General features: G+C 64.3%; 35 protein-coding genes and 7 pseudogenes (1 of these 42 cut by a window edge). 23 read left to right on the top strand and 19 right to left on the bottom strand.

The features are described from left to right. Both XCSCFBP4642_RS0104400 and XCSCFBP4642_RS0104395 read left to right on the top strand, forming a co-directional pair. Positions 1-507, top strand: the 3' portion of a protein-coding gene (locus XCSCFBP4642_RS0104400; RefSeq protein WP_029218716.1) for an XOO1806 family protein. 327 nt of this gene lie to the left of the window's left edge; 507 of the gene's 834 nt are visible here — the last part of the coding sequence; its start codon lies off the left edge, out of view; the stop codon is at positions 505-507. A 242-nt stretch (positions 508-749) separates the two neighbouring features. Further along, positions 750-3524 carry a TonB-dependent receptor gene (locus tag XCSCFBP4642_RS0104395; RefSeq protein ID WP_029218715.1) on the top strand — a complete coding sequence of 925 codons (2775 nt, stop codon included), beginning with the start codon at positions 750-752 and terminating at the stop codon, positions 3522-3524. Positions 3525-3830: 306 nt separating this feature from the next. On the opposite strand, the gene XCSCFBP4642_RS0104390 is transcribed toward XCSCFBP4642_RS0104395, so the two are convergent. After that, entirely contained in the window at positions 3831-4439 is a 609-nt protein-coding gene (locus tag XCSCFBP4642_RS0104390) for a TetR/AcrR family transcriptional regulator (protein WP_029218714.1), read from the bottom strand. 136 nt (positions 4440-4575) lie between these two features. Between XCSCFBP4642_RS0104390 and XCSCFBP4642_RS0104385 the strand changes: the two genes are divergently transcribed. Both XCSCFBP4642_RS0104385 and XCSCFBP4642_RS0104380 read left to right on the top strand, forming a co-directional pair. Further along, positions 4576-5499: an alpha/beta fold hydrolase gene (locus XCSCFBP4642_RS0104385; protein ID WP_029218713.1), complete on the top strand. Its 924-nt coding sequence runs from the start codon at positions 4576-4578 to the stop codon at positions 5497-5499. Beyond that, positions 5496-7970: an acyl-CoA dehydrogenase gene (locus XCSCFBP4642_RS0104380; protein WP_029218712.1), complete on the top strand. Its 2475-nt coding sequence runs from the start codon at positions 5496-5498 to the stop codon at positions 7968-7970. The genes XCSCFBP4642_RS0104385 and XCSCFBP4642_RS0104380 overlap by 4 nt, the downstream gene beginning before the upstream one ends. Before the next feature lie 458 nt (positions 7971-8428). Here XCSCFBP4642_RS0104380 and XCSCFBP4642_RS0104375 read toward each other — a convergent pair whose 3' ends face one another. Beyond that, positions 8429-8782 carry a DUF1304 domain-containing protein gene (locus XCSCFBP4642_RS0104375; protein WP_029218711.1) on the bottom strand — a complete coding sequence of 118 codons (354 nt, stop codon included), beginning with the start codon at positions 8780-8782 and terminating at the stop codon, positions 8429-8431. 263 nt (positions 8783-9045) lie between these two features. Continuing rightward, the gene (locus tag XCSCFBP4642_RS0104370; protein WP_029218710.1) at positions 9046-10416 is read right to left on the bottom strand and encodes an NTP/NDP exchange transporter; all 1371 of its coding nucleotides are present in this window, start codon (positions 10414-10416) and stop codon (positions 9046-9048) included. A 338-nt stretch (positions 10417-10754) separates the two neighbouring features. Between XCSCFBP4642_RS0104370 and XCSCFBP4642_RS0104360 the strand changes: the two genes are divergently transcribed. After that, positions 10755-12134: a serine hydrolase domain-containing protein gene (locus tag XCSCFBP4642_RS0104360; protein ID WP_033897988.1), complete on the top strand. Its 1380-nt coding sequence runs from the start codon at positions 10755-10757 to the stop codon at positions 12132-12134. A gap of 382 nt (positions 12135-12516) precedes the next feature. Here the strand turns inward: XCSCFBP4642_RS0104360 and XCSCFBP4642_RS26460 are convergent, their stop codons facing one another. Next, positions 12517-12972, bottom strand: coding sequence for a hypothetical protein (locus XCSCFBP4642_RS26460; protein ID WP_029218708.1), 456 nt, complete (start codon positions 12970-12972; stop codon positions 12517-12519). A 223-nt stretch (positions 12973-13195) separates the two neighbouring features. On the opposite strand from XCSCFBP4642_RS26460, the gene XCSCFBP4642_RS28240 reads away from it, so the two are divergent. Further along, positions 13196-13534, top strand: coding sequence for a hypothetical protein (locus XCSCFBP4642_RS28240; RefSeq protein ID WP_152527218.1), 339 nt, complete (start codon positions 13196-13198; stop codon positions 13532-13534). Positions 13535-13962: 428 nt separating this feature from the next. Here the strand turns inward: XCSCFBP4642_RS28240 and gcvH are convergent, their stop codons facing one another. The 8 genes and pseudogenes from gcvH to nudE all read right to left on the bottom strand — a co-directional run bounded on the left by gcvH (position 13963) and on the right by nudE (position 20008). After that, the gene (gcvH, locus tag XCSCFBP4642_RS0104345; RefSeq protein ID WP_029218706.1) at positions 13963-14358 is read right to left on the bottom strand and encodes a glycine cleavage system protein GcvH; all 396 of its coding nucleotides are present in this window, start codon (positions 14356-14358) and stop codon (positions 13963-13965) included. Positions 14359-14498: 140 nt separating this feature from the next. Then, complete coding sequence (gene gcvT / locus XCSCFBP4642_RS0104340; protein ID WP_029218705.1) at positions 14499-15608, bottom strand: glycine cleavage system aminomethyltransferase GcvT; 1110 nt, start codon at positions 15606-15608, stop codon at positions 14499-14501. Between the two features lie 155 nt (positions 15609-15763). Next, entirely contained in the window at positions 15764-16198 is a 435-nt protein-coding gene (locus tag XCSCFBP4642_RS0104335; RefSeq protein WP_029218704.1) for an NfeD family protein, read from the bottom strand. A gap of 3 nt (positions 16199-16201) precedes the next feature. Continuing rightward, entirely contained in the window at positions 16202-17167 is a 966-nt protein-coding gene (locus XCSCFBP4642_RS0104330; RefSeq protein WP_029218703.1) for an SPFH domain-containing protein, read from the bottom strand. Between the two features lie 127 nt (positions 17168-17294). After that, positions 17295-17630 (bottom strand): YnfA family protein, encoded by a 336-nt coding sequence (locus XCSCFBP4642_RS0104325; RefSeq protein WP_029218702.1) that lies wholly within the window; start codon positions 17628-17630, stop codon positions 17295-17297. 44 nt (positions 17631-17674) lie between these two features. Further along, positions 17675-18484: pseudogene (gene mazG / locus XCSCFBP4642_RS0104320) on the bottom strand (nucleoside triphosphate pyrophosphohydrolase); the annotation flags it as partial. Between the two features lie 178 nt (positions 18485-18662). Further along, on the bottom strand, positions 18663-19463 hold the full coding sequence (gene cysQ / locus XCSCFBP4642_RS0104315) for a 3'(2'),5'-bisphosphate nucleotidase CysQ (protein ID WP_029218700.1): 801 nt from the start codon (positions 19461-19463) through the stop codon (positions 18663-18665). Next, positions 19460-20008 (bottom strand): ADP compounds hydrolase NudE, encoded by a 549-nt coding sequence (gene nudE, locus XCSCFBP4642_RS0104310; RefSeq protein ID WP_029218699.1) that lies wholly within the window; start codon positions 20006-20008, stop codon positions 19460-19462. Before nudE ends, cysQ begins: the two co-directional genes overlap by 4 nt. A 41-nt stretch (positions 20009-20049) precedes the next feature. On the opposite strand from nudE, the gene bioA reads away from it, so the two are divergent. Both bioA and XCSCFBP4642_RS0104300 read left to right on the top strand, forming a co-directional pair. Then, on the top strand, positions 20050-21468 hold the full coding sequence (bioA, locus tag XCSCFBP4642_RS0104305; protein WP_029218698.1) for an adenosylmethionine--8-amino-7-oxononanoate transaminase: 1419 nt from the start codon (positions 20050-20052) through the stop codon (positions 21466-21468). Continuing rightward, positions 21459-22193, top strand: a complete 735-nt coding sequence (locus tag XCSCFBP4642_RS0104300; protein ID WP_029218697.1) for a 16S rRNA (uracil(1498)-N(3))-methyltransferase — start codon at positions 21459-21461, stop codon at positions 22191-22193. Before bioA ends, XCSCFBP4642_RS0104300 begins: the two co-directional genes overlap by 10 nt. 322 nt (positions 22194-22515) lie before the next feature. Here XCSCFBP4642_RS0104300 and XCSCFBP4642_RS0104295 read toward each other — a convergent pair whose 3' ends face one another. Further along, a complete protein-coding gene (locus XCSCFBP4642_RS0104295) occupies positions 22516-23514 on the bottom strand; it encodes a glucokinase family protein (protein WP_029218696.1) in 999 nt (332 codons plus the stop codon). 715 nt (positions 23515-24229) lie between these two features. Between XCSCFBP4642_RS0104295 and XCSCFBP4642_RS24075 the strand changes: the two are divergent. The 9 genes and pseudogenes from XCSCFBP4642_RS24075 (at position 24230) to XCSCFBP4642_RS0104245 (ending at position 45050) form a co-directional block, all read left to right on the top strand. Next, positions 24230-26924 (top strand): annotated as a pseudogene (locus tag XCSCFBP4642_RS24075) (TonB-dependent receptor). 208 nt (positions 26925-27132) lie between these two features. After that, positions 27133-28812: an alpha-L-fucosidase gene (locus XCSCFBP4642_RS0104285; protein ID WP_029218695.1), complete on the top strand. Its 1680-nt coding sequence runs from the start codon at positions 27133-27135 to the stop codon at positions 28810-28812. A gap of 3 nt (positions 28813-28815) precedes the next feature. Then, positions 28816-29885: pseudogene (locus tag XCSCFBP4642_RS24070) on the top strand (glycosyl hydrolase family 18 protein). A gap of 447 nt (positions 29886-30332) precedes the next feature. Then, complete coding sequence (locus XCSCFBP4642_RS0104275) at positions 30333-32747, top strand: family 20 glycosylhydrolase (protein ID WP_033897982.1); 2415 nt, start codon at positions 30333-30335, stop codon at positions 32745-32747. 21 nt (positions 32748-32768) lie between these two features. Then, positions 32769-35462: a beta-mannosidase gene (locus tag XCSCFBP4642_RS29360; protein ID WP_029218693.1), complete on the top strand. Its 2694-nt coding sequence runs from the start codon at positions 32769-32771 to the stop codon at positions 35460-35462. 215 nt (positions 35463-35677) lie between these two features. Further along, positions 35678-38347, top strand: a complete 2670-nt coding sequence (locus XCSCFBP4642_RS0104260) for a glycoside hydrolase family 3 C-terminal domain-containing protein (protein ID WP_029218692.1) — start codon at positions 35678-35680, stop codon at positions 38345-38347. Positions 38348-38721: 374 nt separating this feature from the next. Continuing rightward, positions 38722-40173, top strand: a complete 1452-nt coding sequence (locus XCSCFBP4642_RS0104255; protein ID WP_029218691.1) for a glycoside hydrolase family 125 protein — start codon at positions 38722-38724, stop codon at positions 40171-40173. Between the two features lie 137 nt (positions 40174-40310). Continuing rightward, a complete protein-coding gene (locus XCSCFBP4642_RS0104250) occupies positions 40311-42653 on the top strand; it encodes a GH92 family glycosyl hydrolase (RefSeq protein ID WP_029218690.1) in 2343 nt (780 codons plus the stop codon). 561 nt (positions 42654-43214) lie between these two features. Beyond that, complete coding sequence (locus tag XCSCFBP4642_RS0104245; RefSeq protein ID WP_029218689.1) at positions 43215-45050, top strand: glycoside hydrolase family 35 protein; 1836 nt, start codon at positions 43215-43217, stop codon at positions 45048-45050. 194 nt (positions 45051-45244) lie between these two features. Here XCSCFBP4642_RS0104245 and xopK read toward each other — a convergent pair whose 3' ends face one another. Next, positions 45245-47806 carry a type III secretion system effector XopK gene (gene xopK / locus XCSCFBP4642_RS0104240; protein ID WP_268744466.1) on the bottom strand — a complete coding sequence of 854 codons (2562 nt, stop codon included), beginning with the start codon at positions 47804-47806 and terminating at the stop codon, positions 45245-45247. Positions 47807-48233: 427 nt separating this feature from the next. Continuing rightward, positions 48234-48575 (bottom strand): annotated as a pseudogene (locus XCSCFBP4642_RS26455) (transposase); the annotation flags it as partial. Between the two features lie 3 nt (positions 48576-48578). Between XCSCFBP4642_RS26455 and XCSCFBP4642_RS26450 the strand changes: the two are divergent. From XCSCFBP4642_RS26450 to XCSCFBP4642_RS0104225, 3 genes and pseudogenes are all read left to right on the top strand, one after another. Continuing rightward, positions 48579-48824: pseudogene (locus tag XCSCFBP4642_RS26450) on the top strand (transposase); the annotation flags it as partial. Between the two features lie 77 nt (positions 48825-48901). Further along, positions 48902-49162, top strand: a complete 261-nt coding sequence (locus tag XCSCFBP4642_RS28235; RefSeq protein WP_029218686.1) for a hypothetical protein — start codon at positions 48902-48904, stop codon at positions 49160-49162. Positions 49163-49802: 640 nt separating this feature from the next. Continuing rightward, on the top strand, positions 49803-50003 hold the full coding sequence (locus tag XCSCFBP4642_RS0104225; protein ID WP_029218685.1) for a hypothetical protein: 201 nt from the start codon (positions 49803-49805) through the stop codon (positions 50001-50003). A 63-nt stretch (positions 50004-50066) separates the two neighbouring features. Here the strand turns inward: XCSCFBP4642_RS0104225 and XCSCFBP4642_RS0104220 are convergent, their stop codons facing one another. After that, entirely contained in the window at positions 50067-50387 is a 321-nt protein-coding gene (locus XCSCFBP4642_RS0104220; RefSeq protein ID WP_029218684.1) for a RebB family R body protein, read from the bottom strand. 473 nt (positions 50388-50860) lie between these two features. On the opposite strand from XCSCFBP4642_RS0104220, the gene XCSCFBP4642_RS0104215 reads away from it, so the two are divergent. Next, the gene (locus XCSCFBP4642_RS0104215; RefSeq protein WP_029218683.1) at positions 50861-52009 is read left to right on the top strand and encodes a sialidase family protein; all 1149 of its coding nucleotides are present in this window, start codon (positions 50861-50863) and stop codon (positions 52007-52009) included. 85 nt (positions 52010-52094) lie between these two features. Further along, the gene (xopL, locus tag XCSCFBP4642_RS0104210) at positions 52095-53867 is read left to right on the top strand and encodes a type III secretion system leucine-rich repeat domain-containing effector XopL (RefSeq protein WP_029218682.1); all 1773 of its coding nucleotides are present in this window, start codon (positions 52095-52097) and stop codon (positions 53865-53867) included. Positions 53868-53969: 102 nt separating this feature from the next. Here xopL and XCSCFBP4642_RS0104205 read toward each other — a convergent pair whose 3' ends face one another. Together XCSCFBP4642_RS0104205 and XCSCFBP4642_RS0104200 are read right to left on the bottom strand one after the other, a co-directional pair. Continuing rightward, positions 53970-54701, bottom strand: coding sequence for a copper homeostasis protein CutC (locus XCSCFBP4642_RS0104205; protein ID WP_029218681.1), 732 nt, complete (start codon positions 54699-54701; stop codon positions 53970-53972). Continuing rightward, positions 54698-55759 carry a glycosylasparaginase gene (locus XCSCFBP4642_RS0104200; RefSeq protein WP_029218680.1) on the bottom strand — a complete coding sequence of 354 codons (1062 nt, stop codon included), beginning with the start codon at positions 55757-55759 and terminating at the stop codon, positions 54698-54700. Before XCSCFBP4642_RS0104200 ends, XCSCFBP4642_RS0104205 begins: the two co-directional genes overlap by 4 nt. A gap of 287 nt (positions 55760-56046) precedes the next feature. Between XCSCFBP4642_RS0104200 and XCSCFBP4642_RS24050 the strand changes: the two are divergent. Next, positions 56047-57090: pseudogene (locus tag XCSCFBP4642_RS24050) on the top strand (IS3 family transposase). 114 nt (positions 57091-57204) lie between these two features. Here the strand turns inward: XCSCFBP4642_RS24050 and XCSCFBP4642_RS24045 are convergent. Continuing rightward, a pseudogene (locus tag XCSCFBP4642_RS24045) lies at positions 57205-57576 on the bottom strand (GNAT family N-acetyltransferase); the annotation flags it as partial. Positions 57577-57671 lie beyond the last annotated feature (95 nt).

The following is a 57671-nucleotide window of genomic DNA, read 5'->3' as shown; positions in this document are numbered from 1 at the left end:
TCCGGAACGCTGGGCTTCAACCGCGCTGGTGGCCGTGTCGGCGTCACTGCCGGCACCGGTCGCGACACCCTGCCCGCCTGGCTGATCGGCGCCGGCAAGGCACCGCTGACGCGCGTCGAACAGAATGATCTGACCGTGTTCGGCCAGAAGAACATCGGCCGCGAGGGCTTCGTCTCGATCGGCGGAACCTACGCCCGTGCGCGGCTGGTCCCGTTGGCCGACGTCTCACCGGCAATTGCCGACCAATGGGACAGCAAGACCTTGAGCGTTGGCGGCGGCTACGGCGCCTTCAGCGCCAACGTTATCGGCCGTGTGGTGGACGTTCCCGGCCAGCCCAAGAAGTGGGAGGGCCTGGGCCTGGGTCTGACCTGGCGCACCCCCTGGAGCGGCCAGCTTACCGTCGGCGCCGAAAACGTCATCTCGCGCGGCAAGAATCCCTTCGCGCCCAACAACGACAGCAACAGTGACGGTACGGTTCCGTACGTCAGGTACGAGCAGGATCTGTAAATCACTGATCGAAAACACGTTTTCCCAACGCCACCGGCTAACACCCGGTGGCGTTTTGCATTGTAGAGACCGTTTGTCGCCTGACTTTTCACGGCTTTCTTCTTTTTCGTTAACGGGACTTTAATTTCCCGCACAACGCATATACCATCGGTTCACCCTGACGTTTTGGATCCGCACTTTTCGGAACCCCCGGCAGGCAAACAACCCTTGGCAGCACCCAAGATCACTTGGAGAGAGAGCTAATGAATTGCAAGTCCAACAAGCTGCGCGATGCCGTTGTCCTCGCGCTTGTCGTGGGCGTGGGCGGTACCGGTACCGCCATCGCTCAGGAAGCCGGCACCACCAACCTCGACAAGATCGAGGTGACCGGTTCGCGAATCAAAAGTGCAGACGTCGAGACGTCTCAGCCGGTTCTGACGCTGACTCGCCAGGACATCGACAAGCAGGGCGTCACCTCCGTGGCAGACGTTTTGCAACGCGTCGCAGCCAACGGCGCTGCACTGAACCGCACGTTCAACAATGGCGGGGACGGCAGCTCCGGCATTGCACTGCGTAACCTGGGTAGCGCACGCACGTTGGTGTTGGTCAACGGTCGTCGCTGGACCACCGGCCTGGACGGCAGCGTAGACCTCAACACCATTCCGACCGCTATGGTTGAGCGCATCGACATCCTGAAGGATGGCGCGTCGACGATTTATGGTTCGGACGCCATCGCCGGCGTAGTGAACATCATCACCCGCAAGAACTTCGACGGCGCAGAAGCAGGCGCCAACGTCGGGCAGTACAACGACGGAGACGGCCAGCGTCAGGCCTACGATTTCACGATTGGCACCACCACTGATCGCGCAACTCTGATGGTCGGCGCTTCTTACGTAAAAGAAGATTCCGTAATGGCTGGCGATCGCGAAATCTCTGCCGGCGGCCCGCCGTTCTTCAGCGGCCAGAGCGGCACTGGTTTCCCGGGTTCGTACGTTCGCAATGGTTCGCGCCGTATTCTCATCAACGGCGTCGAAACTCCTTACGTCGCAAATGTCCACGGCTACAACACTGCGCCGGACAACTACCTGCTGACTCCGCAGGAGCGCACCTCGCTCTTCACCCAGGGTAGCTTCAACTTCACGGACAACGTGACGTTCCGCACCGAGGCAATGTACAACGAGCGCAAGTCCGAGCAGCTGCTGGCCGCAATGCCGGTGACTGGCTTGACCCTGAGCGCCGACAGCCTCTACAACCCCTTTGATCAGAACCTGACCAGCGTCAACCGCCGTTTCATCGAAACAGGTGGTCGTTCGTTCAATCAGAATGTCAAGAACTGGCATTTCTATGGCGGCCTGGAAGGCTTTTTCGAATTTGCTGATCGCAGCTTCGATTGGGACGTGGGCTATCGCTACGACAGGTCAGACGAAAACGTCCTGACCTATGGCTTGTTCAACCTCGCCAACCTCAACAACGCTTACGGCCCGTCGGAACTTCGCGGCGGCGTCCCGGTGTGCGTCTCCGCTCCTGGCGGCGACGTAATTCCTGGTTGCGTCCCGGTCAATCCGTTGGGACCGCGCGGCTCGATCAGTCAGGCCGCACTGGATTACACCAGCTTCACTGCTCACGATTCGTCCTCCGTCGAGTCGAAGGGCTACACCGCCAATCTCAGCGGCGACATCGTCGATCTGCCGGCAGGCCCGCTGGCATTTGCTGCAGGCTATGAATATCGCAAGGAAAGCGGTCAGTTCGATCCGGATGCATTCATCGCTGCAGGCCTGAGCACCGGCAATGGTGCGCGTCCCACCGCCGGCGCTTACAGCCTCGACGAGTTCTACCTCGAACTGTCCGTGCCCGTGCTGGCGGATCTGCCTGGCGCTCAGCTGCTCGATTTCAGCCTTGCCACGCGTTATTCCGATTACAGCAACTTCGGCGACACGGTGAACAACAAGTTCGGCTTCCGCTGGAAGCCGATCCAGGACTTGATGATTCGCGGTAACTACAGCGAAGGCTTCCGTGCTCCGAGCATCAACAATCTGTTCGAAGGCAACTCCGATTCGTTTGAAACTTACGCCGACCCGTGCTCCAGCCAGGCCGGTGGCCAGCTGAGCAATACTGTCGTGGCACAGAACTGTGCGGCTGCCGGCGTTCCAACGAATTTCGTACAGCCCGGTGCCGGCAATGGCGCGAAGCAGACCCTGGAACCGTTCACCTGGACCTCCAACGATCAGCTGCAGCCTGAAACGTCGACCAGCCGCACGCTGGGTTTTGTGTTCAGCCCGAGCTTCGCGCAAGGCCTGAATGTCAGCCTGGACTGGTGGCAGATCGAGATTGAGAACGCAATCACGCGTCCGGAAGCGCAGTTCATCCTGGACAAGTGCTACGGCGGCAGCGCAGGCGAGCAGGCTGAGTACTGTGCTCTCATCACCCGCGATCCCAACTATGCCGATGGTGCTTATACCGTCACCAACATCAACATGCCGCTGCTCAACCTGGCGTCGTACAAAGTGGAAGGCTGGGATCTGGCCATCAACTACCGTCTGCCTGAAACGGCGTTCGGCCAGTTCACCATCAGCTGGGATTCGACCTATCTGTCCAGCTGGGAGACCAAGGCAACCGCAGATTCGGAACTGGAACAGTTCCAGGGTCGCTACCTGAATCAGGATCCGTACTGGCGCATCCGCTCCAATCTATATGTTGATTGGTCGCTGGGTGATTTCGGCATCAACTGGGGCCTGCGTTACAAGTCCGGCATGGAAGAAACGTGCCCGCTCTCGGCAGCGCTCGCTCAAGCCTACTGCTCCGAGCCGAATCGCGTCACGGCCGATGGCGCCTCGCCGCGCAATCACATCGGTGCCACCACGTACCACGACATCCAGGTCAGGTACAACACGCCTTGGAATGCCACGGTGTCGGTTGGCTTGAACAACGCGTTCGACAAGGATCCGCCGGTTGCTTTCAGCACCTCGGCGAACCGGTTTGACCCGCAGTACGACCTGCCGGGTCGTTACATGTACATGCAGTACCGTCAGCGCTTCTGATCGAAGCAATCGCGTAAAAACACGGCCCCAATCGGGGCCGTGTTTTTTTGCAAGAGACATTGCCGACACCCCAGGCCCGATTACTCTTGAAGCGATGCTCTCTGCCCTTCCTGCAAGAACCTGCAATGACACATCGCCACACCCTTTGAGACGATCAGTGATCAAGAGCTTCTCTGCGAAACCAAGCAGTAGCGCGTCCCAATGCCACCGGAGACAACAAACCGTCTGCAACGTCCTGGGCGCGATCTGGTGGATGTGCCGGTCATCTCACCCATTTGACTGCATAACCTGGCGGTCAGGTTGAACTCAGCCTGGAATCAACGTCTGAATCACATGCTCGACGTAGGCCTCGAAATCTTCCCGGGCCTGCTTGGGTTGCTGCAGTTGCAGCGAAAGCTGCAGGAAGCCGACGTAGGCGGCGTAGGCCAGGCGGGCGCGGTGCTGGGCGTCGGTGCGGGACAGGCCGGCCTGGCGAAACGAGGCGATCAGGTAATCGAGGCGGCGCTGCGACACGCGGTCGATGACCGGGCGTACTGCCGGGTGGTCGAGCGCCTTGAGCAGTTCGCTATAGATAACGTGTGGTTTGACCTCATGCGCGACCAGCTGGAACAACGCGCGCAGGCGGGCACTGGGGTCCGGGACATCTTCCAGGCTGCCGAACACTTCCTTTTGTTCGAAGATCTCCCAACGTTCCAGAGCCGCCTGCAGCAGCGCGTCGCGCGATGGAAAGTGCCAGTAGAAGCTGCCCTTGGTAACGCCGAGACGGCGCGCCAGCGGTTCTACGGCGACTGCGCCCACGCCCTGTTCGGCGATCAGGTCCAGCGCAGCCTGCGCCCAGTCGTCCGCGCTGAGACGGTTGCCGCGACCGGAACTGGTCCGGGGTGGGGTGGTGCTGGATTCGGTAATGTCATTCATGCCGCGATTTAACCATACGCTTGAGTCAGTTGCAGTATGCGTCACAAAAACGACGCACAATCGTCACGATTCAATGGCTTAACCGTCCATACCAGAGAGTATTGACAGTGGGCGGGATGCATCCATACCATTAGGTATGGTCACTCTTCCTTCTACCCTCGCCCGCATTGCGTCCGCGCCGCACATCAGCGCTGGCGATGCCGAATTGGCTGTGTCGGTGCAAGGCGCCGAACGCGCGCAGACGGTCGTGCTGGCGCATGGCTTCGGGCAGACGCGGCATGCCTGGAAAGCGACTGCCAGCGTGCTGGCTCACGCTGGCTACCGTGCTCTTTCCTACGACGCGCGCGGACATGGCGATTCGAGTTTCAATGCCGCCGACCTGCGCTACTCGCCGACGCAGTTCACCGATGACCTGATCGTCGTGGCGGGCGAACACGCCGAACCGCCTGTGCTGGTCGCCGCCTCGATGGGAGGCTTGTTCGGCCTGCTTGCGGAAGCGCGTTGGCCGGGATTGTTTCGCGCCATCGTGCTGGTCGACATCACGCCGCGTTGGGATACCAGAGGCGTGGAGCGCATTGTGCGCTTCATGACCGCGCATCCGGAGGACTTTGCCTCACTGGAGGCGGCCGCCGATGCAATCGCCCATTACCTGCCGCATCGGCCACGCAAGACGGCAACCCAATTGCAGGCGCTGCTGCGCCAGCGCGACGACGGCCGCTGGCAGTGGCATTGGGATCCGCGCCTGATCGAAGAACTGGCCGGACAGGATGCGCAGCTGCAGCAGCATGCCCTGCTGGGTGCCGCCGCACAGGTGCGTTGCCCGGTACTGTTGATCAGCGGCGGCCGCAGCGATCTGGTCACGCCGGCCACCATTACCGAGTTTCTGTCGATCGTGCCGCATGCACAGCATGTGCAGCTGCCCGAGGCCACGCACATGCTGGCGGGCGACGACAACACCACGTTTACCGCCACCGTGTTGCATTATCTGGACGCATTACCCTCGGTTGGCACCATCGCAGCGTCCAACATCACCGAGCATGTCACTGGAGCAAGACCATGAGCATCGTTGCACCGTTCCTCCTCGTCATCCTGGCGGCGGGCATCGCTGCCTATCACCGCATGCGCCTGGCCACCTGGGTTGCGATCAGCGCCTGCGTGCTGGTGGCGTGCTGGCTGCTGGATGCCAACCTGACCGCCACCATCGTTGCAGCCGTGCTGGTCGTGCTGGTGTCTGCGCCGGTGCTGTTGCCGTTCCTGCGCAAGCCGTTGCTGACCACGCCGTTGATGGCATTCTTCCGCAAGGTGTTGCCGCCGCTGTCGCAGACCGAGCGCATTGCGCTGGAAACCGGTTCGGTGGGATTCGAGGGGGAGCTGTTCACCGGTGACCCGGATTGGCAGAAGCTGCTCAACTACCCCAAGCCGCAGTTGACCGCCGAAGAGCAGGCCTTCCTGGATGGCCCGGTGGAAGAGCTGTGCAAGATGGTCAACGACTGGGAAATCACCCACGTCCACGCCGACCTGCCGCCAGAGCTGTGGGATTTCATCAAGAAGAACAAGTTCTTCGGCATGATCATTCCCAAGCAGTATGGCGGCCTGGGCTTCAGCGCGCTGGCGCACCACAAGGTGATCCAGAAGCTGTCCTCGATCTCCAGCGTGGTCAGCTCTACCGTGGGCGTACCGAACTCGCTTGGCCCAGGTGAGCTGCTGCTGCACTACGGCACTCCGGAGCAGAAGCACTATTACCTGCCGCGTTTGGCCGTGGGTGCGGAAGTACCGTGCTTTGGCCTGACCGGCCCGTTCGCCGGCTCCGATGCGACCTCGATCCCGGACTACGGCATCGTGTGCAAGGGCGAGTGGAACGGCGCCAACGTGCTCGGCGTCAAGCTCACCTTCGACAAGCGCTACATCACCCTGGCGCCGGTCGCCTCGCTGATCGGCCTGGCCTTCCGCGCGTATGACCCGGACGGCCTGATCGGCGACAAGAAGGACATCGGCATTACCCTGGCCCTGCTGCCGCGCGAAACGCCTGGTGTGGAAATCGGCCGCCGCCACTTCCCGTTGAACTCGCCGTTCCAGAACGGCCCGATCCATGGCGAAGAAGTGTTCATCCCGCTGAGCCAGTTGATCGGCGGCGTGGAGATGGTCGGCAAGGGCTGGAACATGCTCAACGAGTGTCTGGCGGTGGGTCGTTCGATCACCCTGCCCTCCACTGCCAGCGGCGGTGGCAAGTACGCGGCGGTGGTGACTGGCGCCTATGCGCGCATCCGCAAGCAGTTCGGCCTGTCGGTCGGTCGTTTCGAAGGCGTGGAAGAAGCGCTGGCACGGATCGGCGGCAAGGCGTATGCGATCAGCGCGCTGGCCCAGGCCACGGCGGCGGCGGTGGATCGCGGCGACGTGCCGTCGGTGCCGTCGGCGATCGCCAAGTACCACTGCACCACCATGGGCCGCGAAGTGGTCAGCGACATGATGGATGTGATCGGCGGCAAAGGCATCATTCTGGGGCCGCGCAACTTTGCCGGCCGCGCCTGGCAGGCCGCGCCGATCGGCGTGACCGTGGAAGGCGCCAACATCATGACCCGCAGCCTGCTGATCTTCGGCCAGGGCGCGATCCTGTGCCACCCGTGGGTGATGAAGGAAATGCAGGCAGCGCAGGATCCGGATACGCGTCGCGGTTTGGAAGTATTCGACCAGAGCCTGTTCGGGCATATCCGCTTCGGCATCTCCAACGCGGTGCGTTCGTTCTGGTTCGGCCTGACCGGTGCGCGCATCGGTGCGGCACCGGGCGATGCCTATACCCGCCGTTTCTTCCGCAAGCTGGACCGTTACTCGGCCAACCTGGCGTTGATGGCCGACGTGTCGATGCTGATGTTGGGCGGCAAGTTGAAGTTCAAGGAGTCCTTGTCCGGCCGCCTGGGCGATGTGTTGAGCCATATCTACATGACCAGCGCGATGCTCAAGCGCTACCACGACGAAGGTGCGCCGGCGAGCGACCAGCCATTGCTGGCCTGGGCCTTCCACGACAGCGTGCACAAGATCGAAACCGCGTTGTCGGCCGCGCTGCGCAACTTCCCGATCCGTCCGGTCGGCTGGTTGATGTGGGTGCTGATCTTCCCGCTGGGCCGTCGTGCCGAAGCGCCTGGCGACCGCCTCGGCCACCGCGTGGCATCGATCCTGATGGCACCCAACGAGGCACGCGACCGCCTGGCACAGGGCGTGTTCCTGACCCCGTGCGCCAACAATCCCGGTGGCCGTATCGCCAGCTACCTGACCAAGGCGGTGATGGCCGAGCCGGTGGAGCGCAAGTTCCTCAAGGCGCTCAAGACCAAGGGCATCGAAGCGCTGGACTTCACCGCGCAGCTGGACGAAGCGGTGGCAGAAGGCGTGCTCACCCTGGACGAGCGCACGCTGCTGGAAGAGCTGCGCGAGATCATGATGGATACCATCACCGTGGACGACTTCGATCCGCATGAGTTGCGTGCGGCCAGCTTCTACGACAAGCCGCAGGCACAGCAGCCGCGCGAAGCGGCCTGATTCGGCGCTTTCGTCGACAAGGCAACAACAACGGCGAGCTTCGGCTCGCCCTTTGCGTTAGAGGGCACGGCGGGTGTGGCTGCAGCGCAGACGTCGCATGCCGGATGTGGCGGGCAAGATCAACGCAACAGCGCTGCGCGGGCGTCTTGCCAGGTCATGGCTGGGGGCCTCCATCGTGCCGGCCATGCCAGTTGTCATGCCTGATGGAGTATCAAGCTGGTGAGTACACCGTGGAAGTGATCGCACGTGGCTTGCCAGGCGAAGGACGCCCGCCTCCCGCCGATCACACAGAAGATCCGGAGCATCCTTCAGATACAGCGATGCCATCGCAAACAGCGGCCAGGCGCTGCACCGTTCCGCCTCCGCGCTTGCGTACCTGACTGACAGGACCAGCGACTACCGCCAGACGACCGTTGCCCGCGCAGCGGCATCAGGAGGCGATTGCACAAGCGCTTCGCTCAGATCGGCAACCACAACAGCGCCAGCGCGATCAGCGCAGGCAGGGCCTGCACGAAGAAGATCCGGCGGTTGACGCTGTAGGCGCCGTAGCAGCCCGCCACCACCACACAGCCCAGGAAGAAGCTCAGCACCTCCGCGCGTTCGGCCAGTGCGCCCCAGAACAGGCCAGCGGCCAGAAAGCCGTTGTAGAGCCCCTGGTTGGCCGCCAGTACGCGCGTGGCCTGTGCCTTCTCCAACGTATTGCGGAAGGTCTTCAGGCCCAGTGGACAGGTCCACAGCAGCATTTCCAGCACCAGGATGTAGACGTGCAGCAGGGCGACGCACAGGCCGGCAACGATGGCGAACAGGGACATGGCGGACAGGAGTGATGGACGTGGCGGCAAGCATAGCCGCGATGGCATTCCCTCTGCCGGGGAAACCATTCAAAAGCCAGCGATTGGCTGATGACGAGAAGGCGTGCCCGGCACGACAGGGGCGCTCACAGCCGTGGTCAGGCAACGCAGATGGATCCGATGCATAAGCGTGACGTCCGCGCACAACCCCAGCCAGACGGCGGCGCAGATGTTGGTGATCCAATCTGCCTGCGCCATCGGCAAGGCGTACGCTACCCCATCGATCAGCGCTGCGAGCCGGCCGGGGTCGGCTCCGCAGCCGCGTCGCGCTCTGCAGGCAGCTTGCGTGCTTCGCGCAGCAATCCAAATGCGCCGACCGTCATACCCGCAGCCGCCAGCAGGCCGACGCCGAACACCGCACTGGAGCCCAAGGCCGAGACCAGCTTGTGGATCCACACGAAGCTCAGGTCGCCGCCCCGGTAGATCACCGTATCGATCGCCGCGCCGGCCTTGTAGCGCCACTGCCGATTGACCCGCGTGTAAAGCGTCTCGCGCGCCGGCTTGGCAAGCGCGAACTCGCTGGAACGCGTGATCACCTGCACCACCGCGATCATCACCGGCAACGGCGAGGCGGCCAGTACGGCGTAGCCCAGGGTGATGGCCACGCCCGGAATCAGCAGCGCCGGCGCGATGCCGAAACGCGACAACAGCGCGCGGGTCACCAACACCTGCAGTACCAGCGTCAGTGCGTTGACCGCCAGATCGATACTGGCGTAATAGGCCGTGCTGGCGGCCGCATCCGTATACAGCCGCCGTACCAACGCAGCCTGTTCGTTATAGAGCAAGGTGCCGACGCCCACGCCGAACAGGGTCATCAGCGCCAGCCAGCGCAGCAGCGGCTCGCGCACGATCAGTTTGAGCCCGCCAAACACATCGCCGCCCATCGGCACTTCGCCCGAATCCAGCCGGAATTGCCGCTCGCGCGCCACCGCCCACAGCCGCAGCCGCCACACGCACACCACGCACACCGTCAGGAACCCGGCCGACACCAGCATCAGATGCGCGATGCCGATCCGCTCGACCAGGGTGCGGGTGAGGATCGGCCCGAGAAACGCGCCCAGCGTGCCCGCCGCACCGATGTAACCGTAGTAGTTGCGCGCCTCGGCATTGCTGAAGACATCGGCCATGAAGCTCCAGAACACCGCCACCGCGAACAGGTTGAACACCGTCACCCACAGGAAGAACGCCATGCCGCGACCAGGCACGCCGCTGTCGAACAGCACATAGAACAACAGCAAGGTCGCGATAAAGAAGCCATACACCGCCGGCAGGAACACACGTCGCGGGTAACGGCTGACCAGCGCACCGTACAGCGGTTGCACCAGCACCATGATCAGGAAGGTGCAGGTAAACAGCACCTGCAAGGTGAAGTCCTTGAGCGGCATGCCGTGTGCGGCGAACAACGCGATCATGCCGGCGGGGAAGATCGCTTCCACCTCCGCCGAGGCGCTCATCGCTTCACGCACCGGGCGCAAGACGTAATAGCCGCTCAGCAGGCAGAAGAAATACAGGAACGACCACGCCAGCGGCGGCGAACTGCGCAGTGCTGCGCCTAGCCGACCAAGCGCAGAGCGCGGCGCAGACGAGTGCGTCATGGCGTCAGCATCCCCCGCACGAACGAGCCCGACAGCAAGAACATGGCAGCCACAGCATCCGGCGGAGGAGCGCGCAAGTTAGCCGATGCAGCGCAGCACGACCAGCGGCAGCAGGACCCCAATGCCATGGCGCCACCGCTCGGCACACCGCTTGCAGCGTTTCGGGTACTGACCCAAGCACAGGTCATCGACTGCGTTTCAGGCACGCGCAGCGACCGGATTTCTGAATCAAAATCGTCAATAGGATCAATATGATGCCCATTCATCTTCTGGCAGTTTGTGCTATTGCGAAGCGCGGCGCTAGAATCGCCGAAGGCAGTGGAACAGGCGGGACAACCATGACAGAAATGCGCAGGCGCCGACGGTTCCGTCCGTTGCCCATCGGGCTGCTTGGGGCGTTATTGCCTCTGGCCCTCTCTTCCACGGCACAGACGCCTGCGCCCACTGCTAACGCGTTGCAGCCGGCCACCATCGCGCAGTCTCCCACTGCCCCCCTGGCGTACCGCGCGTCGTTGCCGGCCAGCAGCGTGTTGGCGCCCGCCGCCGGCTTCGACGTGGCGGCATTCGAATCGATGGCCGACCAGCTGACCTATGGCAACCGCGTGCCCGGCATGGCGATGGCCATCGTGCAGGGCGGCAAGGTGCTCAGCGCGCGCGGCTATGGCGTTACCGACGTCAATCATCCGCAACCGGTCGACGCCCACACCGTGTTTCGCCTGGCCTCGCTGTCCAAGGCCTTCGCAGGCACCATGGCCGGCCTGCTGGTCAACGACGGCGTGCTGCGCTGGGACAGCAAGGTGGTCGACTATGTGCCGGGCTTCCAGCTCAGCGACACCGCGGCTACCCGCCAGCTCACCGTCGCCGAAGTGCTCAGCCATCGCGTCGGCCTGACCCGCAATGCCTACGACCGCGACATCGAGTCCAATGCCGATTACTACTCGCTCAGCCACAAGCTGGCGGCCGCGCCGCTACGCTGTGCGCCCGGCGATTGCTACGCCTACCAGAACGTCGCTTTCAGTCTGGTTGGCGATGTGGTGTTTGCCGCCTCGGGCAGCTTCTACGAGCAATCGGTGGAGCGCCGCATTTTCAAACCGCTGGGCATGAACGATGCCAGCATGGGCCTGGCCGGCATCCAGGCCAGCCCGCGCTGGGCACGTCCGCATGTGCGCAGCCGCAACGGCTGGGTGGCGTTGACGCCCAAGCCCACCTACTACCGCCTGGCACCGGCCGCTGGCGTCAATGCCAGTGCCAGCGACATGGCGCAGTGGCTGCTCGCGCATACCGGCCATCGCACCGATGTGTTGCCCGCCCCGCTGTTGGCCACCTTGCACGCACCGCTGATCTCCACCCCGGGCGAAATGCGCTCGGGCTGGCGCCACGAGCGCGTGGATGCCGCCAGCTACGCGCTGGGCTGGCGCGTGTTCGACTACGCCGGTCACCAGGTGGTCTTCCACGCAGGTGCCGTGCAGGGTTATCGCGGCCTGGTCGCCCTGTTGCCCGAGCGCGACCTGGGCATCGCGATCATGTGGAATGGCGAAAGCGGCCTGCCCTCCGGCATGATGCCGACCATCCTGGACCGCGCACTCGGATTGCCGGCCAAGCGCTGGCTGGATATCGATGTGGACGGCGACTTCGGCAGCGAGAACATGCTGGCCGACAAACCCGATCCGGCCGGCAAGGGTGTTTCGTCCGGCAAGTCGGTGGCCTCGCCACGCTGAGCCGACCAGTGCACCGGCACTGACTCACACACAGGCGGCTTCGGCCGCCTGTGTCGTTTCTGCCCGGCGCACCGCCTACGTACCAATCGCGGGCCGCCCCCACGTTGCAGCACAGGACGATGCGAGAAACGCGCGGCGCGGCATCGCACAGTACAGCCGCGCAGTCGTTGCAACGGCTCGGCGGAGCGCGGTCACCACGCCCCCATCCGCCCTTCGGGCACCTTCCCCCGCAAGCGGGGGAAGGAAGACGACACGCTTCGACCTCCCCCGCGACATGCGCCCGATACGCTGTAAATTGAACAGGGACGCCCAATAAAAAAGCTCCCTCCCCGCTGGGCGTCGGGGAGAGAGCTCGATGTTTACGGCGATCGGGTGTTGCAGATCAGATCAGCGGCGCCGGAGTTGCAGGCAGCGCGACCGGAGCGGCCTTCTTCTTGCGAACGGCCGGCTTCTTCTTGGCGACCTTCTTCGCGGCAGGCTTCTTGGCAGCGGACTTCTTGGTAGCCGCCTTCTTGGTTGCCTTCTTCGCTACTGCCTTCTTGGCAGTCTTCTTGACGGCCTTCTTGGCGGCAGTCTTCTTGGTCGCCTTCTTGGCGGTCTTCTTCACGGCCTTCTTGGCGGCAGTCTTCTTGGTTGCCTTCTTCGCAGTCTTCTTCACTGCCTTCTTGGCGGTTGCCTTCTTGGCAGTCTTCTTGACGGCCTTCTTGGCAGCAGTCTTCTTCACTGCCTTCTTGGCGGTTGCCTTCTTCGCGACCTTCTTGGTCGCCTTCTTGGCAGCGGTCTTCTTCACTGCCTTCTTGGCAGTGGGTTTCTTTTTCGCAGCTTTTTTAGTGGCCATGTAATTGGCTCCTCGTCAGTGAACTATGGAGGTGAAACGCCCAGTTGAACCAAACCCCGCGCCGGCATGCCGTCGTCGGGAACCGCCCGCAGGTGATGCGCGACGGAACGGATACAGAAACACCCGCATCGAACGGCGACACGGGTGCGTGATCGGGACGACTGCTGTTTTCTTGGAGGGAAGCGGACCCGACTCCACCATCGATCGTGCTTCGGTGGACGTCTTGAACAAGCTGGTCGGCTTGGTGTCGATTCTGCTCACTCTGTTTCGCAGCAATGTCTGCTGGGCGAAACCTAATCACGCTTTTTTTTACTGTCAACACTCTTTTGCAATTTTTTTTCAGCCGGCCATCGCAATGTGCGGCATCGACGCCGGGCAAGTGCGCCGCGCGCGGCAGGCGCGGCATGTCCGTGGCGCGCACCAGTACGACAGCGTTTTCAAAAAAGCACTTCTTTTCCGCTGTTTTCTGCAAACGATGAAAAACCGTGCAGCTGGAGCAGCCGCATTGCCGGCACAGCGTGGCATGCGTTGCGGCATCGCCCGCCGCCTGTCCGCCAGCTGAAAATTTTTTATCCGCCAACTCCACTTCCGGCGTCGCACAAGCAGAAATGCGCAAACTTATAGCGTCGTTCGATCGCCATGCACGCGCTCTTGCGCGGCGTCGACGGCAACGCGCGTGAGCTGGATAGGATCGTCGACGCGCGTTGTCGCCGACAAAATGTTTCACCGAGCGCACGCCAGACCCTCACGACTGACTCACGCCAGAAATCCGACGCGGCATCCGGCTGCTGCCGCGGAATACTTTCGACGATGTACGCAAGCGCGAAGCTCGTCGCGCGGCAGAACCGGCGGCAGCAATGGCGTCGATCCGAGCGCGCGGGTCCGATTGCCCACTCGATCACGCGACGGCGCGCGCATCGCGCAGCGCTGCCGCACAAAAAAATGGCCGCTCGGGGAGCGGCCATCGGCGTTGCGGCAGACGAGGTGGACTCAGTGGTCGTCGTCTTCGAGCAGCTCGGCGTAGTCGTCCGGCGACAGCAGGTCGTTGAGCTGGTCCTTGTCGTCGATCTCGACGACGAAGATCCAGCCCTCGCCGTAGGCGTCTTCGTTGATGGTTTCCGGCTTGTCGCTCAGCGCGCTGTTGACCTCGACCACGGTGCCGCTGACCGGGCTATACACGTCGGAGGCGGCCTTGACCGACTCGACCACCGCCGCGCCGTTGCCGACCTGCACGGTGTCGCCGACGCCCGGCAGCTCGACGTAGACCAGGTCGCCCAGCAAGCCCTGTGCATGGTCGGAGATCCCGACGGTCACGCGGCCGTTGCTTTCGACGCGGGCCCACTCGTGGGATTTGAGGAACTTGAGGTCGCCAGGAATCTCGCTCATGGGTGTGCTCCGGGGAAACTTGGGGTTGGGGACAGGTGGCTAGTTTAGACCGCGCGATGAGACAGGTGCACGCGCGTCGGTCTGGCTGGATTGCATGCGGTGACATGATGCCCACTGGTCTGCAGCCGACATCGCCCGGCTCATTCGCCGAGCACGCCGGGCTGTGCCTGGCCTTCGCGCACGAACGGAAACTTCACCGCGCGCAGGGGCACCTGGCGGCCGCGAATGTCCACACGCAGGTCGTCGATGCTGCCAGCCGGCACGCGTGCGAAAGCGATCGCCTTGCCCAGCGTGGGCGAGAAGGTCCCTGACAGGATCTCGCCCTGGCCGGCTGCGGTGATAACGGTCTGGCCGTGCCGCAGCACGCCTTTCTCGTCCATCACCACGCCGATCATCAGGCGTGGGGCGCCCTGCGCCTTTTGCGATTCGAGCACGTCGCGGCCGATGAAGTCACGGCCTTCATCCAGTGCGATCGTCCAGGCCAGGGCAGCCTCAAACGGACTGACCGCATCGTCCATGTCCTGGCCGTAAAGATTCATGCCTGCTTCCAATCGCAGCGTGTCGCGCGCGCCCAGGCCGGCCGGCTTGACGCCCTGCGCGAGCAGCGCATTCCAGAATGCAACCGCTGCGTCCTGCGGGAGCACGATTTCGAAACCGTCTTCGCCGGTATAGCCGGTGCGCGCAAGAAACAGGTCGATACCATCGCGCGAGCGCGTCTGCAGCGCGGCGAAACGGCCGAGCTTGCTGGCAGCCGCGGTGTCGGCCGGGTCCAGCAACGCGATGACCTTGGCACGCGCGTTGGGGCCCTGTACCGCCACCATGGCGAAGTCGCCGCGCTCTTCCACGCGGACGTCGAAGCGTGCGGCCTGCGCGCCGATCCACTGCAGGTCCTTTTCGCGGGTGGCGGCATTGACCACCAGACGGAAGAAGTCTTCGGTCATGAAATAGACGATGAGGTCGTCGATCACCCCGCCCTGCGGGTTGAGCATGCAGGTGTACAGCGCCTTGCCGGCGACCTTGAGCTTGTCCACCGAGTTGGCCAGCAGGTAACGCAGGAACTCGCGCACGCGCGCCCCGTGCAGGTCGACCACGGTCATGTGGCTGACGTCGAACACGCCGGCGTCGCGACGCACCTGGTGGTGTTCGTCGATCTGTGAGCCGTAGTGGATCGGCATGTCCCAGCCGCCGAAGTCGACCATCTTGGCGCCAAGCGCACGATGGGTGTCGTTGAGGATGGTCTTCTGGGTCATGAGCGCCGGTCCAAGGGAAAGACGCCCATTATCGCCGCCCGGCCGCACTTGCGGGGAAGCCGTGCAGACGCACAGCCGGACTCCAAGGCGCGCACGCCTGACCCTGCCACCCCGCACTGCAGCATGCAGTGCAGCACGGGACCGCTGTACACCAATCAGCCGGCCGCTTCCACCAGCAAAGTCATGCCATCCACACCGACGATACGTACCGGTGCCCCGGCCGGCAGCTCCGGACCGCTGACCACCCAGAACGCATCGTCGACCTTGGCACGCCCGCGGCCAGCGTGGATGGGCTGATCGAGCAGCACGCGGCGGCCGATCAATTGCTCGGCGCGCCGGTTGAGCAGCGGACGGTCGCTCTGCCGCCCCTTGCCGCGGATCCAGCTGCGATAGACCTGCACCGACACGAAGCTGAGCAGCACGAACGCCACGATCTGCACCAGCAGCGACATGCCCGGCACTGCGAGCACCAGCACGCATACCGCCGCCGCGGCAATCCCCATCCACAACAGGAATGCACCCGGCACCAAGGTCTCGGCGGCGATCAACAGCAGCGCCAGCACCGCCCATATCACCACATCCCAGCGCATGACTCAGACTCCCGCGCGCGGCGGCATCGGCGGCACGCGTACGCCGGCGGCATCGGGCTTGGCCAGCGCCTCCTTCGCCAGGTCGGCGATGCCGGCGATCGAGCCGATGACGCCGCTGGATTCCATCGGCATCAGCACGAACTTCTGGTTGGGTGCGGTGGCCAGGGCCTTGAACGCCTCCACATATTTCTGTGCGACGAAGTAATTGATCGCCTGCACGCTGCCGTTGGCGATCGCATCCGACACCACCTGGGTAGCGCGCGCCTCGGCCTCGGCCAGTCGTTCGCGCGCTTCGGCATCGCGGAACGCGGCTTCCTTGCGACCCTCGGCTTCGAGCACGGCGGCCTGCTTCTCGCCGTCGGCGCGCAGGATCTCCGATTGCCGGGACCCTTCGGCCTCCAGGATCTGCGCACGCTTTTCGCGCTCGGCCTTCATCTGCCGCGCCATCGAATCGATCAGGTCGCGCGGCCGCTGGATGTCGCGGATCTCGATGCGGGTGACCTTGATGCCCCACGGATTGGTGGCCTGGTCGACCACGCTCAGCAACTGCGCATTGATGGTCTCGCGCTGGCTCAGCGATTCATCCAGGTCCATCGAGCCGATCACGGTACGGATATTGGTCTGCACCAAGGCGATGCTGGCGATCTCCAGGTTGGAGACTTCATAGGCGGCCTTGGCGGCGTCCAGCACCTGGAAGAACACCACCCCGTCCACGCGTACCACCGCATTGTCCTTGGTGATGACGTCCTGGCTGGGCACGTCCAGCACTTGTTCCATCATGTTGATCTTGCGGCCTACGCCGTAGACCACCGGCACCAGGAAGTGCAGCCCGGGACTCATGGTATGGGTGTAGCGGCCGAAGCGCTCCACCGTCCATTGGAATCCCTGCGGCACCATGCGCACGGTCTTGAACAACACGATGACGCCGGCGACCAGCACGGCGATGGCCAGAAACGAAGTTGGAAACATGTGCAGCCCCTTTGCATGTGACGAGTCGGTCCTGCGCGGAGTATGCACCCGCTGCACACACCACACTGGCGGCAACGGACAACGCTGCGCGGCGCCGGCCGGCGTGCGCGAGCAGCGCCTCCCCGGCTCAGGCGTTGCGTGGCGCGAACATGATGACCGCCATGCCCAACAGGCAGCAGCCGGCACCGAACAGATCCCAGCGTGTGGGCGTGATGCGGTCCACCCACCACAACCACAGCAGCGCACTGGCGATGTAGACCCCGCCGTAGGCCGCGTAGGTGCGTCCGCTGGCGGTGGGATGCAGGCTCAACAGCCACACGAACAGCGCAAGGCTCAGTGCGGTGGGCAGCAGCAACCACGCACTGCTACCCTTGCGCAGCCATAGATAAGGTAGGTAGCAACCCACCAGCTCGGCCACGGCGGTGGCGACGAACAGCAGCGCCGTGCCCAGCACGGAGTTCATCGGCGTGCCGCAGGGCCGTTATCGGGCATCTTCGCTGTGGCCGCTTCGTCCCGCTTGACCTGTTGCCACAAGGCTTCCTGCGCGCTCAACGACAGTGCGTCCAGTGCCGTGCCCTGCGCCTGCGCGCGGGCTTCCATCGCGCGAAAGCGCCGTTCGAATTTCAGATTGGCGTGCCGCAGCGCGGCGCCCACGTCGACCTCGGCATGCCGCGCCAGATTGGCGCAGACGAACAGGACATCGCCGAGTTCGTCTTCCAGGCGCGCCTGGTTGCCGGCTACCGGGCCACGCGCGAATTCCACCCGCAGCTCCTCGATTCCTTCCTGCAGTTTTTCCAGCACCGGCGCCGGGCCCGGCCAGTCGAACCCGACCCGCGCCGCGCGCGACTGCAGCTTGGTGGAGCGCTGCCACTCCGGCAGGCCGCGGGCGATGCCGGCAAGCGCCGAGTCGTCCTGGTGTCCGGCGGCGCGACGTTCGTCGCGCTTGATCTGCTCCCAATTGGCGCTGACCGCCTGCGCGTCATCGGCTGCCTGCGCCGCAAATACATGCGGGTGACGACGCACCAGCTTGTCGCTGAGTGTGGCGACCACATCGGCAAACCCGAACGCGCCCTGCTCGGCCGCCATTTGCGCGTGGAAGACCACTTGCAGCAGCAGGTCGCCCAGTTCGTCGCGCAGTCCCGGCAGGTCGTTGCGATCAATCGCATCGGCCACTTCGTAGGCCTCTTCGATGGTGTACGGGGCGATGCTGGAGAAGGTCTGCTCCACATCCCAGGGGCACCCATGCTCGCGGTCGCGCAGGCGCGCCATCAACTGCAGCAGGCCTTGGAGATCGCCGGTGGAGGGAGTCTGGGACATGCTGGATTCCTGAAACGGGATGCGGGAAGAAGGCGCGGTCCGCGATCCACCGTCGCGGTGCGCTGCATCGGCGATCGCCGCACCCGATGCCGCGCGGGGAAGCCGCCAAAGTGTCGCGGTCAGCCGATGACGGCCCTGCCTGCCAGCCGCGCGCCACACGCACAACCGATGGCCGCGCTCATGCCAGCCAATCGCGCCACGGCAGGTTGGGGTCGCCCAGCGCGATGAAATCGCCATTGAGCAAGGTATCGCGACGGTTGTAGCGGAACGGTTTGCCGCTGGCGCCGGCCAGCAGGACGCCACCGGCGGCGTGCAGCACGCACTGGCCCGCGGCGGTGTCCCATTCGGAGGTTGGGCCGAAGCGTGGGTAGACATCCAGATCGCCTTCGGCGATGCGGCAGAACTTCAAGGACGAGCCTTGCGCCACCACGTCGATCTCGCCCATGCGCTCCAGCGCGGCGGCGGTGCGCGCATCGCGGTGCGAACGGCTCGCCGCCACCCGTAGCGGTGACGCAGCCGGCGTGCGCGTATGCAGCATCTCGTCGCGATCGCCATCGCGGCGGTAGGCGTTCTCGCCGCGCGCGGCGTACCAGACCCGGCCATCCACCGGCGCCTGTACCACGCCCAGCACCGGCGCGCCCATATGGATGAGCGCGATGTTGACGCTGAACTCGCCATTGCGCTTGACGAATTCGCGAGTGCCATCGAGCGGATCGACCAGCCAGTAACTGGTCCAGTACTGGCGCTCCGCCCAGGCCACGTGCGCGGATTCTTCCGACAGCACCGGCACGTCCGGGGTGATCCGGCGCAGCCCTTCGACGATGACGCGGTTGGCGGCCAGATCGGCCTGGGTCAGCGGGCTGGCATCGTCCTTGATCTGGACCGCAAAGTCCTGTGCGTACACCTGCATGATGGCATCGCCGGCCTCGCGAGCGATGGCGATCACGGTTTCGCGCAACTCCATCGGGATGCGGATCATGGGGTGCGCTCCAGCCACTCGCGCGCAATGAACAGTGCCGCCAGCGAGCGGCCTTCGGAAAAATCGTCGCGCAGCATCAATTCGTCCAGGCGTGCCAGCGGCCAGGGGATCACGTCCATCTCTTCCGGCTCGTCGCCGGGCAGGCGTTCGGGGTAGAGGTCGCGCGCCAGCACCAGCCACGATTGGTGACTCATATAAGTAGGAGCGAGCGTCATCGCACGCAGCACCTGCACCTGGCGCGCGCCGTACCCGGCTTCTTCCTTCAACTCGCGGTCGGCGGCCTGCTCGGGTGTCTCGCCGGCATCGATGCGGCCCTTGACCAGGCCCAGCTCGTAGCGGTGCACGCCGGCGGCGTACTCGCGCACCAGCAGCACGGTGTGCTCGTCCAGCATCGGCACCACCACCACCGCGCCATGGCCCTGGCTGAGCTGGCGTTCGTAGATGCGGCGCTGGCCGTTGGAAAATTCCAGATCCAGCTGCTGGCGCCGGAACGGCCCGTCGCCCAGATCGGTGGTCTTGTGGATGATCGGCAGGCGCGGGCTCATGCGCAGCACGCAGCCGCGGAGCGGGCCGATAGAATAGGCGGATGCATCGACATGTTCATGAGCCCGAAATCCTAGCAGACCCGGCGGCCTCCGAAGCCGCCGATCATTGGCGACAACGCGATCTTGCAGTGCTGTGGCACCCATGCACGCAGATGCGCGAGCACCCGCACACGCTTCCGCTGGTGCCGATCGCCCGCGGCGAGGGCGCCTGGCTGATCGGCCACGATGGCCACCGTTATCTGGACGCGGTCAGTAGCTGGTGGACCAACCTGTTCGGCCATGCCGAACCGCGTATCGGCGCAGCCATCGCGCAGCAGGCCGGCACGCTGGAACAGGTGATGCTGGCCGGCTTCACGCATGCGCCGGCAGTGCAGCTGGCCGAGCGCCTGTTGGCGATTGCACCGCGCCAGCCCGGGCGCGCACCGCTATCCAAGGTGTTCTATGCCGACAATGGTTCGGCCGGCGTGGAAGTGGCCTTGAAGATGGCCTTCCATTACTTCCATAACCGCGGCGAGCACGGCCGCACGCGTTTCATCGCGCTGGAGAACGGTTATCACGGCGAGACCATCGGCGCGCTGTCGGTAGGCGACATTCCCTTGTACCGGCGCGTCTACGCACCGCTGCTGCTGGAATCGATCTTTGCGCCCTCGCCCGATGCCTACCTGGCCGAGCCCGGCCAGAGCGCAGAGGAGTACGCGCTGCAGGCCGCCGATGCGTTGCAGGCAGTGTTCGAACGCTCGCCCGGGCAGATCTGCGCGCTGATCCTGGAGCCACGTGTGCAGTGCGCCGGCGGCATGCGCATGTATCACCCGGCCTATCTGCGTCGCGCACGCGAACTGTGCGACGCGCAGGGCGCGTTCCTGATTGCGGACGAGATCGCCTCCGGCTTCGGCCGCACCGGCACCTTGTTCGCCTGCGAGCAGGCCGGGGTGATGCCCGATCTGTTGTGCCTGTCCAAGGGCCTGACCGGCGGCTTCCTGCCGTTGGCGGCGGTGCTGGCCACGCAGGCGGTGTACGACGCATTCCTGGACGATTCGCGCGAGCGCGCATTCCTGCATTCGCACAGCTATACCGGTAATCCACTTGCTTGCGCGGCTGCATTGGCGACCCTGCAGATCTTCGCAGACGACGACGTGATTGCGCGTAATCAACGCACCGCTGCCCACATGACCACGCTTGCTGCGCAGATTGGCGAACATCCGGCGGTGGCCGACGTGCGCCAGGCCGGCATGATCGTGGCGTTCGAGCTGACCCGGGGCGGCGACAAGCGCACGCCCTTCCCTGCGGCAGCGCGGGTCGGGCTGAAGGCGTATCGCGCAGCGCTGGAACGCGGCGTGGTGCTGCGCCCATTGGGCGATGTGCTGTACTGGATGCCGCCGTATTGTGTGGATGAGACGCAACTCGCGTCGCTGGCGGCCACCACCCGCCACGCCATCGCGGAGGCCGTTGCATGCGCCTGACCCGCTCGCATGTGGCACTGCCGCTGCAGTGCGACCAAGACGTCGCCCTGCCCGAAGAGTCCGCCAATCACCTGTTACGTGTGCTGCGGCTGCGCGAGGGCGATGCCTGCATTCTATTCAATGGCGACGGCAGCGATTACCACGCCCGCATCAGCATGGCCGGCAAGCGCGAGGCGCGTGCGCGGGTCGAGCGTGTCGAGCCACTGCACAATGAATCGCCGTTGCGGATCACCCTGCTGCAGGGTATCGCACGCGGCGAGAAGATGGACCTGATCCTGCAGAAGGCGACCGAGCTGGGCGTTGCGACCATCGTGCCGGTCAACGCCGAGCGCACCGAGGTCAAGCTGGATGCCGCACGCATGGAAAAACGCGTGGCGCACTGGCGCAGCGTAGTGGTGTCCGCGTGCGAGCAATCCGGCCGCGCGCGCGTACCGACCGTCGCTGCGCCGCTTGGCTTGCAAGAGGCAGCGCAGGCCTGCGATACGCAGGCGCTGCGGCTGACCCTGGACCCGCAGGGCGAGCATCGCCTGTCCACGCTGAGTGCGGATGTAGAACAGGGGCTGATCGTGGCGATCGGGCCTGAAGGCGGCTGGTCGCCACGCGACCGCGCCACGCTGGCCGATGCCGGTTTCACCGGCCTGCAGCTGGGTCCACGCATCCTGCGCACCGAGACCGCCGGCCTGGCCGCCATCGCCGCGTTGCAGGCGCGGTTCGGCGACCTGTAGGTTCGAGGACTTGCAGGACATCGCGTTCGCTGACGCGCAGTGCGGGTAGCGTCGTGCCTTGCGCGACCGGACGACAGGCGAGGCGAGCAACCCACGTAGGAGCGTCCCTGGGCGCGAGCAGTCTTACCGGCAACGCCCGTCGCGCCCAGGGACGCTCCTACGGGATGCTGCGATACGAGTGCCGATAGACCCGATACATCACGCATGGAATGACTGCAAAAACGCACGGCCGCCAACCGAAGTGCAGGAGCGCACCTAAACGCGAGAGGCACTATCGGTACCGTCCGTCGCGCCCAGGCATGCTCTTGCAGTGTGTCGTGCGTCAGCGCCCGTGCTGCAGAAACCAACTGGCGGCGCCGATCACGCCGAGCTGGCCGTGCTCGACGATACGCACCGGCACCTGCTCCAGTGCGGGGCGCAGCGTGCCCTTGTCGAGCAGGCGGGCGACGAAATCACTGGCGGCAATGAAGTCGGCGATCTGCGGCAGGAACCCGCCGGCCAGATACACGCCGCTGCGGATACCGTACAGCAGCATCATGTCGCCGACCACACTGCCCATGAAGCCGCAGAACGCCTGTAGCGCGTCGCGTGCGAGCACGTCGTGGCCCGCCAGTGCGGCGGCCGTGACATCGGCCGGGCCGGCATGCACGGCCGGCTTGCCGCGCAGCGTGGCCAGTGCCGTGTAGAGGTTCAACAGGCCCGGTCCGGACAACAGCGTCTCGGTGCCCACATGCATGCGCGTGCGGCGCAGTTCCCGCAGCAATGCCACCTCCAGGTCGCTGGCTGCGGCTAGCGCGGCGTGGCCGGCTTCGGTCGGCAGTACCACCGGCTGGGCGCCATTGGGAATCCAAACCGCCGCGCCCAGCCCCGTGCCCGGCCCCAGCACCAGCGCCGGACCGGGCGCCCCCTGCGCCGGGCCGGAGAGCTGCATGACCTGATTGCCGGCCATGTAGTTGGCCGCATAGGCCACCGCTTCGAAATCGTTGACCAGATGCAGCGCCTGCATGCCGAGCTGGCGACGGATCTGCTCCGGTGCCAACACCCACGGAAGGTTCGCGGTGATCACACTGCCGTCCTCCAGCGCATACCCGGCGCTGGCAATCACGCCGCGGCGCACCGGCGCACATCCCAACTCGGAAAAGAAGGCGGACATGATCTCGGCCAGGCCCGGATAATCGGCGCAGCGGTACTTGCGATAGTCGAGCACCGTGACCGGCGTACGCGCATCGTTGCCTGGGCACACCAACGCCAGGCGCACATGCGTCCCTCCCACGTCGGCGGCAACGAAGGTGTCGGGGCGCGGAAAAGTCACCGCTTCCATTGGACTGCTTGCGCTCACGCATTCTCCTGATCAGTAGCAGCGGGCCGGATCGCCTCCCCGTGTCCGACGGACGGTAGCGGGTAGACAACGTTGTCAGCAATCGGTTTGTAACGCAACCGTGGTCACCACGATCGATGCATTGCACCGCACAACCCATCATCTACGAAAACCCGCATCGAACACGCCGATGTCTGCACAAAACCGAACTGAAGCCATCGCCAATGGTATCCGATCATCGAAAGCACCAATGGCAGGCAAGATACTCGAACGCCGGTTGTTCGCGTGCGCACCGACCTACAGCGATCATGTCGCGAAAATGCTGCATTGCAGCGCAACCGCAGCCGCTTCAGAGATCTGTGACGATGTGTTGACAACGCTGTCAGCGCTACGCGAGACTCGATCCAAATCGGGGTTCTGGCAGGAGGGGCCATGGACTGTTCGGTACTGAAGAACGGCTCTTCCTCTCGCCTGCCGGTTCCAGATTCGTGAGTGGTACGTCATCGGACGTTCGACTCGCTGATGTCGCATTCGCTCCACCGCTTCACCGCACGGGGGACACCTCCTCTACCACGCGAATCGACGCGACCTGCCGCCTCCGCGGAAGCGGCGCTCGATCACCGCGATCGGTCAGGGCGTGTTGTTTTGCCGGCCACGCCGAGCGCGTGACGCCTCCTGAAGGCGACGCGCTCACAGCACTAACCAATGAGGTTTAGCCATGCATAGCCGCACCACGACGTTAGCACTCTGTATCACCGCCGCTCTGTACTGCTCCGGCTCTGCGATGGCTGCCGGACAGGAACAGCCAGCACCTGCAGCCGCTTCCTCGGCAACAACCGAACTGGACACCATCACCGTCACCGGCTACCGCGCGTCGCTGGAGAAGAGCCAGGCTGTCAAGCGCTCGGCCAATTCCATCGTCGATGCGATCAGCGCCGAAGACATCGGCAAGTTCCCGGACATCAATGCCGCAGAGTCGCTGTCGCACCTGCCGGGCATCAGCGTCGACCGCCAGTTCGGCGAAGGCGAAAAGGTCAGCATCAACGGTACCGACCCGGCCTTGAACCGTGTGCTGCTCAATGGCCAGACCATCGCCTCGGGCGACTGGGGCGGCAACCCGACCGATACCAGCGGCCGTACCTTCAACTACACCCTGCTGTCGCCGGAAATCATCGGCCTGATGGAGGTCTACAAGACCCCGGAAGCGCGCATCGATGAAGGCTCGATCGGCGGCACCGTGATCGTGCACACCCGCAAGCCGCTGGACCTGCCCAAGAACACCATCCGCGGTTCGGTCGGCTACAACTACAACGACCGTTCGGAAGAAGGCAATCCGCGCGGCTCGGCGCTGTGGAGCTGGAAGAACGACGACGAAACCTTCGGCGCGTTGATCTCCGCCACGCACGACAAGCAGGACCTGGCACGCGCCGGTATCGAATACTTCGGCTACACCACCGGCGCCAACATTCCCGCCAGCGCCACCATCACCGGCGACGGCAGCGATGTCGCCACCGCCCGTGTACCGGCCGGCATCAACAGCGCATTCTTCCAGCAGACCCGCGAACGCAGCGGCGTGCAGGGCGCGTTGCAGTGGAAGCCGAACGAGCAGAACGAATTCAACCTGACCGGCCTGTACATCAAGGGCAAGTACAACAACTTCAGCCAGTCACGTTACATGTGTCCTGCGTGTGGATCGCCGGCCGCTGACGGTTCTGGAGACAGCATCAATAACCTGAGGCTGGTAAACGCAGGCTAATGTGCAAAACGGCGTGATCACCTCCGCTACGGTTTCTGACGGCGGGTTGGCGCAGCCGTACGCGCAGCTGGACGCAAATTACCGCGAGAGCACCGTCACCACCAAGAGCCTGAACCTGCGTCACGACTGGTCGGGCGAGAAGTGGGTGTTCACCACTCAGGTCGGCGACACCAAGGCCACCGGCGGCAAGAACCCCGAATACCTGATGAAGTTCTTGTTGCAGGATGGCGGCTATAACTTTGCCTACAACGGCAACAGCACGGCCGTGAACTATGACAATGGCGGTGTCGCAAACTGGACGCTGCCGGGCTCTCCGGCCGGACTTGCAGCAGGCTCACAGGATCAAGCCGCCATACAGGCCGGCGGCATCCTTTATCAACAGAGCACTGACGAAGAGAAGTATTTCCAGTGGGACGCGGCACGCGACCTGGAATGGGGTCCGTTCACCAAGCTGCAGTTTGGCTACAAGTACATCAACCACAACAATGGTGTGGCAGCACGCAGCAATCGCATCAACACCACGGATCCTGTTTCGCTGACTCAGTTCAGTCCTGGTAGCACGCCGAGTAGCCTGTACGACGGGCTGGGAGCCAGTGGCGACCTGACAACCTGGTCCACTGCAAATCTGGGCGCCGTGCGCAGCTATCTGCTATCGCAGCCGCAAGGACCGTTCCGCACCGACTTCGGCTCGTCCTTTGATGTGAAGGAGATCACGCAGAATTTCTACACTCAATTGAATTACGAAACTGGCAAGTGGCGCGGTAATGTAGGCGTACGCTTGGTCGATACCACCGACAAATCGCTGTACTGGCAGAGTGCCGATGGTGGCACCAACTTCGACCGCGTGGCCGAGACCAACGACTACCGCAAGGCGCTGCCGAGCTTCAACATCGCCTACGACATCACCGACGACGCCGTGCTGCGCTTCTCAGCAGCCAAGGTCATTGCGCGTCCGCGGTATGGCGACCTCGCAGGTACCTTCACCATCAATAGCAACAATGGCAACCTGACCGCCGGTGGTGGCAATCCGGATCTGAAGCCTTACGAATCCACCAACTACGATCTGGCGGCCGAGTGGTATTTCGCACCATCCAGCATGCTGTCCGGTGAAGTGTTCTATCGCGACATCAGCTCCTACATCGTCAACACCACGAGCATCCGTCAGCTCACAGATCCGGTTAGCGGCGTTGCTGGCTTGTATCTGGTGACATCGCCGATCAACGTCTCCGACGCCAAGGTCAAGGGTGTGGCGGTCAACTACCAGCAGACCTTCGGCCTGGGCTTTGGCTTGCAGGCCAACTACACGTTTGCCGAATCCGATTCCAGTTCCGGTCTGAACCTGCCGTACCTGTCGCGCGATACCTACAACGTGATCCCGTACTGGGAGCACGGCGACTGGACGGTGCGTGTGAACTACAGCTACCGCTCGAAGTACTTCACCCAGATCGGCCGGTTGTCGTCGGAAGATTTTGCAGACAGCTACAAGCAGCTGGACCTGACCGCCTCGTATCAGATCACCGATTACATGGGCATCACTTTTGGCGCGACCAACCTGCTGGATTCGACCTACCGTCTCTTCAGCAACACGCGCGATACGCCAACGGCGTTCTACAAGAACGGCCGCGGTTATCAGGCCCAGTTGAACTTCAAGTTCTGATGTAGCACCGGCGCGCCACCGACCCTCCACGGTGGCGCGCTTTTTTTTGAGCGGTGTGTTGCATGCAGTGCACCGCTCGATGTTGTACCAAGGAGTGGTACTGGCCACGCCCCTTCGCGGTTGAGGGAGCATGGCCAGGCCCGCTTTTGCCATCCACGTGCCGGCTGCGCTGCAACCGACACGTCTCGCTTGAAGGAGTGCAGTTCCCATGACGACCGATAGCCGCCCCGCGGCTCCATCCCGCCGCCACGCCGGAGCTGCACCCAGAACGCGAATGCTCGCGCTCGGTCTGCTGCTCGCGTTGCCTGCTGCCACGCTCAGCGCGCAGTCGCCCACCGCGCCTACCGCCACCACACTCAGCCCGGAACAGATCGACCAGCAGTGGCTCAGCGCCACCGCCAAGTACGCACCCGAACGCGAGCGCCTGGTGCGCGAAGCCGAAGCCGGCGCACGCAAGGGTCCGTTCCGCCCCGACTGGGCTGCACTCAAGGCCTATCAATCGCCGGCGTGGTACGACAATGCCAAGTTCGGCATCTTCATCCATTGGGGCGTGTTCTCGGTGCCGGCGTTCGGCAGCGAGTGGTATTCGCGCAACATGTACCTGGAGGGCTCCAAGGAATTCGCCCATCACGTGGCGACCTATGGCCCGCAGGCGCGCTCCGGCTACAAGGATCTGATTCCCAAGTTCACCGCGCCCAAGTTCGATCCGAATGGCTGGGCCAAGCTGTTCCGGCAATCCGGCGCGCGCTATGTGGTGCCGGTGGCCGAGCACCATGACGGCTTTGCGCTGTACGACTCCCGGTTGTCGGACTGGACTGCGGTCAAGATGGGCCCCAAACGCGATCTGCTGGGCGAGTTGTCCAAGTCGATCCGCGCGCAGGGGTTGCACTTCGGCCTGTCCTCGCACCGCGCCGAGCACAATTGGTTCTTCGATGGTGGGCGCACCTTCGACTCCGACGTCAACGACCCGCGCTATGCGGCGCTGTACGGCCCGGCGCAGGTGCGCCTGCCGGGCAAGGACGACGCCGACGTGGCCAACGACTGGACGCCGGTGTCGCAGGCCTGGCTGGACGATTGGCTGGCGCGCACTACCGAGTTGATCGACACCTATCAACCGGACCTGATCTATTTCGATTGGTGGATTGCCCACCCCACCTTCCGCCGCAGCCTGCCGACGATGCTGGCGTATTACTACAACCAGGGCGCGGCGCGTACCGAAGCCGACCGCGGCGTGGTGGTGAACTACAAACTCGGCGCGTTTCCGGAAGGCGCCGGCACGCTGGATATCGAGCGCGGCCAGCTCACCGGCATCCACCCCACCCACTGGCAGACCGATACCTCGGTGAGCAATGCCTCATGGGGTTACATCGAGAACGACACCTACAAGTCCCCTACCTTCATCATCCATATGCTGGCCGACGTGGTGGCCAAGAACGGCAACCTGATGCTCAACATCGGCCCGCGCGCCGATGGCTCGATCCCGGAGACCGAGCGCGGCATCCTGCTGGCGATCGGACGTTGGCTCAAGACCAATGGCAGCGCGATCTACGACAGCACGCCGTGGCGCGTATATGGCGAAGGCCCCACCGAGGTGGTGGGCGGCACCTTCCAGGACGTCAAGACCAAACCGTACACGGCAGAAGATTTCCGCTTTACCACCCGCGACGGCGCGCTGTATGCGATCGCGCTCGGCTGGCCGAGCGATGGCGAAGCGGTGATCCGATCGCTCAACGCCGCCGATGGCGTGCGCGGCGTGACCTTGCTGGCCAACGGCAAGAAGATCCCCTTCGAACAACGCGCCGATGGCCTGCATCTGCGCCTTCCCGTAAAGCCGGTCGGCGAGAGCGCGTATGTGTTCCGCATCGACCTTTCTTCCCCCACTCCCTGACGGATGTTGTCTTTCATGAGTAAGCGATTGACCTGGATGTTGCTTGCGCTGGCACTGACCTGCGCCCCGGCCCTGGCCAAAAACCCCACAGCGTTGTTCTATCTGATGAACACGCAGAAATCGACAAACTCGTTCATTGCCAACGAGTCGACAAGATCGATGTGGTGGTGCCCACCTGGTACGGCGTGGACCAGAACGGCCTGGTCAACGGCACGCCCAATCTGTACCTGTACGACATCGCCAAGCAGAAGAAGCTGCGGGTGATGCCGATCCTGTCGATGACCACCGGGCGCGACGGCTTCCACAAGCTGATGCACGATGAAGCGGCCAAGAAGCGCATGATCGAATCGCTGCTGATCCACGGCAAGCAGCACAAGTACTACGGCTTCCAGTTCGACTTCGAGAACATCGCCTGGACCGACCGCGATGCCTACACCTTGATGGTCAAGCAGACCGCCGATGCGCTGCACAAGGCCGGCTTCAAGATGTCGGTGGCGGTGGTGCCCAATGCACCAGGCCATGCCGAAGGCGGCCAGTTTTCCAAGTGGATGTGGGAATACTGGCGCGGCGCGTACGACCTGAAGGCGCTGGGCCAGGCCGCAGACCTGATCAGCATCATGACCTACGACCAGCACACCCGCTGGACCACACCGGGCCCGGTGGACGGCATGGTGTGGATGAAGAAGCACCTGGATTACGCGATCACCCAGGTACCGAAGGAAAAGCTGTCGTTGGGCATCGCCACCTACGGCTACCGCTGGTACACCGGCAACCCGGTGAAGGAAGACGGTACCGAGGCGTCGAATATTTCCGCGACATATATCGATGCCGACGAATCCTTCCCGCTGGCGATCGAACAGAACGCTACCGTGCAGTGGGATCCGGTCGAGCAGGAAGCGTGGTTCTACTTCTACCGCGACGATATGCGCGAGTGGGTGTTCCGCCCGGACGCGCGCAGCTTCAAGGCACGCTACGACATGGCCAAGCAGTACGGCCTGGAAGGCTTCAGCTGCTGGGTGCTGGGTGCGGAAGATCCGAAGGTGTGGGACGAATTGCCGGTCGCGCAGCGCTGACCCACCCTCCCGACTGGCGCAGCGCGTTGAAGCGTGCGCCAGTCCCTGTGTGGAACGTGGCGGCTTTGTCACTGTGCGTTGCGCGATGCATGAGCAGACCGCCATGTGCACCCGATGCGGCAAGGAATGCGGCATGCGCTCGAAATCATCGGTTGCCACTCGTACACTGCAACGGGGCTGCAGCCATTGTTGCCACATGTGTGAGTCGCATCGTCGCAGCGGCCAGACATCGCTGGCTTGCGGCACTGCACGATGCGGCTGCCCTACCCCGCTGCGTCGGTGTCTTGTCGCAGCGCCCCGCTTTCCGCCATATCGGGATGTGATTGCATGATGGTCAACACCAGCCGGACTCCACACACACCATTGTCGAGAGTGCTGTGGCTGGACACGTCGCCATCGGGCACACCCTTATCAAGCGCGTCTGCGTCGCGCACGCGGTCATTGGGCATGCTGTCAGCGGGCGCGCTGCCGTCGCGTCTGCTTGCGTTGTCGCTGGTCGCGCTGATGCTGGCCGGCTGCGGTGAACGCCAAGCCGGCACCGCACCGGCGGTGGCACGTGCAGGCACCACGGCGGCCGCACCATCGGCCGATGCACCATCCCCCCTGATTCCAGCACCGGTCAAGGCGACGCCTGCGGCCGGTCGTTTCACCATCGACACCGGCACCGTGATTTCGATCGAGGCCGGCGACGCCGATGCGCGGCGCAGTGCCGAATATCTGGCCGGCCTGCTCAAGCGCACCCGCGGGCTGACGTTGGAAGTGCGCGCCGAGGCCACGCCTTCGCCGGCCAGCATCCGCCTGGAACGTAACGCGCAGGCACCGGTGACGCAGAAGGAAGGCTACAGCCTGGACGTCACCGCCAAAGGCATCCGCATCGCGGCCCGCGATGGTGCCGGGCTGTTCTATGGGGCGATCAGCGCCTGGCAGTTGATGACCCCGGATGCGCGCAAGGGCCCCGTGGCCGTGCCCGGCGTCAGTATTGTCGACTGGCCGCGCTTTGGCTGGCGTGGTCAGCATCTGGACGTGGCCCGACACTTCCACGACGTGGACACCGTCAAGCATGTGCTCGATGCGATGGCCGTGCACAAGCTCAACGTACTGCACTGGCATCTCACCGATGACCAGGGCTGGCGCATCGAGATCAAGCGTTACCCCAAACTCACCGAGGTCGGTGCCTGGCGCACGCCGCCGGGCGCAGGCCGGCATGGCACGCCGGAGCGCTACGGCGGCTTCTATACCCAGCAGCAGATCAGCGAGATCGTCGCCTACGCGGCGCGCCTGCACATCACCGTGCTGCCCGAGTTGGACATGCCCGGACATGCGCAGGCAGCCGTTGCCGCGTATCCGGAAGAGGTGGGCGTGCCGGGCCAGCGCACGCAAGTGGGCGTGGACTGGGGCGTCAACCCGTACCTGTTCAACACCAGCGAGCGCAGCCTGAGCTTCATCACCAACGTGCTGGATGAAGTGCTGACATTGTTTCCGTCGCCGTATATCCACATCGGTGGCGATGAGGCAGTCAAGGATCAATGGGAAGCCTCGCCTGCGGTGCGCGCGCAGATGCGCAAGCTGGGCGTCAAGGATGCCCATGCCATGCAAGGCTGGTTCAACGAACAGCTGGCGACCTACCTCACCAAGCACGGCCGGCGCATGATCGGCTGGGACGAGATTCTGGAAGGCGGCGTGCCGCCCAGTGCGTCGGTGATGTCCTGGCGTGGCGTCGAAGGTGCGGTGACTGCGGCGAAGCAAGGTCACGACGTGGTGCTTGCGCCAGGGGACTGGCTGTATCTGGACAACCTGCAGACCAGCCGCAACGACGAACCGAACGGTCGTCTGACCGTGTTGCCGCTGTCCAAGGTCTACGCCTTCGACCCGCTGCCAGCCGGGCTCAGCGCCGAACAGGCCAGACACGTGCTGGGCGCGCAGGGCGCGTTGTGGTCCGAATACATCCCCTCGCGCTGGCATGTGGACCACGCGCTGTTCCCGCGGTTGTCTGCGGTGGCGGACGTGACCTGGTCAACGCCGGCGGCACGCAACTGGAATAGCTTTTTGGCACGCATGCCAGCGCAGCTGCAGCGCTACAAGGCACTGGGCATCGATTACAGCGACGGCGCCTTCGCCGCCGATATCGCCCTGGAAAACGGCCCCAACCCGGTACTCGCCGGCAGCCCGGCCATGGTGGCGCTGAGCACACAGACTGGAGCAGGCACGCTGCACTACACCGTGGACGGCAGCGATCCCACGCCGGCATCGCCGCGCTACGAGGCGCCGTTTACGATTCGATTGCCGACCACGGTCAAGGCCACCGCATTCACCGCCGACGGCGTGCCGCTTGCCGCCACGCGCAGCCGCATCTTCGATCGCGCCTCGCTGTTGCGGGTGGACACGCAAGGCCTGCGCGATTGCGTGGCACAGGGCGCGCTTGGCCTGCGCCTGCCGTTGTTGCCGGAAATGACCGGCGCCGGTACGCCGGTCTACAACGTCGATCTGTTCCATGCCTGCCGGCTGTATCCGCAGGCACGACTGGATGGCGTCGATGCGATCCGCATCGACGCCGCGCGCCTGCCCAACAACTTCGGTCTGGCGCACGAGCAGTCCAAGGTGGTGCAGTACCCGGCCAAGACCCGCGGCGGCGAACTGGAAGTCCGCCAGGGCTGCGACGGGGAACTGATCGCCAGCGTGCAGCTGCCCAGGAGCGACGCCCTGGGCGAACAATTCACCCTGGAAACCCCGCTGCCCGCACGCACCGGCATCCACGATCTCTGCCTGCGCTTCACCGCGCCGATTCGCGGCCCGTTGTATGCCATCGGTGCCGTCCAACTGATTGAAACCACCGCGCAGGCGCCCCCCGCCGCCACGCGCTGACCCATCCAAGGAGACTCACCCATGCCCCTGTCGCACCGCACTGCCCCCGCACTGTCCCTGCTTACACCCGCACGTCTCGGGCTTGCCCTGACCTTTGCACTTTCGCAGGCCTGGGCGGCACCGCCGACGGCAGTGAATCTGGACAGCGGCTGGCAGGTGCGCCTGGTGCCGGGGCAGGAACAGGCCAAGACCTATTCCAAGGCCGCCAGCTGGATGCCGGCGCAGGTGCCGGGCGTGGTGCAGACCGACCTGATCGCCGCCAAGGTGGTGCCCGACCCGTTCCTGCGCGACAACGAAGGCAAGATCCAGTGGGCAGGCCTGAGCGACTGGCAGTACCAGACCCGCCTCAACGTGGATGCGGCCATGCTCAAGCGCGAGCACGTGGAGCTGGTGTTCGATGGCCTGGACACGCTGGCCGAGGTCACCCTCAATGGCAAGACGCTGCTCAGTGCCGACAACATGTTCCGGCGATGGCGGGTGGACGCCAAGCCGCTGCTCAAGCGCGGCGACAACGTGCTGGAAATCAAGTTCCTTTCGCCGATCAAGAAGATCCAGCCGTGGCTGGCCAAGCAGCCGTATGCGCTGCCGGGCGCCTACGATTCGGCATTCGGCGATGAGCCCGATGGCCGCCACAGCTCCACCTACGTGCGCAAGGCGCCGTATAGCTATGGCTGGGACTGGGGCCCGCGCATGGTCAACGCCGGCATCTGGAAGGATGTGCGCGTGGAAGCCTGGGATGCGCTGCGCGTGGATGGGCTGCATATCGCCCAGCAACGCGTCGACGCGGACGCTGCGCAGTTGCAGGCGCAGCTGGAACTGCAGGCCGGCCGCAGCGGGCCGGTGCAGGTGACGCTGGATGTGCTGGGCCCGGATGGACAGAAGGTGGGCCAGTTCACCCAGGATGCGGTGGTCGACCCGAGCCAGAATCGCATCGATCTGGCCGTGCGCATCGCCAAGCCCAAGCGCTGGTTCCCGGCCGGTTATGGCGCGCAGGACCGCTACACCTTCGTGGCCAGCGTGCGCGATGCCGATGGCGACAGCCAGCAGGTCAAGCGCGTCACCGGCCTGCGTTCGGTGGAGCTGCGCCGCGAAAAGGACACCTGGGGCAAGAGCATGGAGATCGTGATCAACGGCATCCCGATCTTCGCCAAGGGCGCCAACCTGATTCCGCTGGATGCCTTCCCCTCGCGCGTCACCGCCCAGCGCATGCGCAGCACCTTGCAGGACGCACGCGATGCCAACATGAACATGCTGCGCATGTGGGGCGGTGGACACTACCAGGACGACCACTTCTACGAGGTGGCCGACGAACTGGGCATCATGATCTGGCAGGACTTCATGTTCGGTGGCGCAGTGCCGCCGTACGACGTGGAATTCCGCGAGAACACCCGGCAGGAGGCGATCGAACAGGTCAAGCGGCTGCGCGATCACCCCAGCGTGGTGCTGTGGTGCGGCAATAACGAAGTGCAGACCGGCTGGGAAAACTGGGGCGACCGGGTCAAGTTCAAGCAATCGCTGGACCCGGAAGAACGCAGCCGCGTCGAACGCGGCATGACCACGCTGTTCGGCACCGTGTTCCGCGAAGTGGTCGCCACCTACGACAGCGACGTGCCGTACTGGGCCACCTCGCCGGGCACCAATTTCGATGGCGCCGCCGACCAGGCCAATGATGGCGACATGCATTACTGGAAAGTCTGGGGCGGCCCCGCACTGCCGGTCACCGAATACCTCAACGTCACCCCGCGCTTCATGTCCGAATACGGCCTGCAGTCGTTCCCTGACATGCGCACCGTACGCGTATTTGCCGATGCGGCCGACCTGGATCCGGAATCGCCGGTGATGCGCGCGCATCAGAAGTTCGACAAGGGCAATGGCAACAAGCGGCTGATGCTGTACATCCGGCGCGAATTCGGCGAGCCCAAGGATTTCGAAAGCTTCGTCTACCTGAGCCAGTTGATGCAGGCCGAAGGCATCAACCTGGCCGCCTCGCACCTGCGCGCCTCGCGTCCGCAGTCGATGGGCTCGCTGTACTGGCAGCTCAACGATGTGTGGCCGGGCGCGTCGTGGTCCAGCGTGGATTACTACGGCCGCTGGAAGGCGCTGCAGTACCACGCGCGCCGCTTCTATGCACCGGAAATGATCGCCGCGCTGCGCAACGACAAGGGCCAGACCGAGGTCTCGCTGGTCTCCGATCGCACCACTGCCTTGAATGCACGCTGGCGCATGCGGGTGATGGGCATGGACGGCAAGGTGCTGAGCAAGCGCGAGCAGAAGGCCACGGTCAAGCCGCTGAGCAGCCTGCAGGTGGGCGACTTCAGCGACAAAAAGTTGCTGGGCAGCGCCGATCCCAAGCGCACCTATGCAGTGTTCGAGCTGTTCGATGGCGACACGCGGCTGTCGCGTGAAGTGGTGTTCTTCGCACCCGCCAAGCAGCTCGCATTGCCGACCGCAAAGATCGACAGCCAGTGGCGCGCAGATGGCGATGGCTATGCACTAACCCTGACCAGCAACACGCTGGCGCGCGAGGTGTGGCTGTCGTTCGGCGATGTGGATGCCACGCTCTCCGACAACGCCTTCGATCTGCTGCCGGGCGAGCCGTTGTCCGTGCGCGTGAGCAGCAAGGCGGCACTGGCGCAGCTGCAATCCACGCTGCAGGTGCGCGACCTGGCCGCCACGCTGGCGGGCGCACCGCCGGAACCTGCCGAAACAAAGTAAACCGCCAGGGACAGGTGTCAGACGATCACGCAGCACGCGTGTGAGCGCGTTGCGCGATCTGCAATCCGCGATGCGTTGCATGTGGCGCGATGCCTGCCTCATGCAACGCATCGCACACACCCGGCAAGCGATCCGCATACCACTACCTGCAGCATCGCTGCGGGCAACCCAAGAGCAACGCGTGGCGGCCATGACCGCCACGCAGGAGTAAACCGATGTCGTTGTCCTTCTTCCCGTGCCGCCTGGCCGCCGCACTGAGTATGAGCCTGGCCCTGCCACTCATCGCTGCACCGGCAGTGGCTGCAAAAAAAACCGATGCAACGCCAGAGCAGCGCGCCGCCGCGCTGGTGGCGCAGATGAGCCGCGAGGAAAAGGTCACCCAGGCGATGAACGATGCGCCGGCGATTCCGCGCCTGGGCATTCCCGCCTACGAATGGTGGAGCGAAGGCCTGCACGGCATCGCCCGCAATGGCTACGCCACGGTGTTTCCGCAGGCGATCGGCCTGGCCGCCAGCTGGAATACGGAGCTGATGCAGCAGGTGGGCACGGTGGTCTCCACCGAGGCGCGTGCCAAGTTCAACCACGCCGGCGCTCCCGGCAAGGACCACAAGCGCTACGCCGGGCTGACCATCTGGTCGCCCAACATCAACATCTTTCGCGACCCGCGTTGGGGTCGCGGTATGGAAACCTACGGCGAAGACCCCTTCCTGACCGGGCAGCTCGCGGTGGGCTTCATCCGCGGCCTGCAGGGCGAGGATCTGAACCATCCGCGGACGATCGCCACGCCCAAGCACATCGCCGTGCACAGCGGCCCGGAGCCGGGCCGGCATGGTTTCGACGTGGATGTGTCGCCACGCGACGTGGAAGCAACCTACACGCCCGCGTTCCGCGCTGCGCTGGTCCAGGGACAGGCCGGCTCGGTGATGTGCGCCTACAACTCGCTGCACGGCACCCCGGCGTGCGCGGCCGACTGGCTGCTCAACGGCCGCGTGCGTGGCGACTGGGGCTTCAAGGGCTTTGTGGTGTCCGACTGCGATGCGGTGGACGACATGACCCAGTTCCACTACTTCCGCCCGGACAATGCAGGCTCCTCGGCTGCAGCGCTCAAGGCCGGCCACGATCTCAATTGCGGGCATGCCTATCGCGAACTCGGCACCGCAATCGAACGCGGCGAAGTGGACGAAGCCTTGCTGGACCAATCGCTGGTGCGCCTGTTCGCCGCGCGCTATCGCCTGGGCGAACTGGAAGCGCCGCGCAAGGATCCGTATGCCAGGCTCGGCGCCAGGGACATCGACAACGCCGCCAATCGTGCGTTGGCACTGACGGCGGCCGCCGAGTCGATCGTATTGCTCAAGAACCAGGCCGACACCTTGCCGCTGAAGGCCGGCACCCGGCTGGCGGTGATCGGCCCCAATGCCGATGCCCTGGCGGCGCTGGAAGCCAATTATCAAGGCACCTCGTCCGAGCCGGTGACGCCATTGCTGGGCCTGCGCCGGCGCTTCGGCGCGCAGCAGGTCAACTATGCACAAGGTGCGCCGCTGGCCGCGGGTGTGCCCGGCATGATTCCGGAAACCGCGCTGCGCAGCGACGGCAAGCCGGGATTGCGTGGCGAATATTTCGATAATGTCGATCTGGACGGTGCGCCGCGCGTGGTGCGGCAGGATCGTACGGTGAGTTTCAACTGGGATCAGGTCGCCCCCGCAAAGGGCGTGCCGGCCGATCGCTACGCGGTGCGCTGGAGCGGCGAACTGCTGCCGCCGAGCGCGGGCGACTACACGCTGGCGGCACGGGTGGCGCGCTGCTTCGACTGCGCCGGCCACGACCCGGTGCGGCTGTACATCGACGACAAGCTGGTGGTTGCCGGCAACGCCGAAGACAAGCACGTGCCGGCCGGGATGCACAACGCCGATGGCCGCAGCGTGGAAACCGTGCTGCATTTCGACGATACGCGCCCACGCAAGATCCGCCTGGAGATGGAACACCGCGGCCAGGACCAGGGCGTGCGCCTGGAGTGGCTGGCACCGGCTGGCGCGCAACTGGCCGAGGCCGAGCAGGCGATGGCGCAGGCCGATGCCGTGGTGGCCTTCGTCGGCCTGTCTCCGGATGTGGAAGGGGAGGAGCTGCGCATCGACGTGCCCGGCTTCGATGGCGGCGACCGCAACGACATCTCCCTGCCCGCCACGCAGCAGGCCCTGCTCGAACGCGCCAAGGCCTCCGGCAAACCGCTGGTGGTCGTGTTGATGAGCGGCAGCGCGGTGGCCTTGAACTGGGCCAAGCAGCACGCCGATGCGATCGTGGCGGCGTGGTACCCGGGCCAGGCCGGCGGCACCGCCATCGCCCGTGCGCTGGCCGGCGACGACACGCCCGGCGGGCGCCTGCCGGTGACGTTCTACCGCTCCACCAAGGACCTGCCGCCCTACGTCAGCTACGACATGAAGGGCCGCACCTACCGTTACTTCAAGGGCGAGCCGCTGTTTCCGTTCGGCTATGGCCTCAGTTACACCAGCTTTGCCTACGACGCGCCGCAGCTGTCCAGCACCACGCTGCAGGCCGGCACCACGCTGCAGGTGACCACCACTGTGCGCAACACCGGCACGCGTGCCGGCGATGAGGTGGCGCAGGTGTATCTGCAATACCCGGACCGCCCGCAGTCGCCGTTGCGCAGCCTGGTCGGATTCCGGCGCGTGCATCTCAAGCCCGGCGAACAGCGCGAGCTGACCTTCACCCTGGACGCACGCGCACTCAGCGATGTGGATCGCGCCGGACAGCGTGCGGTGGAAGCTGGCGATTACCAGGTATTTGTCGGTGGTGGGCAGCCGGACACCGGCGCGCCCGGCGCGGCAGTGGCGCTGACGATCCAGGGAAGATCGCCACTGCCGAAGTAATAGCGCATCCGGGCGCACAATCGTTCCGGCGCCTGGCCGCGTGGTCCAGCCGACGGGGGAATCGGCCGCAATTGACGGCGCCGGTTGCACTGTCTGCCGTGCTGTAGCGCAGAACGTGCGGGACGCAGATGCTTATGCCAGTGGGGAGCAGGCGCTAGCGCGTGCGATGGGACCAGGACCGACTCGCACCGCGCATGACCCGCGCGCATACGGCAATGGATTGTGCGGACGCACTAGGCATCCTTGTCGCACACGTTGTATGGTCATCGGGAATTGGTCATGCATAGGTCTCATCGCTACCTGCCCGGTTGCGGCGGCTGGCGCCGATCTGCACGCGTGCGATTGCTACAGTGAACCCACGGAGTCTTGAGGTCATGCACACCCGTCGCGACATCCTTCAACTGCTCGGTGCCGGCGCAGGCGCCAGCCTGCTGGCCAGCGCATTGCCCGCCTTCGCCGCCAGCGATGCCCCGACCTCCGGCGCCTTCGTCAGCAAGCGCCCGCCCAAGGCACAGCGCCGCTTCGTCAGCAAGGCGGTCGAGCAGCAGATCGTGCAGATCAGCGCGCGCATCGCCGATCCCGAGCTGGCCTGGCTGTTCGAGAACTGCTACCCCAACACGCTCGACACCACGGTGGAAACCGGCACCCGCAACGGCAAGCCGGACACCTTCGTCATCACCGGCGACATCCATGCGATGTGGCTGCGCGACTCCTCCGCGCAGGTGCACCCCTACGTGCCGCTGGCCAGGCGCGACCCCGCCTTGCGGCGCATGTTCCATGGCCTGATCCAGCGCCAGGCCGCGTGCATCACGCTCGATCCTTATGCCAACGCCTTCCTGCCCGATGGCCAGACCCAACGCCTGAAGTGGTCGCTCAACGACATCACGCAGATCAAGCCAGGCGTGGGCGAGCGCAAGTGGGAAGTGGACTCGCTGTGCTATCCCCTCCGCATTGCGCACGAATACTGGCGCGCCACCGGCGATACCGCACCGTTCGACGATGACTGGCGCGCGGCGATGCACGTGGTGGTCAAGACCTTCCGCGAGCAACAACGCAAGGACAATCGCGGCCCGTACGTGTTCCAGCGGCCCTCGCCGCTGGCCACCGAAACGCTGGTGCTGGAAGGCTATGGCCAGCCGACCAAGCCCAACGGCATGATCCACTCGATGTTCCGCCCCTCCGACGACGCCTGCGTGTTCCCGCTGTTCGTGCCGGCCAACCTGTTTGCGGTGGCTTCGCTGCGGCAGCTGGCCACGATGAGCACGGCCTTGCATCGCGACACCGCCTTCGCCGCCCAGTGCACCGCGCTGGCCGATGAAGTGGAAACCGCCACCCGCCAGTTTGGCCAGCAACGCGACAGCGATGGCCAGGCGTATTGGGCCTTTGAAGTGGATGGCTTCGGCAATCAGTTGTTCATCGACGACGCCAACGCGCCGGGCCTGCTCAGCCTGGCCTACCTGGGCTGCTGCGACCGCGCCGACCCGGTATTCCTGCGCACCCGCCAACTGGCGTGGAGCGAACGCAACCCGTATTTCTCGCGCGGCAGCGCGGCCGAGGGCGTCGGCAGCCCGCACAGCGGCATGGGTACGATCTGGCCGATGTCGATCATCCAGTACGCCCTGGTCAGCGACGACGACGCACAACTGCGCCAGTGCCTGCAGTGGCTCAAGACCACCCATGCCGGCACCGGCTTCATGCACGAGGCCTTCGACAAGGACAACCCGAGCAGCTTCACCCGCGACTGGTTCGCCTGGGCCAACACCTTGTTCGGCGAACTGATCATCGACCTGCACCAACGCAAACCCCAGCTGCTGCGTAGTAGCTGATTGTCCGAAACGCCGGATCCGCTCTTTCCCGGCGGAACGACACAGCACTTGATCTTCCCTTCTCCCGCCGGGAGAAGGTGCCCGAAGGGCGGATGAGGGTGCCCCGGCATCGGCCCGCAAACTCCGAGACCAGACACATGGCAACACGACGCGGTTTTCTCCAAGGCGCCATCGCCGCAGCACTGTTTGGCAGCGTTGGCCTGCCCGGCCTGGCGCGCGCGCGCGCCGGCAATTACGCGCTACCGGCCGATGCGCGCACCCGCGCCGATCTCACCCGGCATGTGGATGTCTTCATCGGTACCGGCGGTCATGGCCACACGTTCCCCGGCGCGACGTTGCCGTTCGGCATGGTGCAACTGAGCCCGGACACCTACAACGCGGTGTGGGATTCGTGCTCGGGGTACCACGAATCCGATGGCTCGATCATGGGCTTTTCGCATACGCATCTGTCCGGTACCGGGATCGGCGACATGCTGGATTTCCTGCTGGTGCCGGCCACCGGCGAGGTCAAGCTGGTGCCCGGCCCGCTGGATGATCCCGATGCCGGCTACCGCTCGCGTTACGACCATAGCGATGAAGCCGCCTCGCCCGGTTACTACCGCGTGCGGCTGAAGGACAGCGGCGTACATGCCGAGCTCACCGCCACCGCGCGCGTCGGCCTGCACCGCTACCACTTCCCCAAGGGCAAGCCGGCGCATGTGCTGCTGGACCTGTGCCATGGCATGCAGGACAAGCCGGGCATTCCCACTCGCGTGAGCGATGCGCAACTGCGCGTGGTCGACACGCAAACCCTGACTGGCGGCCGTCGTGTCTATCAATGGGCCAAGGGGCGCTACATCTACTTCGCCATGCGCTTGTCGCGGCCATTCGCCAGCGTGCAGCTGTACGACGAAGATCAAGCGCTGCCCGACGGCACGCACAGCCGCGACGGCACCCATCTCAAGGCCGTGCTGCACTTCCCCGATGCCTCCCAGGCGCCATTGCTGATCAAGGTCGGCATCTCCGCCGTCAGCGCCGACAACGCGCTGGCCAACCTGGACGCCGAACTGCCGGACTTCGACTTCGCGCGCGTGCATGCACAGGCGGTCGCCGCCTGGGAAAAGGAACTGGCCCGCGTCCGCATCGAAACCGACGACGAGGCACAACGGCGAATTTTCTACACCGGGCTGTATCACAGCCTGCTGGCGCCGACGTTGTTCAGCGACGTGGACAACTGCTACCGCGGCATGGACCTGCAGATCCATACCGCGCCCACGGGCTATCACAACTACAGCACCTACTCGCTGTGGGACACCTATCGCGCCGCGCATCCGCTGCTCACCCTGGTGCAGCCCGAGCGCGTGCCCGACCTGGTGCAATGCCTGGTACGCGGCGCCAACGAATGCCCGGACGGCGTGGGCATCTGGCCGCTGCAAGGCGTGGAAACCGGCTGCATGATCGGCTACCACTCCGCGGTGGTGCTGGCCGAAGCGCACGCCAAGGGCTTTACCGGCATCGACTACACAGCTGCATGGCCGGCGTATCGCAAACGTGCGATGGACGACACCACCCACGGCCTGGGCGAGTACCGCACGCTCGGTTATATCCCCGCCGACACCGTGGACGAAGCGGTCAGCCGCACCCTCGAATACGCCTACGACGACTGGGCCTGTGCGCACCTGGCGCAGGCCGCCGGTGCCAGCGACGATGCACGCGCATTGCGCGCACGTTCGCGCAACTACCGCAACGTATTCAACCGCAGCAGTGGCTTCGTACAGGCGCGGCTTGCCGATGGCAGCTGGGCCACACCGTTCGACCCGCGCGGCATGGGCCACATCGCCAAGTGGCGCGATTTCACCGAATCCAACGCCTGGCAGGCCACCTTCCTCAACCAGCACGACCTGTACGGCTACATGGATTTGTACGGCGGCCGCGAGGGTTTCGTCGCCAAACTGGACGAGCTGTTTTCCACCAGCTCCGAGCTGCCGGCCGATGCGCCGCCGGATATCGACGGCCTGGTCGGCCAGTACGCGCACGGCAACGAGCCCAGCCACCATGTGGCGTATCTGTTCGCCTACGCAGGCCAACCGTATAAAACCCAGGCGATGGTGCGCCGCTTGCTGCGCGAGCAGTACCACGACGCGCGCAATGGGCTGTCCGGCAATGAAGACTGCGGGCAGATGAGCGCGTGGTTCGTGCTCAGCGCGCTGGGCCTGTATGCGGTGGACCCGGTCAGCGGCAACTACGTGCTCGGCAGCCCGTTGTTCAAACGCGCCACGCTAGACGTTGGCAACGGCCGCACACTGCGCATCGTGGCCAAGGACAACAGCGCGCAGAATGTCTATGTGCAGTCGCTGTCCTTCAACGGCACATCGCTCACCCGCGCCTGGCTACGTCACACCGAGCTGGCCGCCGGCGGCACGCTGGAATTTGCGATGGGGCCCAAGCCTAACCCGGCCTTCGGCGCAGACAAGAAGGATCTGCCACCGTCGTTCGCGTAATGCCAGTACGTCGCTTGCGCGAGCGGCGCGCTCGTTTCTTGCTGCGCGGATGGGGAACGCCCTTCCCCGCTGACGCACACAGGGATCGCTTGTTCATTCGCCAGTGGAAGTTGCTCTCTTTTTCCGCAAGCGGGTATCGCTCCTCCTTCTCCCGCAAGTGGGTATCGCTCCTCCTTCTCCCGCAAGTGGGTATCGCTCCTCCTTCTCCCGCAAGTGGGTATCGCTCCTCCTTCTCCCGCAAGCGGGTATCGCTCCTCCTTCTCCCGCAAGCGGGTATCGCTCCTCCTTCTCCCGCAAGCGGGTATCACTCCTCCTTCTCCCGCAAGCGGGTATCGCTCCTCCTTCTCCCGCAAGCGGGTATCGCTCCTCCTTCTCCCGCAAGCGGGTATCGCTCCTCCTTCTCCCGCAAGCGGGTATCGCTCCTCCTTCTCCCGCAAGCGGGTATCACTCCTCCTTCTCCCGCAAGCGGGAGAAGGTGCCCGAAGGGCGGATGAGGGCAGAACGCAAACACCGCCGCCTGCATCCACCCGCACCACCGGCCCCACCTACATCGAGACCTCCATGCTGCGTACCACTCTTGCTCCCCTGGTTCTGGCCCTTGCGCTCGCGCTGCCCGCCGCCGCTGCTACGCCCGAGTCCTGGCCCGCCTTCGGCACGCAGGGCACGCAGTTCGTGCGCGATGGCAAGCCGTACCAAATCCTGTCCGGGGCCATCCATTTCCAGCGCATTCCGCGCGCCTACTGGAAGGATCGCCTGCAGAAAGCACGCGCACTCGGCTTGAATGCGGTAGAAACCTACGTGTTCTGGAATCTGGTCGAACCGCAGCAAGGCCAGTTCGATTTTTCCGGCAACAACGACGTCGCCGCCTTCGTCGAGGAGGCCGCCGCGCAAGGCCTCAACGTGATCCTGCGCCCCGGCCCCTACGCCTGCGCCGAATGGGAAGCCGGCGGGTATCCGGCCTGGTTGTTCGGCAAGGACAACATCCGCGTGCGCAGCCGCGACCCGCGGTTTCTGGCCGCCAGCCAGGCCTACCTGGACGCGGTGGCAAAACAGGTGCAACCGCTGCTCAACCACAATGGCGGCCCGATCATCGCAGTGCAGGTGGAGAACGAATACGGCTCCTACGATGACGACCACGCCTACATGGCCGACAACCGCGCCATGTTCGTCAAGGCCGGCTTCGACAAGGCCTTGCTGTTCACCTCGGACGGCGCGGACATGCTCGCCAATGGCACCTTGCCCGACACCCTGGCAGTGGTGAATTTCGCGCCCGGCGAGGCGAAGAGCGCGTTCGACAAATTGATCAAGTTCCGCCCCGAGCAACCGCGCATGGTGGGCGAATACTGGGCCGGCTGGTTCGATCATTGGGGCACGCCGCACGCCAGCACCGATGCCAAGCAACAGACCGAAGAACTGGAGTGGATCCTGCGCCAGGGGCACTCGGCCAACCTCTACATGTTTATCGGCGGCACCAGTTTCGGCTTCATGAATGGCGCCAATTTCCAGGGCAATCCCAGCGACCATTACGCACCGCAAACCACCAGCTACGATTACGATGCCATCCTCGACGAAGCCGGCCACCCCACACCCAAGTTCTCGCTGATGCGCGATGCCATCGCCCGCGTCACCGGCGTGCAACCGCCCGCGCTGCCTGCACCGATTGCGATGGCCGCACTGCCGGACACCCAACTGCGCGAATCGGCATCGTTGTGGGACAACCTGCCCGCCCCGATCGCCATCGACACCCCGCAGCCGATGGAACACTTCGGCCAGGACTACGGCTACATTCTCTACCGCACCACCATCACCGGCCCGCGCAAGGGGTCGCTGTATCTGGGCGAGGTGCGCGACGTAGCACGCGTCTATGTCGATCAACAACCGGTCGGCAGCGTCGAACGCCGGCTGCAGCAGGTCTCCACCGACGTGGACATTCCGGCTGGCCAACACACGTTGGATGTCCTGGTCGAAAACAGCGGCCGCATCAACTACGGCCCGCGCACGGCCGACGGCCGCGCCGGCCTGGTCGACCCGGTACTGCTGGACAACCAACAACTCACCGGCTGGCAGGCGTTCCCGCTGCCGATGCGCTCGCCCGACAGCCTCCGCGGCTGGACCCGCAGGTCTGTGCAAGGCCCCGCCTTCCACCGCGGCAACCTGCGCATCGGCACCCCCACCGACACCTATCTGGACATGCGCGCCTTCGGCAAGGGCATCGCCTGGGCCAACGGCGTCAACCTGGGCCGTCACTGGTCCATCGGGCCGCAGACGGCGCTGTATTTCCCAGCGCCGTTCCAGCGCAAGGGCGACAACGCCGTGGTGGTGTTCGACCTGGACAGCACCGCCAACCCCAGCGTGCGCGGCCTGAAACAGCAGGCGTGGATCACGCCGAAGGAGTAAGCGCGGCCAACAAACGAATGCGCTCACCGTCAGATGGGCGCGGCGTCGCTCGGAATCGCTACGTACCACGCGTGCGCTGCGGTGATGAGGCACCGTCCGCACACGCCAAAGACTGCTCACAACGCTTTGTCAGCCACGCCAGGCCGTGGCGGCATGTGCAATTCACTGGCAATGACGCCACGGCTGCCGATTGCTCAAGGGTTGAAGGACGGTGCTGTCGCAGCCGCAGCGCCTTCACGGATGCGCGCAGCCTGCATTTCGGTTGCCAGCAACGTGCCGCGCACATCGGTAGTGTGCCGCCGGGCCTGTTTCATGCAGAAATGCGCAAAGCCCGCACTTCCTGGCTGCGGCGTGATCGCATTTGCGGTCAACGCACCGATCAGGCGCTGTTGCAACCCCTGCATCCTATTTTCTGCGCGCCGGATCTTTTTCATGTCCGAACTTTCCAGTTCCTCGTTTGCCATGCCCAGCTCTTCCAACATCAAGCTGACAGATCGCAATTGAAACTCGTCGCGCTCACGCGCTTCGTGCAGTTGCGTGGTCAAGCGTGCGTGGGCCTGCGCAGCCGTCGTGGCTGTGGTTTCTGTGTCGGGGATTGCACCACTGGCAGCATCCTCCGCCGGTAGCTCCGCCCGCAAGCGCAGTTTCGAGTCTAGATATTTCTTTTGTAACTCCAGGCAACTTTGCATGTACGCAACCTGCGACTTGACCGAGCCTGACGTTTGCAGCCACTGGTTCAATGCTGTTTCGGTCAGTGTATCGGTATGTTTTGCATAGCTTCGCGCGGCTTTTTCGCCAGCGACGCGGGGCTTGCCGGTGAGCACTGCTCGCCCGTAGGTCGCCCCTGCAAAAAGCGCTGCCCTGGCTCGCTTGGCGAGCGAGGACGGTTGAGCCGCCTGACCAGTTGCTGGGCGCTGATCGGTAGATCGAGGCACTGCCCGATAGCGTTTCCTCATGTCGTTGGCGCAGTTCTGCAAGAGCGCGTCCCGTGCTTTTTCCTGACCGTCGATACAGGCGTACAGGGCGCTGCGCAGTTCAAATCCATGCTGCGGAACGGCAGCAGTTGCCTCCGTAGCGGCTGATGCGTCGCCGGCTGCAGGCGACGCCTGTTTTGCTGCTACCGACTGGGCAGCCACCGCGTGTTCGATTGAGCCGGGCATGACAGGGTTAGACTCGAGCTGGTCACCAGTGCCGGTCGTCACCACGGTGTCCCACGCGTTTCCCGAGGCACCGTCACTGACGCGTGGTGTCCCATGCGGATTCACTTCCCCCGGTGAGGCAGCGACGCCTGCCTCGGTCGTGGGTAGCAGGTCGGCCATGGCAAGCAATGCCCGGTCCACGCTAGGCATCTCCGCAGTCTCGTACTTGCGATAGCGTTTTTGCTTGCCATGCGCCAGCAGAAACTGGTGGCCCCCGACACCCATCGTCACCGCACCCAGCAGACCGGCACCGACCACCAAACCGGTGCCCACTGGCCCGGCCACGGTGGCTGCACCCAGCACAACAGCAGCACTGACTCCGGTTTTTGTCAAGGTGCTGGCCGTGTAGGTGACGCCGCCAACGACAAAGCCCTTGTTCCAGTTGTTGAAGCTGCCGGCAAATCCGCTGCGCTGGGTCAGCTTGGTGCTCAAAAAGTGCTGGTAGCGCTGCGCGCCGGGGCTGAGCTCGCCCGCTTCCAGGCGTTGCATGAAGTCTTCGACACGCACCGCATCGGCAACCACGCGCGTTTTCTCCTTGCGTGATTGGTGCAGAAACGTAACGCCCAGCGCGGTGGCAGCGACGCTTGCCAGCGGAGCCAGGACAAATGTGCCGGCAATACCGGCCGCCGACGCTGCGCCTGCGGCGGCGGTGCTGTGGCCGATCAAGCCAGCAGCATTTGCGTTCTTGGCCCCGAGTGCCAGCCCGCCCTGGATACCGAGTTCTGTCGTGGCCTTGGTGAAGATCATGCCTGCAGACGCCATTGAAGTCATCGCGATGGCGCCATCACGTGCGTTGCGCTGCTGTTGGTAAGCGACTGTATCAATCGCCTCGCTCAAGGCATCGATCTGAGCGCCTGCAACTGCAGTCAACGGGCCGCTCTCCAGAGCAGTTTGCAGCAACGCCCTGTCCGACTGAAGTTGACGTTTGCATTTCCGCAGGGTACCGCGTTGTTCAATCACTTCGCGGGTTTCCTTGTAGGCGGCATAGATCGCAAGGCCAGAGAGCGGCAGCATGGCGCCACTGATGCTCAAGCTCATTGCCAGATCGGCAACGCCCCCGGGCGCCCCCTCCTCAGCCAGGGTGTGCATGATGCTCTCGTGCGCTGCAGGCTCGATCGGATGTGGCTCCATAGAGTGCTCCACGCCGTTACCAGGCTGAGTCTGATGGTCTGCCGACAATGCCGTGTGATCGACCGGCGTGTGCTCGTGGGAATGCACAGGTTGGTCGGCTTCCGGAGAATGTTCCGGTTCGCCCGAGTTGGGCAGTTCCGCTATCTTGTCTGCAGTGCCATGCAGTGGATCTGCAAGATACCTGGCCACCACGAATGCATCGTACGCTGCCTCTGTTTCCTGAATTTCGGCCATGGCATCTCCCCCGATGCGCCTCCCGGACGCGTGCACGGGAGGGGATTTTTTCCAACGAGAACTTTTTCTTAACGATTCCAGACCCATGGGCCAGCCGTTGGAAGCGGGAAGATCTTCAACTGAAACAGCCACCTCTGGAGCGGGAGAATCAGAAGGACCAACATGACGGCTGACGTGTTGCTGGATACGCATAGCTCAGACTCCGTATACGTGACGCGGCGAGGCTACGCCTCCTGCCCACGGGGACCAGCCGTTCTACGAATTCACTTTCCCGGGAACGAATCGCAGCGCAAGGCGCATTCAGGGCTGGTTTACTGAGCTATTGAGGACTTCACCTGAAAAGCATCGTGTGTTCGTTGCTTTAGAGCGGCTAATAAAACCCCAGGAAGCATGCGTAAGCAGATGATGGAGCATGCAAGCGAGAGCGACGCTAAGGATGGTCTGATCAACGCAGCCGGAAAACGAAACACGCCACATCCGCCGCGCTGAGGGCGCTCAAACCCCCGGTTTTTTGCCGTTTTCNTTGCGCTTGCTGTTGTACTCCGCGTCGCCGAAGGTCAGTTGCATCGTCATCGTCCTGGTGCCTCTGTGCGATTGTCGCAGGATCAGGGGGAGTTGTTCAGAGTTTCCCTAAGTGGATATCGATGCGGCGTTCGAAGCGGATACGCAGCCTGCCCATCCCGGCGAACCAAGCGTGCGTACGCTCCACGACCCAGCGATGCCGGCCCAGACGGTCGTTGCGTTCGATGCCCTTGCGGGCAATCCGCGCAATGATGCCGCGCTGCTTGCGGGCAGTGCGGCACCGGTCGATGTCGTAAGCCTTGTCAGCATGCAGTTTGCCGGGCCAGCGTCGCGCACGCCCTGGTTTTCCGCCGATTTCAGGCAACGCATCAAGCAACTCCTCGAAGACAACCGAGTCGTGTCGATTGGCACCGGTGACGCACACTGCCAGCGGCACGCCGTTTTCGTGCAGATCGACGATGCCTATCTCGGCGGCGAGCGTAACGGTGGCAAGGCCGGACACGGATCGGAGAACAAACAAGCATTCCTGATTGCGATGCAGACCGGTGACACCTTCACCGCGCCGCGCTTTGTGGTGATCGAGCCGGTGCGCAGCTTCGACAACACAGCGCTGCAGGACTGGATTGCCCGTCGCCTGGCGCCCGGCTGCGAGGTCTACACCGATGGGCTGGCCTGCTTCCGTCGCCTGTGGGCACACCCGGCTATATCGAGATGAGTTGGAAAGCAAGTCGTCGACGGGACGTTTACAGCGCTGCCCAACTCCTGGTGTATTTCATCAAACATCCGGATTACCACATGGGCTATGTGGGTATTTCCGGGGCGCAGTCAAAGGAAGTCTTTTCACTCATGGATGCGCTGCAACAGCTGCCCTCGGAACGCAAGCATGAGATCGTCGCTTTTTTCAACCGCGTGATTGGCCAAGATCGTGCCACCGCAGAGGATTTGCTGGCGGACCCATTCATCAAGGATGCCGCGCTGCGGCTCCAGGAAGGCGTGCATGTAACCTTCGAGAAATTGACTCGATAAATGCCCCTGCAAGTCCGTTGAAACCCAATCGTCAGCAGCGAACGATGCACTGAGCGCAGCAGTTCCACCTAATCGCGCCGCCCCAGTCACGCAGCGCGCGGGTTGCCGCATGCCTCAGCGCGAATCTCAACCAAGCCAACCCAAGGTCGCTGTTCAACCGATTTCATCCAGGACAAGACGCACCTCGTCGGCAAAAGAAGGTCTGAACAACTCCTTCCGCTCCGGGGACAATCGTGCATAGCCCAGGGAGACAACCACGATGCAACCGTCTTTCGGCAGCGCGCGGCACAACGGCACGAGGCGTTCTTGTCGGAGATGGACCAAGTGGTGCAGTGGAAGGACCTGCTGACGCTGACCAGGCCGCACTGTCGGACGACGGCGCAGCCGAAGCGGCAGCCATATCCTGCCAGCGCCTGCCGACATCGAGCCAGGGCCTGTCGCCGCCCAAGGCAGATTTCCGTCGTCCGCCCTTCAGCAGCGACGCGTGCCGCCGTTATCAGAACGTCCGGTGGCGCCGCGGCGCCCGCTACCGTGGATGTATCGGGCGGACCAGATTCCAGGCAAGATCACCGGCTGACCCCGCTACGGATGCGCTTGCTTGCGACGTAGACGGCTTGATTGCAGGTTCCAGGAGCGTTGCATGTCCTCGTCCACCGTTACGCAAGACCCCATCCCCGCCGATGCGGAACACACCCAGCACGCGTTCGCCGAGCAGGTCCACGGCAAGCCCATGGACAGCACCGAGGCGGCGCACCGGATGGCCTTCCTATTCCAGACCGAATCGGCAAAGAAGCCGCAGACGCTGTTGCCGCCGCAGGTCCGCGACGACAACGCAGCCTGAGCACACCGAACGCGCAAACCACTGGCGAGCGCGATCTGCGATCGCCAGTGGCCGGTCGCCTGCTCACTTGAACGCCTGGAGCACCGTGAGCAGACTGGTCAGGTTGTCGGCCACGCCAGCCTGCGCATTCTTTGCGCCGGCACCGGCCGCCGCCGTGGTATCCACGTTGTAGACCTGCATCACGCCCTGATTGGCCGCGGCCTGCGCCAGGGTGGTTTGCTGTTGCTGCGCCGCGACGGCGTTCTGGAACAGGACACCGCTCGACTGTGCCATTGCCTGGTAGATCGAGCCCATCGCCATCGCCGGCGCTTCGCCTACAACCTTGACGTTGGACTGGGTGACGGCATCGGTCACCTGTTGATTGACTGCAGTTGGAAAGGCCATGCCCGGCTCCTGAGTGGACGCAATGCACGATGTGATGCGCGTTGACCACCAACGACCTGCACGCGGCGTCGCGATACACAGGCCAGGCTGCAGCGCACCGCGGTGCCTTTCCGATAGCGGCGCACACGCGTACCGCTGAATCCACGCCATGCAGCTTCGCAATGCACGTCGCACTCCCGATGTGCCGTCGAGCCACCCATGGCGATCAAGCCACAGCGCGAGGCCAGCACCACCGGTTGCGCGACATGAACGTGTCCCAGGCCTTGGCATCGGCGCACGTGGCGATCCCAGGACGGCGCAGACATGCCAACGCCCATGACGTTCCTGCCTACCGCCTTGCTGATACGCTCGACCGGCTGCCCTTGCCGCACATGGTCGGCAACCACGGCCACCTGCGCCTGGGACGACCAAGGCACAGGCATGCAATAGATGATAAACAGGTCTCTATGTAATCCACACCGCACTGGACACCGATGTTTTCCACGCGCTTGCTGACCTGCCTTGTTGCCAGTCTTGCTGCCTGCAGCGCGCAGGCGCATTCTCCTGTCTCTCCGGCGTCGCCCATCGTGCGCAGCGAATTCATCGCCGACCCCGCCCCCACGCCACAGGCGCACGCCTCCACCCTGCTGGAAACCCGCGATGGGCAGCTGCTGGCCGCCTGGTTCGGCGGTGCGCGCGAAGGTGCGCCGGATGTCGGCATCTGGCTGGCGCGGCGTGGCCCGCAGCAGTGGCAGGGTCCGCAACGCATCGCCGATGGCGCGCACGCCGGCAAGCAGGATAGCGATGTGCCGGCCTGGAATCCGGTGCTTTTCCAATCAGCCAGCGGGCCGGTGCAGCTGTATTACAAACTCGGCCCCAACCCGCGGCAGTGGTGGGGGCTGCGGCTCACCTCCATGGACAGCGGCGCGACATGGTCGGCACCGCAGCGCTTGCCGGACGGCATCCTTGGGCCGATCAAGAACAAACCGCTGCAGTTGCCGAGCGGGCGCATCCTGGCACCCAGCAGCAGCGAAGACCGCGGCTGGCGCGCGCATCTGGAATGGAGCGACGACGACGGCGCGCACTGGCAGCGCGGCATGCCGCTCAACGTCCCGAGCGTGATCGGCGCGATCCAGCCCAGCCTGCTGCTGTATCCGGATGGTCGTCTGCAGGCGTTGGGCCGCAGCCAGCAGAACAAGCTCTTCAGCACCTTCTCCGACGATGGCGGCCTGCATTGGCAGCCGATGCAACTGCTGGATGTGCAAAATCCCAATTCCGGCACCGACGCGGTACTGCTGCGCGACGGTCGCGCCTTGCTGGTCTACAACCCCGCCATCGCCGGCAAGGACTGGTGGGAGGGACGCGGCACGCTGGCGGTGGCACTGTCGGACGATGGCGTGCACTGGCAACGCGTGCTGACGCTGGAAGACAGCGCCAATGATGAATTTTCATATCCGGCCGCGATCCAGACCCGTGATGGGTTGGTGCACATCAGCTACACCTGGAAGCGCCGACGAATCAAGCATGTGGTGCTCGATCCCACGCGAATCGACGCATGCGGCCCCTGCCAGGCGCCTGCCCCCGCAACGCTGTCTGAGCGCTGCACGACGGCGTGCGGCCACGCCGCCGTTCCTTCGTCATGATGACGGTGGCTTCGCCTCCACGGATTCGCCAGTAGCGTTGCATGCCGATCATCGTCGGCGAGCTACAGCCAAGACGAAGAATGCGATGCGACGCGTCGATCAACCACGCCTACCGGGCACGCCTGTCGGACTGCCGGAGCAGGATGCGTCCACTGCGAATGCCCCCGCGCGCAATGTCCCACCCGCATGCCCCGCGCCCGAGCGCCCTACCGGCATACTCGGCGGCCTGACCAGACATGTGCCTGGCTACCGGTCCGGTCGCCCCAGTGTGCCACCGACCGTTGACGCTTCACCATTACAGCGCTCCACAGCGCTTCGCCCGTACCGCGACGTCCTGTCGCAATGGCAACGACACTACAGCACAGATCGCAGTCGCTGGCACAGCGCATGGCGCCAGGCCAACAGCAACGATCCGCAAGTCGAAACAAGAACGGCCCGGGCGCTCAAGGCAACAGCCGACATGCTGGAAGACGCAACCCTACCGGGGCGGGTAGCGCTGGAGTTGCACTCAGTTCCCCTTCCGCAATTTCCCGATCAGGTATACCGTTTTTCTCATCTGCAGCACATGACGATCAACGCGGCGGGGTTGATGGAACTTCCGGCCATGCAGCAATTCGCGTGCCTGGAAACACTGACGCTTGCGCACAATCCGCTTGACTCGCTACCTGCATCCATCGCAAGCCTCAGCCGATTGCGTGAGCTCTCCATCCTTTCCTGCCCGGAATTGAAAGAACTGCCCAAACGCCTGGCGAGCACCAATGCATCCGGCGAGCACGAGGGGTTGGTCAACCTGCAGAAGCTGCAGCTGATGGGTACCGGGATCACATCGCTTCCGGCTTCCATCACCGGCCTACAGAACCTGAGAACGCTACAGATACGCAATTCGCCGCTGTCCACCCTTGCCCCGGCCATCCATCGAATGCCAAGGCTGGAAGAACTTGATTTGGAAGGCTGCACAGCGCTGTGCAACTATCCGCCGATTTTTGGCGGCAGTGCGCCATTGAAACGACTGCGTCTGAAAGACTGCAGCAACCTGCGCACCTTGGCGCTGGACATTCACCGCCTGACGCAACTCGAAGAACTCGACCTGCGAGGCTGCGAAAATCTCTCCAGACTGCCCTCGTCGATCGCCAGATTACCTGCCAGTTGCACTATCCGGCTGCCGCCGCATTTACAGGCGGAACTCGACCGTCTTCGTCTGATTGCGCGCCCCGCCGAACCAGAGCAGACTGGCCCAGCCATCCCGGATCTCTCGCCCCCTGTTGCCGGCGATCAAGCCAGCGCATCCTCCTCGGCGACCACAACCGGACTTCTGCGCGAGGTTGCGCTCGAACGCATCGAAGACACCGCGCAGGCCATGCTGAGCACGGTCACTGATGAAGAAAGAAATCCCTTTCTGGAAGGCGCCCCCTCCTATCTTCCACAAAAGCGCGACGCCGAAACTCCCACCACCTTCGGCCAGATTCCGGCATTGAAGAAAATGCTGGAGGAAGGCAGGGACGGCCATTTCCTGGCAAGGGTGAGCGACATGGCAGGCCCATCCCCCAGAGTCCAACACCCGACCGAGGAAGGCCTCCGCAGCCACTACACGAACGTCAGCAACTGGAAGGCGCAGAAGAACGCGCACCTGGGCATCGTCGATCATCTCGGGCAGTTCATTTATCACGAAGCAAGCCAGCTCAACGCAGAGACGCTGGCCAAGGCAGTCCAGATGTGGAAGACCCGGGAGTTGATTGTCAATGCGTACCCCGAAGAACGGGCACGCTTTCCCTCCTTCCCACTGCACATTCCAGAGCAAGTCGGCGACGACACTGATAGCGAACAGCAAACAACCTCGGAACCTTCACACCAGCAATAGCGGCAAACGCGACATGCAGAGCGGCCAATCGGGCACCGCCGTCGTCGTGTCTGAGCAGGTCGGGCGGCGCCTCCCATGGCCGAACGACCCGTTGCGCGTGTTTCACTGTTGCCGCAACGCGTCCACCATCCTTCGTACCCGCACGATATCGGTCCGCTGATAGTCTCCGCCCAGGTCACGGATATACGGGTGCGCAGACGGCACCTGGGCGGCGATCATGCCTCGCGCCGACGCGTGGAATTCGTGGGCGCCGGTATGCTGCCGTACGGTGCGGATGTTGTGCTCGGATAGCCCGGCACCCGGCATGATGCCGATGCGCCCGCCTGCCTGCCGCACCAACGCGGCGATGGTGTCGATTCCCTCCGGCGCACTCGCACGTGCGCCCGAAGTCAGCACGCGTTCGCAGCCCAGCGCGATCGCATCTTCCAGCGCGCGCGCCGGCTCGGCACTGACGTCGATCGCACGATGGAAGGTCACGCCCAGCGGGCCAGCCGCCTCGATCAACACGCGCATCGTGTCCATATCGACCTGACCATGACGATCCAGCGCGCCCAGCACCACGCCATCGCAGCCCAGCGCAACGCACTGCTGCACATCGCGGCGCATCGCCTCCACCTCATCGGCACTGAACACGAAGTCGCCCACGCGCGGGCGTATCAGCACATACAGCGGAATCGACAAGCGCGCGCGCACCACCGCCAGCGTGCCGAACGACGGCGTCAGCCCGCCGCCATCCAGCCCGCCGCACAGCTCCACCCGCATCGCCCCGCCGTCCTGCGCGGCCACGGCCGATGCCACCGAATCGGCAGCCACTTCCAGGCCCAACGCGCTCACGCGGCCGGCTCGGTGGTGTAGTGGCTGTCGCCGGGCACCAGCAGATCCTGCCGCTGCGCATCGCACACCGCATAGCTGAAGCCCTTCTGGATCGCGAACGCACCCACCTCGCCACGCGTGTTCATCGCCAGGAATCCCACCTGCAGCGTGCGCGTCAGCTCCGGCTTGCGGCGGATCAAGCGCATCACCACCTCGCGGCAGGCATCGGCCGGCGATCTGCCCTGGCGCATCATTTCCACCACTGCAAAGCTGCCGACATTGCGGATCACCTCTTCGCCCACGCCGGTGGAGGTCGCGCCGCCCACCTCGTTGTCCACATACAGGCCGGCGCCGATGATCGGGCTGTCGCCGACCCGCCCGTGCATCTTCCACGCCATGCCGCTGGTGGTGCACGCGCCGGACAGATTGCCGTGCGCATCCAGCGCAATCATGCCGATGGTGTCATGGTTGTCTTTACCGCCAGGCAGCTTGGCGTCGCGCCAGGCGCGGTTTTCGACATTGGCTTCCGGCGAATACTTCGACGTCTTCAACCACTCCTTCCACGCCGCTTCCGAACTCGGCGTCAGCAACCTGGTTTGCGGGAAGCCCTGCGCAAGTGCGAACTGCCGCGCGCCATCGCCGACCAGCATCACATGCGGGGTCTTTTCCATCACCGCGCGCGCCACCGAAATGGCATGCACCACATCTTCCAGCGACGCCACCGCGCCGCAATTGCCCAGGTGGTCCATGATGCAGGCGTCCAGCGTCACCCGCCCATCGCGATCCGGATACCCGCCCAGGCCCACCGTCGGATTGTTCGGGTCCGCTTCGGGCACGCGCACGCCGGCCTCCACCGCATCCAGCGCCATGCCACCGGTACTCAGCAGCGCCCACGCGGCCTGATTGGCGGCCACGCCGAAATCCCAGGTGGAAATCACCCGTGCCTGACCTTTAGGCAATGCCGCAGGACGTACCGCCGCCGTGCCAGCGGCCGCGGCCTGCGCACGTGCGCATCCGGCCAGGCCGGAAGCGATGGCACCCAGGGTGGCGCTCTTGAGGAAATGACGACGTTGGATCATCCAGGCGAACTCCGTAACGGAAACAGATGCCGCGCACTGCGCCGCAGCCTCCCATCATGCGGCAGCAACGCCTGCGGATAAACCGCATTCCCCCGCGCCGCGATGCGGATTGAGGCATAACGCCCGCAGGCATGATGCGCGCAGCCGCGCCTCCTTTGGCAAGGTCGTAGCTTCGGCCAATGGCTGTTGCTGCAGACGGCCTGCACGGACTTCGACGCGATGCAGGCCGGTGGACTCGGGCACGCGGATGGCGGCGATGGCCGAGCTGTGCACTCACTGCTGCGTCGATGGCATGTGACGTCCCCCCAAGTTTGAGTAGCACCTTGGTTTGGAGTCCAATCAAGGACCTCTGCCGTCGGCATGGTTTCAGTGAGGCTTCTTACTACCTGTGGCGCAGCGAGTTCGGCGGCATGAGCGTGCCCGATGCCAAGCGGCTCAAGGATCTGGAAGCCGAGAATGCGCGACTGAAGAAGTCGCTGGCCGAGCAGGTGTTCCAGAACGACCTGATCCAAGGATGCGCTACAAAAAAATGGTGAGCGCGCCGGCGCGCGGTGCGCTGGTGCGCGAGTGGATCGAAGCTGGGGCCAGCGAGCGTTGCGCCCTGGCAGCGATCGGCATGAGCGCCAGTGCGCTGCGCTATCGCCCGCGCGGGGACCGCAACGTTGAGCTGCGCGAGCACATTGTTGCGTTGGCGCATCGCCATCGCCGCTATGGCGTGGGGATGATCTATCTCAAACTACGGCGAGAAGGCCACATCGTGAACTGCAAGCGGGTGGAGCGGTTGTACCGCAAGCAGCAGCTGCAGGTGCGCCGCCGCAAGCGCAAAAAGGTGCCGGTAGGCGAGCGTGCGCCGTTGCTGAGGCCCACCAAGGCCAACCAGGCGTGGTCCATGGACTTCGTGTTCGACCGCACCGCCGAAGGTCGGGTGATCAAGTCTCGGGTGATAGTGGACGACGCGACACACGAGGCAGTCGCCATCGAGGTCGAACGCGCCATCTCCGGCCACGGGGTAGCACGCGTGCTGGATCGGTTGGCACACAGTCGCCGCTTGCCGCTGTTGATCCGCACGGACAACGGCAAGGAGTGCTGCGGCAAGGCCATGGTCGCCTGGGCGCATGCCAATCGCGTGCAGCTACGCCAGATCCACCCCTGGCAAGCCGAACCAGAATGCCTACGTCGAATCCTTCAACGGCCGGCTACGCGACGAATGTCTCAACGAACATTGGTTCCCAACGCTGCTGCATGCGCGCACCGGGATCGAACGCTGGCGCCGCGAATACAACGAACACCGCCCCAAGAAAGCAATCGGCGGAATGACGCCGACGGCCTAGGCCCAGCAGTTGGCCAATAGCGATATCATCAACCCCGGACTCTAAACCCGACTGCGACTCAGGATGGGGGACGTCGTGACGTGAGCACCTGTATAAGAGTCTGATGTATGAGGTTCATTCGACCTCCCCCTTCTCGCGCAACAGGCTGGTCAGCACGTGATCGCGCCACACGCCATTCAATTGCAGGTAACGCCGCGCGCGGCCTTCGATCTGGAAGCCCAGCCGCGCCAGCACCTGCGCGCTGCGCACATTCTCCGGCACGTACTACGCCATCACCCGCTGCAGGCCCAGCGGACCGAACGCGAAAGCGATGCCCTGCATGGCGGCCCACTGCATCAGGCCACGCCCCTGTGCTGCGGCATCCAGGCCGTAGCCGAGATGGCAGGCCTGAAATGCACCGCGCTGGATCTGGGTAAAGCCCACCGTGCCGATCACCTGCTGTGCCGACAGCAGCACCAACTGCAGTTCGCGTTCGCCAGGTACCGAATTGAGGGTTGGCAGGGATTCGTGTAAAACACAGCCCAAAGTGGGCTAACTCGCTGTCAGCACAGAAATTTTTCACAACCTTCTGCCGATCCTCC

It is taken from the genome of Xanthomonas cassavae CFBP 4642 (assembly GCF_000454545.1).
GTDB classification, from domain to species: domain Bacteria; phylum Pseudomonadota; class Gammaproteobacteria; order Xanthomonadales; family Xanthomonadaceae; genus Xanthomonas; species Xanthomonas cassavae.
This window is presented reverse-complemented; position numbering and strand designations above follow the sequence as displayed.

Bases quoted from the DNA above. Each gene is read 5' to 3' on its own strand.
- nudE (WP_029218699.1), bottom strand. From the start codon at position 20,008: ATGAGCCCGCGCCTGCCGATCATCCACAAGACCACCGATCTGGGCGAC.
- XCSCFBP4642_RS0104255 (WP_029218691.1), top strand. From the start codon at position 38,722: ATGCACACCCGTCGCGACATCCTTCAACTGCTCGGTGCCGGCGCAGGC.
- XCSCFBP4642_RS0104375 (WP_029218711.1), bottom strand. From the start codon at position 8,782: ATGTCCCTGTTCGCCATCGTTGCCGGCCTGTGCGTCGCCCTGCTGCAC.
- XCSCFBP4642_RS0104285 (WP_029218695.1), top strand. From the start codon at position 27,133: ATGACGACCGATAGCCGCCCCGCGGCTCCATCCCGCCGCCACGCCGGA.
- XCSCFBP4642_RS0104295 (WP_029218696.1), bottom strand. From the start codon at position 23,514: ATGGAAGCGGTGACTTTTCCGCGCCCCGACACCTTCGTTGCCGCCGAC.
- XCSCFBP4642_RS0104380 (WP_029218712.1), top strand. From the start codon at position 5,496: ATGAGCATCGTTGCACCGTTCCTCCTCGTCATCCTGGCGGCGGGCATC.
- XCSCFBP4642_RS0104275 (WP_033897982.1), top strand. From the start codon at position 30,333: ATGCTGTCAGCGGGCGCGCTGCCGTCGCGTCTGCTTGCGTTGTCGCTG.
- bioA (WP_029218698.1), top strand. From the start codon at position 20,050: ATGCATCGACATGTTCATGAGCCCGAAATCCTAGCAGACCCGGCGGCC.
- XCSCFBP4642_RS0104325 (WP_029218702.1), bottom strand. From the start codon at position 17,630: ATGAACTCCGTGCTGGGCACGGCGCTGCTGTTCGTCGCCACCGCCGTG.
- XCSCFBP4642_RS0104225 (WP_029218685.1), top strand. From the start codon at position 49,803: ATGTCCTCGTCCACCGTTACGCAAGACCCCATCCCCGCCGATGCGGAA.
- XCSCFBP4642_RS0104370 (WP_029218710.1), bottom strand. From the start codon at position 10,416: ATGACGCACTCGTCTGCGCCGCGCTCTGCGCTTGGTCGGCTAGGCGCA.
- XCSCFBP4642_RS0104220 (WP_029218684.1), bottom strand. From the start codon at position 50,387: ATGGCCTTTCCAACTGCAGTCAATCAACAGGTGACCGATGCCGTCACC.
- XCSCFBP4642_RS0104330 (WP_029218703.1), bottom strand. From the start codon at position 17,167: ATGTTTCCAACTTCGTTTCTGGCCATCGCCGTGCTGGTCGCCGGCGTC.
- XCSCFBP4642_RS0104390 (WP_029218714.1), bottom strand. From the start codon at position 4,439: ATGAATGACATTACCGAATCCAGCACCACCCCACCCCGGACCAGTTCC.
- XCSCFBP4642_RS0104215 (WP_029218683.1), top strand. From the start codon at position 50,861: ATGTTTTCCACGCGCTTGCTGACCTGCCTTGTTGCCAGTCTTGCTGCC.
- XCSCFBP4642_RS0104200 (WP_029218680.1), bottom strand. From the start codon at position 55,759: ATGATCCAACGTCGTCATTTCCTCAAGAGCGCCACCCTGGGTGCCATC.
- XCSCFBP4642_RS0104335 (WP_029218704.1), bottom strand. From the start codon at position 16,198: ATGCGCTGGGATGTGGTGATATGGGCGGTGCTGGCGCTGCTGTTGATC.
- XCSCFBP4642_RS0104245 (WP_029218689.1), top strand. From the start codon at position 43,215: ATGCTGCGTACCACTCTTGCTCCCCTGGTTCTGGCCCTTGCGCTCGCG.
- cysQ (WP_029218700.1), bottom strand. From the start codon at position 19,463: ATGATCCGCATCCCGATGGAGTTGCGCGAAACCGTGATCGCCATCGCT.
- XCSCFBP4642_RS0104260 (WP_029218692.1), top strand. From the start codon at position 35,678: ATGTCGTTGTCCTTCTTCCCGTGCCGCCTGGCCGCCGCACTGAGTATG.
- XCSCFBP4642_RS0104360 (WP_033897988.1), top strand. From the start codon at position 10,755: ATGACAGAAATGCGCAGGCGCCGACGGTTCCGTCCGTTGCCCATCGGG.
- gcvT (WP_029218705.1), bottom strand. From the start codon at position 15,608: ATGACCCAGAAGACCATCCTCAACGACACCCATCGTGCGCTTGGCGCC.
- gcvH (WP_029218706.1), bottom strand. From the start codon at position 14,358: ATGAGCGAGATTCCTGGCGACCTCAAGTTCCTCAAATCCCACGAGTGG.
- XCSCFBP4642_RS0104395 (WP_029218715.1), top strand. From the start codon at position 750: ATGAATTGCAAGTCCAACAAGCTGCGCGATGCCGTTGTCCTCGCGCTT.
- XCSCFBP4642_RS0104300 (WP_029218697.1), top strand. From the start codon at position 21,459: ATGCGCCTGACCCGCTCGCATGTGGCACTGCCGCTGCAGTGCGACCAA.
- xopL (WP_029218682.1), top strand. From the start codon at position 52,095: ATGCGACGCGTCGATCAACCACGCCTACCGGGCACGCCTGTCGGACTG.
- XCSCFBP4642_RS26460 (WP_029218708.1), bottom strand. From the start codon at position 12,972: ATGGCCACTAAAAAAGCTGCGAAAAAGAAACCCACTGCCAAGAAGGCA.
- XCSCFBP4642_RS29360 (WP_029218693.1), top strand. From the start codon at position 32,769: ATGCCCCTGTCGCACCGCACTGCCCCCGCACTGTCCCTGCTTACACCC.
- xopK (WP_268744466.1), bottom strand. From the start codon at position 47,806: ATGCGTATCCAGCAACACGTCAGCCGTCATGTTGGTCCTTCTGATTCT.
- XCSCFBP4642_RS0104385 (WP_029218713.1), top strand. From the start codon at position 4,576: ATGGTCACTCTTCCTTCTACCCTCGCCCGCATTGCGTCCGCGCCGCAC.
- XCSCFBP4642_RS0104250 (WP_029218690.1), top strand. From the start codon at position 40,311: ATGGCAACACGACGCGGTTTTCTCCAAGGCGCCATCGCCGCAGCACTG.